The 54682-nt window shown below is 64.3% G+C and carries 58 protein-coding genes and 1 pseudogene (1 of these 59 cut by a window edge); 26 read left to right on the top strand and 33 right to left on the bottom strand.

Annotated features, from left to right (window positions below; genetic code table 11):
• Together F4U94_RS11715 and F4U94_RS11710 are read right to left on the bottom strand one after the other, a co-directional pair.
• Nucleotides 1–1758, bottom strand: partial view of an ATP-dependent DNA helicase gene (locus tag F4U94_RS11715; RefSeq protein WP_150411915.1) — the 5' portion only. It extends 996 nt beyond the left edge of the window; the window shows 1758 of its 2754 coding nt (coding positions 1–1758); its start codon is at nucleotides 1756–1758; the stop codon falls past the left edge of the window.
• A gap of 67 nt (nucleotides 1759–1825) precedes the next feature.
• The gene (locus F4U94_RS11710) at nucleotides 1826–2218 is read right to left on the bottom strand and encodes a PilZ domain-containing protein (protein WP_120251595.1); all 393 of its coding nucleotides are present in this window, start codon (nucleotides 2216–2218) and stop codon (nucleotides 1826–1828) included.
• Nucleotides 2219–2347: 129 nt separating this feature from the next.
• Here F4U94_RS11710 and F4U94_RS11705 point away from each other — a divergent pair, with 129 nt between their 5' ends.
• Complete coding sequence (locus F4U94_RS11705) at nucleotides 2348–3928, top strand: lysine--tRNA ligase (RefSeq protein WP_120251596.1); 1581 nt, start codon at nucleotides 2348–2350, stop codon at nucleotides 3926–3928.
• Between the two features lie 192 nt (nucleotides 3929–4120).
• Here F4U94_RS11705 and F4U94_RS11700 read toward each other — a convergent pair whose 3' ends face one another.
• The 4 genes from F4U94_RS11700 to F4U94_RS24990 all read right to left on the bottom strand — a co-directional run bounded on the left by F4U94_RS11700 (nucleotide 4121) and on the right by F4U94_RS24990 (nucleotide 7003).
• Nucleotides 4121–4591 (bottom strand): RcnB family protein, encoded by a 471-nt coding sequence (locus F4U94_RS11700; protein ID WP_120252280.1) that lies wholly within the window; start codon nucleotides 4589–4591, stop codon nucleotides 4121–4123.
• Between the two features lie 162 nt (nucleotides 4592–4753).
• On the bottom strand, nucleotides 4754–5428 hold the full coding sequence (locus F4U94_RS11695) for a prolyl hydroxylase family protein (RefSeq protein ID WP_120251597.1): 675 nt from the start codon (nucleotides 5426–5428) through the stop codon (nucleotides 4754–4756).
• 96 nt (nucleotides 5429–5524) lie between these two features.
• Nucleotides 5525–6463, bottom strand: a complete 939-nt coding sequence (locus F4U94_RS11690) for an RcnB family protein (protein ID WP_232015774.1) — start codon at nucleotides 6461–6463, stop codon at nucleotides 5525–5527.
• 51 nt (nucleotides 6464–6514) lie between these two features.
• Nucleotides 6515–7003, bottom strand: coding sequence for a hypothetical protein (locus F4U94_RS24990; RefSeq protein ID WP_249042043.1), 489 nt, complete (start codon nucleotides 7001–7003; stop codon nucleotides 6515–6517).
• On the opposite strand from F4U94_RS24990, the gene F4U94_RS24985 reads away from it, so the two are divergent.
• The 3 genes from F4U94_RS24985 to F4U94_RS11675 all read left to right on the top strand — a co-directional run bounded on the left by F4U94_RS24985 (nucleotide 6986) and on the right by F4U94_RS11675 (nucleotide 10968).
• Entirely contained in the window at nucleotides 6986–7264 is a 279-nt protein-coding gene (locus tag F4U94_RS24985; RefSeq protein WP_249042042.1) for a heme oxygenase-like domain-containing protein, read from the top strand. The two genes, F4U94_RS24990 and F4U94_RS24985, sit on opposite strands and share 18 nt — an antisense overlap.
• Complete coding sequence (locus F4U94_RS11680) at nucleotides 7257–9821, top strand: HWE histidine kinase domain-containing protein (protein ID WP_120251600.1); 2565 nt, start codon at nucleotides 7257–7259, stop codon at nucleotides 9819–9821. Before F4U94_RS24985 ends, F4U94_RS11680 begins: the two co-directional genes overlap by 8 nt.
• Before the next feature lie 337 nt (nucleotides 9822–10158).
• Nucleotides 10159–10968: a DODA-type extradiol aromatic ring-opening family dioxygenase gene (locus F4U94_RS11675; RefSeq protein WP_120252282.1), complete on the top strand. Its 810-nt coding sequence runs from the start codon at nucleotides 10159–10161 to the stop codon at nucleotides 10966–10968.
• Here F4U94_RS11675 and F4U94_RS11670 read toward each other — a convergent pair.
• The 3 genes from F4U94_RS11670 to F4U94_RS11660 all read right to left on the bottom strand — a co-directional run bounded on the left by F4U94_RS11670 (nucleotide 10953) and on the right by F4U94_RS11660 (nucleotide 13332).
• Nucleotides 10953–11510 (bottom strand): (2Fe-2S)-binding protein, encoded by a 558-nt coding sequence (locus tag F4U94_RS11670; RefSeq protein WP_120251601.1) that lies wholly within the window; start codon nucleotides 11508–11510, stop codon nucleotides 10953–10955. The genes F4U94_RS11675 and F4U94_RS11670 overlap by 16 nt on opposite strands.
• Nucleotides 11507–11983: a DUF2721 domain-containing protein gene (locus tag F4U94_RS11665; protein WP_120251602.1), complete on the bottom strand. Its 477-nt coding sequence runs from the start codon at nucleotides 11981–11983 to the stop codon at nucleotides 11507–11509. The genes F4U94_RS11670 and F4U94_RS11665 overlap by 4 nt, the downstream gene beginning before the upstream one ends.
• Before the next feature lie 140 nt (nucleotides 11984–12123).
• Complete coding sequence (locus F4U94_RS11660) at nucleotides 12124–13332, bottom strand: LL-diaminopimelate aminotransferase (RefSeq protein ID WP_120251603.1); 1209 nt, start codon at nucleotides 13330–13332, stop codon at nucleotides 12124–12126.
• 143 nt (nucleotides 13333–13475) lie between these two features.
• Here F4U94_RS11660 and F4U94_RS11655 point away from each other — a divergent pair, with 143 nt between their 5' ends.
• The 8 genes and pseudogenes from F4U94_RS11655 (at nucleotide 13476) to F4U94_RS11620 (ending at nucleotide 22852) form a co-directional block, all read left to right on the top strand.
• Nucleotides 13476–15215, top strand: coding sequence for a PHA/PHB synthase family protein (locus tag F4U94_RS11655; RefSeq protein ID WP_120251604.1), 1740 nt, complete (start codon nucleotides 13476–13478; stop codon nucleotides 15213–15215).
• Nucleotides 15216–15366: 151 nt separating this feature from the next.
• Nucleotides 15367–16170, top strand: a complete 804-nt coding sequence (locus F4U94_RS11650; RefSeq protein ID WP_120252283.1) for a phasin family protein — start codon at nucleotides 15367–15369, stop codon at nucleotides 16168–16170.
• A gap of 158 nt (nucleotides 16171–16328) precedes the next feature.
• Entirely contained in the window at nucleotides 16329–16706 is a 378-nt protein-coding gene (gene clpS, locus F4U94_RS11645) for an ATP-dependent Clp protease adapter ClpS (protein WP_427771695.1), read from the top strand.
• 135 nt (nucleotides 16707–16841) lie between these two features.
• A complete protein-coding gene (locus F4U94_RS11640) occupies nucleotides 16842–17453 on the top strand; it encodes a hypothetical protein (RefSeq protein WP_120251606.1) in 612 nt (203 codons plus the stop codon).
• Nucleotides 17454–17567: 114 nt separating this feature from the next.
• A pseudogene (locus F4U94_RS11635) lies at nucleotides 17568–19074 on the top strand (glycerol-3-phosphate dehydrogenase).
• Nucleotides 19071–20534: a glycerol kinase gene (locus tag F4U94_RS11630; RefSeq protein ID WP_120251607.1), complete on the top strand. Its 1464-nt coding sequence runs from the start codon at nucleotides 19071–19073 to the stop codon at nucleotides 20532–20534. The pseudogene F4U94_RS11635 and the gene F4U94_RS11630 overlap by 4 nt, the downstream one beginning before the upstream one ends.
• 69 nt (nucleotides 20535–20603) lie before the next feature.
• On the top strand, nucleotides 20604–22385 hold the full coding sequence (locus F4U94_RS11625; RefSeq protein WP_120251608.1) for a GGDEF domain-containing protein: 1782 nt from the start codon (nucleotides 20604–20606) through the stop codon (nucleotides 22383–22385).
• Nucleotides 22386–22474: 89 nt separating this feature from the next.
• Nucleotides 22475–22852 carry a MerC domain-containing protein gene (locus tag F4U94_RS11620; RefSeq protein ID WP_120252284.1) on the top strand — a complete coding sequence of 126 codons (378 nt, stop codon included), beginning with the start codon at nucleotides 22475–22477 and terminating at the stop codon, nucleotides 22850–22852.
• Nucleotides 22853–22891: 39 nt separating this feature from the next.
• Here F4U94_RS11620 and glpX read toward each other — a convergent pair whose 3' ends face one another.
• The 4 genes from glpX to F4U94_RS11600 all read right to left on the bottom strand — a co-directional run bounded on the left by glpX (nucleotide 22892) and on the right by F4U94_RS11600 (nucleotide 26748).
• Complete coding sequence (gene glpX / locus F4U94_RS11615; RefSeq protein WP_120251609.1) at nucleotides 22892–23878, bottom strand: class II fructose-bisphosphatase; 987 nt, start codon at nucleotides 23876–23878, stop codon at nucleotides 22892–22894.
• A gap of 364 nt (nucleotides 23879–24242) precedes the next feature.
• Nucleotides 24243–24419, bottom strand: coding sequence for a hypothetical protein (locus F4U94_RS24765; RefSeq protein WP_211363297.1), 177 nt, complete (start codon nucleotides 24417–24419; stop codon nucleotides 24243–24245).
• Between the two features lie 46 nt (nucleotides 24420–24465).
• Complete coding sequence (locus F4U94_RS11605; protein WP_120251611.1) at nucleotides 24466–25770, bottom strand: homoserine dehydrogenase; 1305 nt, start codon at nucleotides 25768–25770, stop codon at nucleotides 24466–24468.
• Between the two features lie 99 nt (nucleotides 25771–25869).
• Complete coding sequence (locus F4U94_RS11600; protein WP_170267479.1) at nucleotides 25870–26748, bottom strand: hypothetical protein; 879 nt, start codon at nucleotides 26746–26748, stop codon at nucleotides 25870–25872.
• A gap of 248 nt (nucleotides 26749–26996) precedes the next feature.
• Here F4U94_RS11600 and F4U94_RS11595 point away from each other — a divergent pair, with 248 nt between their 5' ends.
• The 5 genes from F4U94_RS11595 (at nucleotide 26997) to F4U94_RS11575 (ending at nucleotide 30087) form a co-directional block, all read left to right on the top strand.
• Entirely contained in the window at nucleotides 26997–27659 is a 663-nt protein-coding gene (locus F4U94_RS11595; RefSeq protein ID WP_120251613.1) for an energy transducer TonB, read from the top strand.
• 72 nt (nucleotides 27660–27731) lie between these two features.
• Nucleotides 27732–28484: a MotA/TolQ/ExbB proton channel family protein gene (locus F4U94_RS11590; protein WP_172598807.1), complete on the top strand. Its 753-nt coding sequence runs from the start codon at nucleotides 27732–27734 to the stop codon at nucleotides 28482–28484.
• Nucleotides 28485–28598: 114 nt separating this feature from the next.
• The gene (locus F4U94_RS11585; RefSeq protein ID WP_120251615.1) at nucleotides 28599–29084 is read left to right on the top strand and encodes an ExbD/TolR family protein; all 486 of its coding nucleotides are present in this window, start codon (nucleotides 28599–28601) and stop codon (nucleotides 29082–29084) included.
• Nucleotides 29085–29108: 24 nt separating this feature from the next.
• Nucleotides 29109–29531 (top strand): ExbD/TolR family protein, encoded by a 423-nt coding sequence (locus F4U94_RS11580; protein ID WP_120251616.1) that lies wholly within the window; start codon nucleotides 29109–29111, stop codon nucleotides 29529–29531.
• Nucleotides 29532–29757: 226 nt separating this feature from the next.
• Nucleotides 29758–30087, top strand: a complete 330-nt coding sequence (locus F4U94_RS11575; RefSeq protein ID WP_120251617.1) for a PilZ domain-containing protein — start codon at nucleotides 29758–29760, stop codon at nucleotides 30085–30087.
• A 120-nt stretch (nucleotides 30088–30207) separates the two neighbouring features.
• Here the strand turns inward: F4U94_RS11575 and F4U94_RS11570 are convergent, their stop codons facing one another.
• Nucleotides 30208–31995: an ABC transporter transmembrane domain-containing protein gene (locus F4U94_RS11570; RefSeq protein ID WP_120251618.1), complete on the bottom strand. Its 1788-nt coding sequence runs from the start codon at nucleotides 31993–31995 to the stop codon at nucleotides 30208–30210.
• A gap of 118 nt (nucleotides 31996–32113) precedes the next feature.
• Nucleotides 32114–33406, bottom strand: coding sequence for a class I SAM-dependent methyltransferase (locus F4U94_RS11565; protein WP_120251619.1), 1293 nt, complete (start codon nucleotides 33404–33406; stop codon nucleotides 32114–32116).
• Nucleotides 33407–33508: 102 nt separating this feature from the next.
• On the opposite strand from F4U94_RS11565, the gene dgcA reads away from it, so the two are divergent.
• Complete coding sequence (gene dgcA / locus F4U94_RS11560) at nucleotides 33509–34486, top strand: N-acetyl-D-Glu racemase DgcA (protein WP_120251620.1); 978 nt, start codon at nucleotides 33509–33511, stop codon at nucleotides 34484–34486.
• On the opposite strand, the gene F4U94_RS11555 is transcribed toward dgcA, so the two are convergent.
• From F4U94_RS11555 to F4U94_RS11545, 3 genes are all read right to left on the bottom strand, one after another.
• A complete protein-coding gene (locus F4U94_RS11555; RefSeq protein WP_120251621.1) occupies nucleotides 34480–34875 on the bottom strand; it encodes a hypothetical protein in 396 nt (131 codons plus the stop codon). The genes dgcA and F4U94_RS11555 overlap by 7 nt on opposite strands.
• A gap of 571 nt (nucleotides 34876–35446) precedes the next feature.
• Nucleotides 35447–36613, bottom strand: coding sequence for a mechanosensitive ion channel family protein (locus tag F4U94_RS11550; RefSeq protein ID WP_120251623.1), 1167 nt, complete (start codon nucleotides 36611–36613; stop codon nucleotides 35447–35449).
• 29 nt (nucleotides 36614–36642) lie between these two features.
• Complete coding sequence (locus tag F4U94_RS11545; RefSeq protein ID WP_120251624.1) at nucleotides 36643–37644, bottom strand: DNA topoisomerase IB; 1002 nt, start codon at nucleotides 37642–37644, stop codon at nucleotides 36643–36645.
• 94 nt (nucleotides 37645–37738) lie between these two features.
• On the opposite strand from F4U94_RS11545, the gene F4U94_RS11540 reads away from it, so the two are divergent.
• Nucleotides 37739–38293, top strand: coding sequence for a type 1 glutamine amidotransferase domain-containing protein (locus tag F4U94_RS11540; protein ID WP_120251625.1), 555 nt, complete (start codon nucleotides 37739–37741; stop codon nucleotides 38291–38293).
• Here F4U94_RS11540 and F4U94_RS11535 read toward each other — a convergent pair.
• The 3 genes from F4U94_RS11535 to F4U94_RS24350 are packed head-to-tail and all read right to left on the bottom strand — an operon-like array spanning nucleotide 38253 to nucleotide 40463.
• On the bottom strand, nucleotides 38253–38972 hold the full coding sequence (locus F4U94_RS11535) for a hypothetical protein (protein WP_232015777.1): 720 nt from the start codon (nucleotides 38970–38972) through the stop codon (nucleotides 38253–38255). The two genes, F4U94_RS11540 and F4U94_RS11535, sit on opposite strands and share 41 nt — an antisense overlap.
• Nucleotides 38969–40333, bottom strand: coding sequence for a DUF5935 domain-containing protein (locus F4U94_RS11530; protein WP_120252285.1), 1365 nt, complete (start codon nucleotides 40331–40333; stop codon nucleotides 38969–38971). The genes F4U94_RS11535 and F4U94_RS11530 overlap by 4 nt, the downstream gene beginning before the upstream one ends.
• Nucleotides 40326–40463, bottom strand: a complete 138-nt coding sequence (locus tag F4U94_RS24350) for a hypothetical protein (protein WP_170271931.1) — start codon at nucleotides 40461–40463, stop codon at nucleotides 40326–40328. Before F4U94_RS24350 ends, F4U94_RS11530 begins: the two co-directional genes overlap by 8 nt.
• Nucleotides 40464–40554: 91 nt before the next feature.
• Between F4U94_RS24350 and F4U94_RS11525 the strand changes: the two genes are divergently transcribed.
• Complete coding sequence (locus F4U94_RS11525) at nucleotides 40555–41781, top strand: TIGR04063 family PEP-CTERM/XrtA system glycosyltransferase (protein ID WP_120251626.1); 1227 nt, start codon at nucleotides 40555–40557, stop codon at nucleotides 41779–41781.
• Nucleotides 41782–41841: 60 nt separating this feature from the next.
• The gene (locus F4U94_RS11520) at nucleotides 41842–42828 is read left to right on the top strand and encodes a hypothetical protein (RefSeq protein ID WP_120251627.1); all 987 of its coding nucleotides are present in this window, start codon (nucleotides 41842–41844) and stop codon (nucleotides 42826–42828) included.
• A 3-nt stretch (nucleotides 42829–42831) separates the two neighbouring features.
• Here F4U94_RS11520 and F4U94_RS11515 read toward each other — a convergent pair whose 3' ends face one another.
• Together F4U94_RS11515 and F4U94_RS11510 are read right to left on the bottom strand one after the other, a co-directional pair.
• Nucleotides 42832–43125, bottom strand: coding sequence for a hypothetical protein (locus F4U94_RS11515; protein WP_331852612.1), 294 nt, complete (start codon nucleotides 43123–43125; stop codon nucleotides 42832–42834).
• A gap of 74 nt (nucleotides 43126–43199) precedes the next feature.
• On the bottom strand, nucleotides 43200–43385 hold the full coding sequence (locus tag F4U94_RS11510; RefSeq protein ID WP_120251629.1) for a hypothetical protein: 186 nt from the start codon (nucleotides 43383–43385) through the stop codon (nucleotides 43200–43202).
• A 115-nt stretch (nucleotides 43386–43500) separates the two neighbouring features.
• On the opposite strand from F4U94_RS11510, the gene F4U94_RS11505 reads away from it, so the two are divergent.
• Nucleotides 43501–44181, top strand: coding sequence for a S24 family peptidase (locus F4U94_RS11505; RefSeq protein WP_120251630.1), 681 nt, complete (start codon nucleotides 43501–43503; stop codon nucleotides 44179–44181).
• Between the two features lie 93 nt (nucleotides 44182–44274).
• Nucleotides 44275–45192 carry an XdhC family protein gene (locus F4U94_RS11500; protein ID WP_120251631.1) on the top strand — a complete coding sequence of 306 codons (918 nt, stop codon included), beginning with the start codon at nucleotides 44275–44277 and terminating at the stop codon, nucleotides 45190–45192.
• 240 nt (nucleotides 45193–45432) lie between these two features.
• On the opposite strand, the gene F4U94_RS11495 is transcribed toward F4U94_RS11500, so the two are convergent.
• Both F4U94_RS11495 and F4U94_RS11490 read right to left on the bottom strand, forming a co-directional pair.
• A complete protein-coding gene (locus F4U94_RS11495; RefSeq protein ID WP_120251632.1) occupies nucleotides 45433–45618 on the bottom strand; it encodes a YbdD/YjiX family protein in 186 nt (61 codons plus the stop codon).
• Nucleotides 45615–47663, bottom strand: a complete 2049-nt coding sequence (locus F4U94_RS11490) for a carbon starvation CstA family protein (protein WP_120251633.1) — start codon at nucleotides 47661–47663, stop codon at nucleotides 45615–45617. The genes F4U94_RS11495 and F4U94_RS11490 overlap by 4 nt, the downstream gene beginning before the upstream one ends.
• A 159-nt stretch (nucleotides 47664–47822) precedes the next feature.
• Between F4U94_RS11490 and F4U94_RS11485 the strand changes: the two genes are divergently transcribed.
• Complete coding sequence (locus F4U94_RS11485; protein ID WP_120251634.1) at nucleotides 47823–48596, top strand: nucleotidyltransferase family protein; 774 nt, start codon at nucleotides 47823–47825, stop codon at nucleotides 48594–48596.
• Nucleotides 48580–49311, top strand: a complete 732-nt coding sequence (locus F4U94_RS11480; RefSeq protein ID WP_120251635.1) for a metallophosphoesterase family protein — start codon at nucleotides 48580–48582, stop codon at nucleotides 49309–49311. The genes F4U94_RS11485 and F4U94_RS11480 overlap by 17 nt, the downstream gene beginning before the upstream one ends.
• On the opposite strand, the gene F4U94_RS11475 is transcribed toward F4U94_RS11480, so the two are convergent.
• Entirely contained in the window at nucleotides 49308–49709 is a 402-nt protein-coding gene (locus F4U94_RS11475; protein ID WP_120251636.1) for a DoxX family protein, read from the bottom strand. The two genes, F4U94_RS11480 and F4U94_RS11475, sit on opposite strands and share 4 nt — an antisense overlap.
• The gene (locus F4U94_RS11470; RefSeq protein WP_120251637.1) at nucleotides 49709–50152 is read right to left on the bottom strand and encodes a pyridoxamine 5'-phosphate oxidase family protein; all 444 of its coding nucleotides are present in this window, start codon (nucleotides 50150–50152) and stop codon (nucleotides 49709–49711) included. Before F4U94_RS11470 ends, F4U94_RS11475 begins: the two co-directional genes overlap by 1 nt.
• Before the next feature lie 127 nt (nucleotides 50153–50279).
• Here F4U94_RS11470 and F4U94_RS11465 point away from each other — a divergent pair, with 127 nt between their 5' ends.
• Complete coding sequence (locus F4U94_RS11465) at nucleotides 50280–50831, top strand: 2'-5' RNA ligase family protein (RefSeq protein ID WP_120251638.1); 552 nt, start codon at nucleotides 50280–50282, stop codon at nucleotides 50829–50831.
• 163 nt (nucleotides 50832–50994) lie between these two features.
• Here the strand turns inward: F4U94_RS11465 and F4U94_RS11460 are convergent, their stop codons facing one another.
• The 6 genes from F4U94_RS11460 to rpmH form a co-directional block, all read right to left on the bottom strand.
• On the bottom strand, nucleotides 50995–51297 hold the full coding sequence (locus F4U94_RS11460; RefSeq protein ID WP_120251639.1) for an alkylphosphonate utilization protein: 303 nt from the start codon (nucleotides 51295–51297) through the stop codon (nucleotides 50995–50997).
• A gap of 6 nt (nucleotides 51298–51303) precedes the next feature.
• Nucleotides 51304–51951, bottom strand: coding sequence for a ribosome biogenesis GTP-binding protein YihA/YsxC (yihA, locus tag F4U94_RS11455; protein WP_120251640.1), 648 nt, complete (start codon nucleotides 51949–51951; stop codon nucleotides 51304–51306).
• A gap of 87 nt (nucleotides 51952–52038) precedes the next feature.
• A complete protein-coding gene (gene yidC / locus F4U94_RS11450; protein ID WP_120251641.1) occupies nucleotides 52039–53739 on the bottom strand; it encodes a membrane protein insertase YidC in 1701 nt (566 codons plus the stop codon).
• 32 nt (nucleotides 53740–53771) lie between these two features.
• Nucleotides 53772–53984, bottom strand: coding sequence for a membrane protein insertion efficiency factor YidD (gene yidD / locus F4U94_RS11445; protein WP_120251642.1), 213 nt, complete (start codon nucleotides 53982–53984; stop codon nucleotides 53772–53774).
• Nucleotides 53981–54409: a ribonuclease P protein component gene (gene rnpA, locus F4U94_RS11440; RefSeq protein ID WP_120252286.1), complete on the bottom strand. Its 429-nt coding sequence runs from the start codon at nucleotides 54407–54409 to the stop codon at nucleotides 53981–53983. The genes yidD and rnpA overlap by 4 nt, the downstream gene beginning before the upstream one ends.
• Before the next feature lie 35 nt (nucleotides 54410–54444).
• Nucleotides 54445–54579, bottom strand: a complete 135-nt coding sequence (gene rpmH, locus F4U94_RS11435) for a 50S ribosomal protein L34 (protein WP_021317369.1) — start codon at nucleotides 54577–54579, stop codon at nucleotides 54445–54447.
• Nucleotides 54580–54682: the final 103 nt, after the last annotated feature.

Genomic DNA, 54682 nt, shown 5'->3' with positions numbered 1-54682 from the left:
GATCGCCCCCTCCACCCGCGCCCGCGCCGCGCTGTCCAGCCAGTCGGGCGCATCCTCGATCACCGCCTCCAGCCGCCGCGCCAGCCGTACCAGCGGCTTGATCAACGCATCCAGCGCCAATGCAGCTTCCTGCGCGGCGTCGACCAGCGCACCATCGGGTTCGGCCAGCTCGGTTTCCAGCCCATAGCCGGCATCCGCCTCGCCCGCCGCTTCCGCGCGGGTATAAACGGTGCCGCGCACCGCGGCGAGCAGCGCTTCCAGCGGCCCGAACGGCTCGCCCGCAACGACGCGCTTGAGCCAATCATCGGCTGGCAGCGCCTGCGCCGCGTCGATCGCCGCGCGGATCGCCTGACCGCCTTCCTCGTCATAGCTGGCCAGGTCGGACAGGCGCGCCGCCAACCCCCGGCGGCGCCCGCGCGATCCGCCTTCCGGCCCCATGATCCACCGGCGCAGTTCGATCGCCTCCTGCCCCGACAAAGCGACGGAGAAGGTCGAATCCGCCGCATCGAACAGATGATGGCCCTCGTCGAACACTATCCGCTGCGGTCGCTGCCCGGTTTCCCGCCCGCGCGCGGCGTTGATCATCACCAGCGCATGGTTGGCGATGACGATGTCGGCATCGGCCGACGCGCGGGCCGATCGTTCGATGAAGCATTTGCGATAATGGGGGCAGCCCGCATAGATGCACTCGCCGCGCCGATCGGTCAGCGCGGTCGAGCCATTGCGGCGGAACAAGGCCGGCAACCATCCGGGCAGGTCGCCGCCCACCATGTCGCCATCCTTGCTGAACGCGGCCCAGCGCGCCACCAGTTGCGCCAATATCGCCGCGCGGCCGGTAAAGCCGCCCTGCAACGCATCTTCCAGATTGAGCAGGCACAGGTAATTTTCCCGCCCCTTTCGCACCACCACCCGCTTTGCCGCCACCGCCGCGTCGGGGAACAGGCGCAGCGATTCGCGGTCCAGTTGGCGTTGCAGCGCCTTTGTGTATGTCGAAACCCAAACCGTGCCCTGCGCTTCGCCGGCCCAGAGCGAGGCAGGCGCCAGATAACCCAAAGTCTTGCCGATGCCCGTGCCGGCTTCCGCCAGCAGTATATTGGGCTGGTCGCGATGCTTGCGCGGGGTGAAGGCCAGGCTGGCGGCGGCGGCATAGGCGCGCTGGCCGGGGCGCGGTTCGGCGCCCTTGCCAGTCAGCGCGTCCAGCCGGGCCAGCACCTGATCTTCCTTCAGGCTGACGGTGCGCGGGGCAGGGCGGGGCTGCGCCTCCTCCCATTCCGGCAATTTGGTGAAAAGCCAGCGCTCCGCCTCGCGCGGGCGGGCGATGCGCGGCGCGACCAGCGGCGACCAGGGCCAGCGCAGCCGATGCAAGGATTGCGCTGCGGTCCATCCGCCCTCCCGCTCTTTCCAGTCGGGTGCGTCCATCCGGGCGAGCAGCATCGCCGCGCCCTGTTGCAGCAGCGCGGGAATATCGCCCTCGCTCGTCGGCGCGGGCAGGCCCAGCGCTTCTGCCAGCCCCTTGGGCGTCGGCACCAGGAAACGGGCCGGATGCAGGAAGGCCCAGAGTTCGAGCAGGTCGAGGCCGTTAAGTTCCGGATAGCCCAGCCGCTGGCCGGTCAGCGGTGCGTTCAGCAGCAGCACCGGGGTTTCGGCGCTGCGCGCGATCGCCTGCCCCTTGGCCAGCGCCTGGGTGCGGTCGCCTTCGCGCAGCCAGATGCCGCCATGGCTGGCGTGGAGCGCGGGCAGGGTGGCGGGATCGATCACCCGCCCGATCTAGGCGAGCAGGAACAAAAGGAAAACCTGAAATATGGGTTTCGCGCCGGGAAGGGCGTCAGCCCGTTCGCCGGCCAAAGCCGCCGCCACCGACATAGGCGCTGCCAAAGCCCGTCTGTTGCTGACCAGCTGCGTGCAGGCGCGGCTGGAACGCGACCGGTGCGCGCTTGGCGGCGCGGGCCATTTCGAGCCGCTCATAGAGCGGGCCTTCGTTCAATTCATAGGGGAAGCGAATGCCCATGCGATCCTCTTCGGACCAGCGGACCGTGCCGAAGACGATGAAGCCGTCCAGATCGATCTGGCATTGCGACCGCGCGGGCAGGGTGCAGCCCACCACCTGGGCGCCGCCTTCGCTCAGATCGACGATCACGCCTTCCAGGCTGTCCAGCACCGTCGTGACGACGATGGGAATGTCCACCGCAATACGCTCGCGGCTGCGCTGTATCTGCATAACGCCTCCTGTCGGTCCATTATCGATACGCAAGGTTAACGAAAACTAAAGTTGCGAACGATTGTCAAAGCGCTTTTGTCGCCGAATAGCATTTTCTTTCGCTTTAGCAGGGTTTAGGGGGCGTGCATCATGACAATGTCCGATATCCTGCGCACTGCCGCGACCGCATCCAAGGCCTGGCCCTATGAAGAAGCGCGCAAGCTTCTGAAACGTTACGCGAATGGCGCGCCGGACAAGGGGCATATCCTGTTCGAAACCGGCTATGGCCCGTCGGGCCTGCCGCATATCGGCACGTTCAACGAAGTGCTGCGCACCACCATGGTCCGTAACGCCTTCCACGCGCTGTCGGATATTCCGACCCGGCTGGTGGCGTTCAGCGACGATCTGGACGGCTTCCGCAAGGTGCCCGACAATGTCCCCAATCAGGCGATGCTCAGCGAATATCTGGGCAAGCCGCTGACGCAGGTGCCCGACCCCTTCGAAAAGTTCGAAAGCTTTGCCCATCACAATAATGCGATGCTGCGCGACTTTCTCGACGGCTATGGCTTCGAGTATGAATTTGTGTCGGCAACGCAGCAATATCAGGCCGGCGCCTTCGACGATGCGCTGCGGCAGGTGCTGCGCCGTTATCAGGCGATCATGGACATCATGTTGCCGACCCTGCGCAAGGAACGTCAGGCGACCTATTCGCCCGTCCTGCCGATTTCGCCCAAGAGCGGCATCGTGCTTCAGGTGCCGGTCGAGGTGATCGACGCGGAAGCCGGCATCGTCCGCTTCGTCGATGAAGGCGACACGATCGAACAATCGATCCTGGGCGGCGCGGCCAAGCTGCAATGGAAGGTCGACTGGGCGATGCGCTGGTATGCGCTGGGCGTCGATTATGAAATGGCGGGCAAGGATCTGATCGATTCGGTCACGCAATCGTCGAAGATCTGTCGTGCGCTGGGCGGCCGTCCGCCCGAAGGCTTCAATTACGAGATGTTCCTCGACGAAAAGGGCGAGAAGATCTCAAAGTCCAAGGGCAACGGCCTCAGCCTGGAACAGTGGCTGACCTATGGCCCGCAGGAAAGCCTGGCTTTCTACGCCTATCGCGAACCGAAAAAGGCCAAGCAGTTGCACATGGGCGTCATCCCGCGCGCGGTGGATGAATATTGGCAGTTTCGCGGCAATTATTCCAAGCAGGCGATCGAGCAGCAGCTGGGCAACCCGGTCCATCATATCCATGATGGCAAGCTGCCCGACGGCGAACTGCCGGTAACCTTCGGTCTGTTGCTCAACCTGGTCGGCGTGATGGGCGATGCCAGCCCCGAACAGGTGTGGGGCTATCTCCAAAATTATGTGCCGGGCGCCAGCGCGCAAACCTATCCCGAACTGGATGCGCTGATCGGCCATGCGCTGGCCTATCATCGCGATTTCGTGGCGCCCACGCTTCAGCGCCGCGCGCCAGAGGCCCATGAAGCCGCCGCGTTGCGCAAGCTGGACGAGGAACTGGCCGCATTGCCGGCCGATGCGACCGCGGAAGACGTCCAGAATATCGTGTACGCCATCGGCAAGGATGAGGCGTTCGGCTTTGGCGAACTGCGCGACTGGTTCAAGGCGCTGTACCAGACGCTGCTGGGTGCCGATCAGGGGCCGCGCATGGGCAGCTTCATTGCGCTCTACGGGGTGGAAAACAGCCGCAAGCTGATCGCGCAGGCGCTGGCGGCCTGATCTGGATCAAACCCGGGCCGGAACATTTTGCCGGGTCGGGCGTTTGCCGCATCGGTCCACCCCCCTTTCGGACTGGTGACGCGCCTTGCGCACGTCATCGGCCGCGTGCGCCCGGAAACGGGCGGCGCGGCCAAGTGGGGGTAAAGGAAACCGCCCCGGTCTTGCGATCGGGGCGGTTTTTGTAATCTGGGCTTACCAGAAGAAGGCGCGGTGGGCGGTGATGACGCGACCGGTGCGGACATTGACCAGCAGCACATCATTATAGTGGCGGACCCAGCGCTGGTTCACACCCGGACGGGGCAGGCGATAGCGGTTGGTGTCGCTGATATAATAGCGCGAGTTATAATAGGCCGGGCGAAGCTGCGCACCGGCATTCCACTGGCTGTAGCGGAAGGGCGCACGCCAGTTGCCGCCACGATAGACGTCTCGGTGGGTACGGCGATAGTCGCGCCAGTCTTCGCGCACTTCCTGACGGGCATCGCGCACGTCGCGGCGCGCGTCGCGCACATCGCGGCGGTCGCCATAACGCTGCGCCTGGCGCAGGTCGCGCTGCTCTTCGCGCAGGTTGCGTTCGCTGCGACGCGCTTCGCCATAGGATTGGGCCGATGCGACGCTGGGGACGACGGTGGCGGCCAGCAGGCCCAGAATGATGAACTTACGCATGATCTTGTCTCCCATATTCCGTGGCGGCTGAACCTGTCCGGAAGGATCTGGTTCCGTCGCCTACAAGAGGAGATATGGGCCCCGGCAACTGAACGGTCGGGGAATGAAGCAGTCAGATTCCAGTCATTTATGTCGCAAAGTGTAACCGCAGATGTAACCGCGTCAGCCCCACGGCCGTTCGCGAAACCATTTGGTCACGACATATTTGGTGCCGCTCTCCACCGGCCGCGCGGCATGCAGGCTCTTGCGGTTGGGCGCCCCGTCGCGATCCATATTGTTCCAGATCAGGATCATGCCCTCTACCGGCGGCACCATGAATTCGCATTGGGGGAAGTGCGTCTCGCCCCCGGCCTCTACGGGGGAAAGATAGATCATCGCCGTCCATGTCCGCTGTCCGCCGCTGGTCCGCATCTGCGGCCAATAGCTGGCGGTGACGGGGAAATAGTCGCAATGAACCTTATATTCCTGCCCCGGCGCATAGCGCTGCCCCTGCAACGTCTCGCCATGGCGGGCGGGCAGGCCGGTCATCGCGCAGATCCGGTCGCTGATCCCCATGACCAGCTCTTCCCAGGGATTGAGGTTGCAACTGTGGCTGGTGCGATAATCGGCATTGGCGCTGCCGGAAAACAGCGTCGACGGCTTGGCATCGGCGTCGATCAGCGCGCGCAGCCCGGCACATTCCTCCGCGCTCAGGAAATGCTGGCGGCCATATATCTCCAGATCGGGCGCGTCGATCCGATGCACCATCGGATTGCGGTCCAGCCGCTTGCGCACATCTTCGCCGATCCCGGCGCGCAGCGGCGACGCCGTGCCGCCATCATCTTGTCCTTCGCTCATGCCCGCCTCCTGCCACAGGGACGCCCGGCATGAAAAGACCCCGGCATGTTTCCATGCCGGGGCCAGTATTTCCTGAAGGCCAGTCCAGGAAGAAGATTACCAGAAGAAATTATTGATCACGTCGACCACATAGCCGTCGCGCACATCGACCAGCAGCGCGTCGTCATAATAGCGGACCCATCGCAGCGAGCCGTAGGCCGGCGGCAGGCGGTAGCTATAGGGATCGTTCAACCAGTAGCTGTTCGAATAGAGCAGGCTGTTCAGGAAGATCCCGACCGAAAAGCGGCGATAGCCATAGTCACAGCCGCGCGGCGCATCATAACGACCCATGCGATAGCGGTCGCCATAGCGGTTGCGATAACTGTTCCAGTCATAGCGACGGTCCTGGCGCCAGCCATTGTCCCAGCGACGCTGGTTCGCCCAGCGGCTCCGATCGTCGAACCGGCGGCCGTTGTTCCAGGCGCCATTGTTTCGATCATTCCCGGTCCAGCCGCGATTGTCGTTCCACCGCTGATTCAGTCGATCATTCTGGCGATCATCCCGCCGATCGTTCCGCCAGTCCTGGCGATCGTCGCGCCGGTCGTTGCGCCAATCCTGCCGGTCATTACGTCGGTCGTCGCGGCCGTCGCGCCGCTCATCGGGACGGTTATTGCGCCAATCCTGCCGATTGTCCTGACGCTGCTGCTGGTCGCGCCAGTTCTGCGTCTGCTGCTGCCGGTCGCGTGCGACATTCTCCAGCCCGCGATCGGGCTGATTGCGGTCGCCGCGCCATTGGTCGGGGCGCTGCTGCGGCCGATCGTCCGGGCGGACGTCCGGGCGCGGCGCTGCCGTCGGTGCGGCGGCGCGCTCGCCCATACGCTGCTGCCAGCGCTGTGCCGCGTCATTGCCGCGCGGCTGGTTGCCGCGATCGCCGCGTCCTTCCCGCTCGCCACCGCGATCGCCGCGCTGCTCCTGGTTGCTCTGCGCATGGGCCGGGGCGATACCGCTCAGCAGCGTCGCACCCATCAGCCCCGCCAGCATCATCTTCCTCAACATCGTCGTGACTTTCCTGGATCGGGGGCACTACGCCCCCTCATGATCTGGCTTCTAGGGCAGGTCCGATGTCGTGATGCTGAACTTGTCATGCAGCGATTTGAAAGAATCGGCGCGGGACGATAGACAGGAGCCATGCGAACAGCCACTGTCCGTTGGTGCGTGTTGCACGCGGGATAAACACCCGGAATCGGTCGAAAAGCTGATCCAGATCAGTGCGTCACCGTGAAACTGACTATAGGACTGACGAGTGACGAAATCTTCCGATGCTGGCTTTGACACGCCCTCCGTCCGCCAGGTTCTGCGCGAAGCGACGATGGACAGCCATCGCCGGTAGACGCCATCTATGCTGATTTCGCGCTCGATTCGCCCAGCGACTATCGCGCCTTCCTGACCGCCCATGCCCGCGCGCTCGGCGGGATCGAGGCCGCCGCACAACCGCAGGCGCCGCGCTTGCCGCTGCTGGCGCAGGATCTCGCTGCCCTTGACCTTCCCCTGCCTGAACCTCTGCCGCTGGACGATAATGTGGCCGACGGCTTCCACTGGGGCCTGCGTTACACGCTGGAAGGATCGCGACTGGGCGGCGCCATGCTGTCGCGACAGGTCGCCCCCGGTCTGCCCAAGGCCTATCTCTCGGCCGCCCATGGCAAGGGCGAATGGATAGCCTTCCAACGCGCGCTCGACGGCGCTGCGGCGGAAGGCGGCGAAGGCTGGCTGGACGACGCCGTGCAGGGCGCGCAGGCCGCCTTCGCCTTGTTTGCGCAGGCAGGACAGCAGGCGGGCCAGGCATCGGCCCATGGCTGATCGCGACGCTGACCAGCCCAATTTTTCCGTCGACCTCAGCAATTGCGATCGTGAGCCCATTCATGTGCTGGGCACGGTTCAGCCCTTCGGCTTCCTGATCTCGCTGACCGCCGACTGGTTGGTGTCGCGCGTGTCGGCCAACAGCGCGCAATTTATCGGCCTGACCCCCGACGATATGCTGGGCAAGCCGATCGCGGCCCTGCTGGACGGCGAAGCCATCCATGCCCTGCGCAACCGCATCACCCTGCTGCGCGGCCCCGATTCGGTCGAGCGGCTCTTTTCCATTCCCTTGATCGCCGGCGGCCCGCCCTTCGACGTGGCCGTCCATTTCTCCGGTCAGCTGGTCGTGGTGGAGGCTGAACCCGCCAGCCATGACGAGATGGAGGCGAGCAGCACCGTCCGGTCCATGGTCGCCCGTCTGGCCCAGGCAGAGGGCATGACCGCCTTCCTGCGCGATGGCGCGCGGCAGGTGCGGGCACTGACCGGCTTCGACCGTGTCATGGTCTACCGCTTTGCCGATGGCGGCGATGGCGAAGTCGTCGCCGAAGCTTTGAAGCCCGGCATCGACAGCTTCTTCGGCCTCCATTATCCCGCCTCTGACATTCCGGCTCAGGCCCGCGCCCTCTATCTGCGCAACATCTTCCGCATCATCGCCGATGTGAAGGCGCCGCCGGTGCCCGTCGTCCCGGCGCTGGATCCGACCGGCGCGGCGCTCGACATGTCGCTCTGCCTCACCCGCGCGGTATCGCCGATCCATATCGAATATCTCGGCAATATGGGCGTGGGCGCCTCCCTCTCCATCTCGATCATCGTCGAGGGGAAGCTGTGGGGCCTGTTCGCCTGCCACCATTATGCTCCGCGCCTGCCGACTTTCGCGCAGCGCAGCGCGGCCGAACTGTTCGGCCAGATCTTCTCGATGATGCTGGAAAGCCGCGAGCGCGCGGAAACGGCCACCTATGAAGGCAAGGCGCGGCAGGTGGCCGACCGGTTGCTGTCGGCGGTGGCGCAGGATCATGACCTGCTGACCAATGCCCGCTGGCTGGGCGACATCATTTTCGACACGATCCCCGCCGATGGCGTGGGCGTCTATATCGACGGGCAGATGACCTTTTCCGGCCTGGCGCCCGACGCGTCCGCCTTCGTCGCGATCGTGTCGATGCTGAACCGTGTTGCGGCGAGCCAGGTCTATACCACCGACAGCCTCTCCTCGGTTCTGCCCGAAGCGGCGGCCTATGCCGATCGCGTGTCGGGTGTACTGGCTATCCCCCTGTCACGCCGGCCGCGCGACTATGTCGTGCTGTTCCGCGCCGAACAGCTGCGATCCGTGCGCTGGGCAGGCAATCCGGAAAAGGAAATCGAATATGGGCCGAACGGCCCGCGCCTGACCCCGCGCAAGAGTTTCGAATCCTGGTCGCAGCTGGTGAAGGGCGTGGCGCTGCCCTTCCTGCCCGCCGAACTGCGGGTGGCCGAAGCGCTGCGCACCGCGCTGCTCGAAGTCATATTGCGCATGTCCGATTCCGCCGATGCGGAGCGGCAGCGCGCGCATGAGAAGCAGGAATTGCTGATCGCGGAACTCAATCATCGCGTCCGCAACATCCTCTCGCTGATCCGGGGCCTGTTGTCGCAGACTCGCGACAGCGCCCGTTCGGTGGACGAATTTATCGGCACGCTGGAAAGCCGCGTCCATGCGCTGGCCCGCGCCCATGATCAGATTACCGCCGATCGCTGGAGCCCGGCGCGCCTCTACGACCTGATCGAAGTCGAATCGGGCGCTTATCTCGGCGAACGCAGCGATCGGGTGCAATTGTCCGGTCCCAATGTGTTGCTGACGCCCGGCTGTTTCACCGTGCTGGCGCTGGTGATCCATGAAATGCTGACAAACGCCGCCAAATATGGCGCCCTGTCGGACAGCGGCACCGTGAAGATCGACTGGCGCGTGGATGAAGATGGCAGCCTGCTGATCGACTGGACTGAAAGCGGCGGTCCGCCGGTGGTGGCGCCGACCCGGCGGGGCTTTGGCTCCACCGTCATCGAACGGTCCATTCCCTATGATCTGGGCGGCCATGCCGAAATCAGCTATCGACTGGCGGGAATAGAGGCGCATTTCTGCATCCCGTCCATCCATGTCGTTTCCGTCCTGCCCGATGTGACCGCCACCGATCGCGCCAAGCCGGCCGCGCCGGTCGTGCCCGGCCTGCTGAAAGGGCGCAATGTTCTGCTGGTCGAAGATAATATGATCATCGCCATGGATGGAGAGGATGCGCTGCGCGATCTGGGCGCGGACGTCGTTACCGCCGCCAGCGTCGGCCGCGCGCATGAAGCGATCGCGATCCAGTCGGTCGATCTGGCCGTGCTGGACTTCAATCTCGGCCATGAAACCAGTCTGCCGATCGCGGATATGCTCGCCGAACGCGGCATTCCCTTCCTCTTCGCCACCGGCTATGGCGACGGGCTGGAACTGCCCGCCCGGTTCGAGGCGGTGACGCTGCTGAAGAAGCCCTATAGCGGCGCCACCTTGGCGCAGGCGCTCGCCCCGGTGATCGAGGCCGGCAACTAAGGCGTGATATTTCTCCCCTCCCTTTCAGGGAGGGGCCGGGGTGGGTCGCCGCAAAGCGGCGCATTAGTCTCGCTTCGCACGCCAACCTCTCGAAACGCTCTGCGCGGACAGCGAAACGGACAGTTTCCACCTCGCCGATTGCGGAACGGCCACCCTGCGCCGATCTATCTCGCATGCCGACTATCCTGTCCTACATTGCGTCTTGGCGCTATGATGACGACAGGATGGCCGGCAGACAGGTGACTTTTCGATAGGATCGTCGCCACGCAACAAAATGTCGAACCATGCGGGAAATGTGCGAAGTTAAGCCCGCGAAATCCTATTTCCGGACCCCATGATGACCCAGCCAACCCTCTTCATTCCCCATGGCGGCGGACCCTGCTTCTTCATGGACCCGACCGATCCCGACCGTCCGCACAGCGATCCGATGTGGCAGCCGATGCAGGATTATCTGGCAGGCCTGATCGCTGGCCTGCCGGAACGGCCCCGCGCCATATTGCTGGTGTCGGGCCATTGGGAGGAAGCGGCCTTCACCGTCCATAGCGGCGATCGGCCGCCCTTATTCTTCGACTATTATGGCTTCCCGGCGCACACCTACGACCTGCGCTGGGATGCACCGGGCGCGCCCGACCTCGCCCACCGCGCCGCCGGGCTGTTGCGCGATGCCGGCTTCGCCACGGGTGAGGAAACGGCGCGCGGCTGGGACCATGGCGTCTTCATTCCCATGAAGGTGGCGCTGCCCGATGCCGACATTCCGCTCGCGCAATTGTCGCTGCGTCATGACCTCGATCCCGCCGCCCATATCGCCGCCGGCCGGGCGCTCGCCCCCTTGCGCGACGAAGGCGTACTGATCGTCGGCTCGGGCATGAGCTTCCACAATTTGCGGGTTCGCGGACCACAGGCGATCGCGCCCTCGACACTCTGGGACGATGCCTTGACTGCCGCCGTGACCGATCCCGATCCGCAGGCCCGCGCCACTCGTGTCGCCGCCTGGGATCAACTGCCCCACGCCCATTTCGCCCATCCGCGCGAAGAACATCTGTTGCCGCTGATGGTGGCTCTGGGTGCCGGCGGAGACGATAGTGCGACCTGCACCCATCGCAGCTCGGTCCTGGGCTGGACGGTGTCGGGCTATCGCTTCGGCTGAGGCGCGGGACGTCCCAGGGCCGGCACGGTCCGCGCCGCATCTTCGGGCGTGATGCCAGGTGGCGGCGCCGCGCTGCCGCCCTGCTCCTCGCCCCGCATGATCCGCCCGGCCCGCTTGATCGCCCCGCGCAGCCGGGGATAGATGCCGCAGCGGCAGATATTGGTGATCGCCCCGTCAATCTCTTCGTCCGACGGATCGTTGGTCCGGCGCAGCAACACGGACGCCGCCATGATGACGCCAGGAATGCAATAGCCGCATTGGGAGACATTGTCGGCGGCGAAGGCCTGTTGCAGCGGATGGCCGCGATCGGGCGACAGCGCCTCGATCGTGGTGACGAAACGGCCTTCGGTATTGCCGATCGTCACCTGGCAGGATCGCACCGCCTCGCCATCGACATCCACGGTGCAGGCACCGCAATCGCCCGTGCCGCATCCATATTTGGTGCCGGTCAGGTTGGACGCGTCGCGCAACGCCCATAGCAAAGGCGTGTGCGGGTCCATGCGATATTGAATCGGCCGGTCGTTGACGGTGAAGCGGGTCATGCCGCCTCCTCTTCTTCCGCCTTATGGAACAGCACTTCGTTGCGGATATGGATGATCCGCGACGCCAGCCGGATTTCCTGGATGAAGGTGGCAAAGGCCGCCGCCTGTAACAGCATCGCCAGACTGAACAGGATCGCGATCGGCGTGCCCAGATGCGCGTTAAACAAATTGCCCGCAAACAGCAGGATCACGACCAGACACACGGCGCAGGCGGAGGCGACCGACAGGAAGATCGCGATGTTGACCACGCTCATCCGGCGATCGAGCACGCGGATTTCGCTGACCATCCGGTCATGCTCTTTGCCACGGGTGGACAGCACCAGCTTTTCCACGTCGCGCGCCCGGTCGATGATCCGCGACAGCCGGCTGACGCAGACGTTCAGGAACGCCCCGATGCCCGCCAGCAGGAAGACCGGGGCCAGCGCCAGCTGAATGGTCTGCGCGACCTGGCTGACCTGGGGCAGGGGGATCATCAAAGGGCACCTCTCATCCCGCGAATCTATCCTTCATCGCGGGACGCGGGGCAAGGGGCGGCGTCCGGTATAAATGCGTCGCAAAACGCCACTTTTCCGGGGGTCGAGACGCTCCGGCACGAACCGGAGCGCCGCATCCTTCAGGCTGCGCCCTTGGCCGGCGTGTTGACGCCCATGGATTTCAGATATTGTTTGATGTTGCGGGCCGCCTGCCGCAACCGCTGCTCATTCTCGACCATGGCGATGCGCACGAAGCCTTCGCCATCCTCGCCATAGCCAACGCCCGGTGCGACTGCGACCTTGGCATGGGTCAGCAGCTGCTTGGAGAATTCCAGCGATCCCATGTCCTTCAGCGCAGGCGGCAGCGGCGCCCAGCAAAACATGGAGGCGCGGGCCGGCGGAATGTCCCATCCGGCGCGTCCGAAACTCTCCACCAGCACGTCGCGGCGCTTGTGATAGAGTTCGCGGTTCTTCTCGACGATATCCTGCGGCCCGTTGAGCGCCGCGCAGGCCGCCGCCTGGATCGGCGTGAAGGCGCCATAGTCCAGATAGCTCTTCACCCGCGTCATCGCCGCGATCAGCTTCTGATTGCCAACGGCAAAGCCCATGCGCCAGCCAGCCATGCTGTATGTCTTGGACAAGGAGGTGAATTCGATCGCCACATCCTTGGCGCCCGGCACCTGAAGGATGGAAGGCGTCGGATTGCCGTCATAATAAAGTTCGGAATAGGCCAGATCGCTCAGGATCCAGACCTTATTCTCCTTCGCCCAGGCCACGAGGCGCTCGTAAAAGGCCAGGTCCACCGTCTCGGCCGTCGGATTGGACGGATAGTTGACCACCAGGATCGACGGGCGCGGCACGGTGAAGGCCATGGCGCGGTCGAGCGAGCGGAAATAATTTTCGTCCGGCGTCGTGGGCACCGACCGAATGGTCGCGCCCGCGATGATGAAGCCGAACGTATGGATCGGATAGCTGGGATTGGGCGCCAGCACGACGTCGCCCGGTTCGGTGATCGCGGTGGCCAGGCTGGCCAGCCCTTCCTTCGACCCCATGGTGACGACGACTTCCCTGTCGGGGTCGACCTCCACGCCGAAACGACGCGCATAATAATTGGCCTGCGCCTTGCGGAGGCCCGGAATGCCGCGCGACTGCGAATAGCCATGGGCGCTCGGCTTCTGCGCCACTTCGATCAGTTTCGCGATGACATGGTCGGGCGGCGGCAGGTCGGGATTGCCCATGCCCAGGTCGATAATGTCCTCTCCCGCGGCTCGCGCGGCGGCCCGCATGCCGTTCACTTCGGCGATGACATAGGGCGGCAGACGCTTCATGCGGTAAAATTCTTCGGACATTATAGGGGCTTTCCTGAAAGCTCTCTGTAGGGAATAGTGCGCGGCACGCCGTTGACGTGTCACAATCTGGCTATAACCCGGCCGATAGCGACACGCCAGTGAAAGCGGCGCAGCATGATGATGCCAGGAGGAGCAAGGTGGCCATGGATAGAACCGATGTCATGGAACCCCATCTGCCGACCCTGGAACAGATGCAGCAATGGACGCAGGTCATCGGCCGCGCCCAGCAATTGATGCTGGAACAGGCGGCGGGCGCGACGGGCCGCGTGTTGCCCTTCGATCCCGAAACCGTGTCGCGCATCCAGACCAGTTTCGCCGACGAAGGACTGGCTTTGTGGCAGCGTTTCCTGGATTCGGGCGGCCTGCTGCGCGATCAGCCCGATCCCGCCCCGGCCGGCAGCCCGGCGGCGGCGCGCGACCGTCGCTTCGCCGATCCCGCCTGGACGGAGCATCCCTTTTACGACCTCATCCGCCAAAGCTATCTGCTCGTGTCGGATTATCTGACGCGCCTGACCGACGCGGTCGATGGCGTCGATCCCAAGGTGAAGCAGAAGCTGCGTTTCACGACCACCGGCATGCTGGACGCCCTGTCCCCGTCGAATTTCCCGCTCACCAACCCGATCGTCATGAAAAAGACGATCGAAAGCGGCGGCGAAAATCTGGTCAAGGGCTTGAAGCATATGCTCGCCGACCTGGAGAAAGGGCAGCTGACCCATACCGACGGCACCCAGTTCGAGCTGGGCCGCAATATCGCCGCGACGCCGGGCAAGGTCATTCACGAAACCCCGCTCTATCAGCTGATTCATTATGCGCCGTCGACGGAAACGGTGCTGGAAACGCCGCTCATCATCTTCCCGCCCTGGATCAACCGTTTCTATATTCTCGACCTGTCGCCGGAAAAAAGCTTCGTCAAATGGGCGGTGGATCAGGGGATCAGCGTGTTTCTGGTGTCGTGGAAATCCGCCGACGCCTCGATGAAGGATCTGGTCTGGGACGATTATATCCTGCGCGGTCAGATCGACGCGATCGACACGGTGCGCGACCTGCTGAAGGTGGAGAGCGTCCACACGATCGGTTATTGCGTGGCCGGCACCACGCTGGCCGCGACGCTGGCGCTGCTGGCGGCGCGGGGGCAGGGGGATAAGGTCGCCAGCGCCACCTTCTTCACCGCACAGGTGGATTTCGCCCAGGCCGGCGACCTGACCCTGTTCGTCGATGACGATCAGATGAAGATGGTCGAACAGCTTTCGTCCAAGGGGTTTCTCGACGGGCGCTACATGGCTGCGACCTTCAACCTGCTGCGCGGGCGCGACCTGATCTGGAATTATGTCGTCAATAATTATCTACTCGGCATGGATTATCCGCCCTTCGACCTGCTCTACTGGAATGGCGACACGACCAATCTGCCGGCCCGCTGGCACAGGGATTATCTGACCCAGCTCTATCGTGACAATCTGCTGGTCGTACCCGGCGCTATCAGCGTGGACGGCACGCCGATCGACCTGACCAAGGTGATGACCCCCGCCTACGTGCAGGCCGGGCGGGAGGATCATATCGCGCCGCTGGAAAGCGTTTGGAAACTGACCGAAAATCTGTCCGGGCCAATGCGCTTCCTGCTGGCGGGGTCGGGCCATATCGCCGGGGTGGTCAACCCGCCGGCGGCGAATAAATATCAATATTGGGCTTCCACAGAACCGCAGGCGACGCTGGACGATTTTCTTGCAGTGGCGATCGAGACGAAGGGCAGTTGGTGGCCGGATTGGCGTGCCTGGATCGGCGACCGTGATTCGCGTCAGGTGCCCACGAAGGGCGCGCGGCAGCCGGGGAAGGGTCGTTTGAAGGCGATCGAGGATGCGCCGGGCCGCTACGTAAAGGCTCGATAAAAGGACGCGGAAGCCCGTATTTCCGGGCCTTTCGGCCGGCCGTGTAGAAAGGCGGTCGGATCGTCGATGTCAATTTTGTTGCACTGCACAATAATAGTTGCAGACGCAGTGCAAAAGGCTTATTGTGCAGTGCAACAAACGGAGGATGGTCATGGCTGTTTCACCAAAGGCCCCAAAGGTCAGTCCGCGTGGCAAGACCGGCTCGACGACGCTGTCGGCGACCGAGGCGCTCAAGGCGGCTGAATCAGCTATCGGCAGCGCGCCGGTCAAGAAACCCGCGCCCGCGCTCAGAAAGCCGGCTGCGATCTCAGCCGCGGTGAAACCGATCGACACCAATCCGCAGAAGGAGCCGACGCCAACTCCCGCGCCGACGCCCACCCCTACGCCGGCGCCCACGCCGACCCCTTCGTCGATACTCGAAACTACAGAGAGCCTGATCGAAAAGGCCGAACCCATCGCGACCCAGCCGCTGCCCGCAGAAGGAACAAAAAGCATGACCGACGTCATTGAAACCGGAAAGAAGTTCGCCGAAGATACCAAGGCCAAGTTCGAAACCGCCTATGCCGACTTCAACGAAAAGGCGAAGGGCCATGTCGAAAAGTCGACCAAGGCCATCGAAGAGCTGAGCGACATCGCCAAGGGCAATGTCGAAGCGCTGGTCGAATCGGGCAAGATCGCGGCCAAGGGCATCGAAACGCTCGGCCAGGAAGCCGTCGACTACAGCAAGAAGAACTTCGAAAAGGCGACCGCCTCGTTCAAGAGCTTCTCGACCGTCAAGACGCCGACCGAATTCTTCCAGCTCCAGAGCCAGCTCCTGTCGAGCAGCTTCGACGAGTTCACCAAGGAAGCCGCCAAGAACAGCGAAGCGATGATGAAGCTGGCCGGCGAAGTCGCCCAGCCGCTGACCGCCCGCGTGACGCTGGTGACGGACAAGGTGAAGGCGCTGGCCGCCTGATCGGCCACGCTTTTCCAAGCATAGCCTGAAAGGGGCGTCGCTTTCCGGATGGAGGGCGGCGCCCCTTTCGCGTTAACGTTGAATTATTGCCGCCAGCCGTCGGATCGAACATCCCGCCCCTTGCCATGGAGCGGGAAATCGCCATATCCTTGGGCATCATGAACAGCTTTACCCCATCCCATGCAGGCCCCGTCACCATGGCCGGCCAGGATCCGGACGATCAGGGCGAAGGCCCCGGCGGCCCCAACGTCGGTATCGCCACCCGCACGCGAACCCGCACCAAGAAGCCTTCGCTCTACAAGGTGCTGATGCTCAACGACGACTATACTCCGATGGAGTTCGTCGTCCATGTGCTGCAAAGCTTCTTCCGCATGGATATGGAGGAAGCGACGCGGGTGATGCTGCACGTCCATCAGCGTGGCGTCGGCATATGCGGCGTATTCAGCTATGAAGTGGCCGAAACGAAGGTCAATCAGGTGATGGATTTCGCCCGGCAGAATCAGCATCCGCTGCAATGCACGTTGGAAAAAGCCTGATTGCCCGAGCCGCGTTAACCGTCGGTTGAAGACTGTAGCGCTTATATTTCAATAAATTACGTCATTGAAATACAAGGTTTTTTTAGATCTCTTCGGCATGATGGCCCTCACTGAAATGAAGTGGGGACTTCAATCATGACCAGTATCAATAGCTATACCATGAACATGCCGCCATCGCCCCGCGCGATGATGGACCGCAAGATCGGCGCCGCCGTAGAGGCGGGGTCGCTGTCGCAAGTCGATGGCGACGCGCTGGAAACCGCGCTGGATTCGATCGGCAGCGCCCTCTCTTCCTCCGCCAGCGATAGCAGCGCACGGCTCGACCCGTCTGGGATGAAGGACCGGATCGATTCGTTGATCGACGATCAGGTGTCGGCGGGGACGTTGACCGAGGATCAGGCCGCTGCGTTGCAAAGCTTCTTCGCGCAGGGACCAGGCGGATCGACCGTTACGGCCGACGCCAGTGGCGAAGATCAGAGCTTCAGCATCGAGGGCATGGGCGGGGTCGGTGGCCCCGGCGCCATGCGGGGCCCGCCGCCCGGTCCGCCGCCATCGGCATCGAGCGAGGATAGCGATGACAGCAGCACGACCAGCAGCACCGACGCGACCAGTGCGACGGATCAGCTGGATTCGATCATCGCCTTCCTCGAAAATCTGCGCAGCAGCCTGTCTCAGTCGTTGTACGGCAGCGCGGCGAACAGCGCCGATAGCGGCAATAGCGGGCTGGTGATCGACAGCCTGGCCTGACTTTCTTCGTCCGGGGACTGACGAAGGCCCGGCGGCGGCATGCCATGGCATGTCGTCGCCGGCTTTTGTATTTGCCGGTTCCCTCATCCGGCATCGCCGCCTACATCATGAGGCGTGAGCGAAACGCAAGCAGCGGATATCTACGATCTGGCCGTCATTGGCGGCGGCGTGAATGGTTGCGGCATCGCCCGCGACGCCGCCGGGCGCGGCGCGCGCGTGCTGCTGCTGGAGAAGGGCGACCTTGCCAGCGGCACATCCTCTGCCTCGACCAAGCTGATCCATGGCGGCCTGCGCTATCTGGAACATCATGCCTTCGCTCTGGTGCGCGAATCGCTGATCGAGCGGGAACGGCTGTGGGCGATCGCCCCGCACATCATCCATCCGATGCGCTTCGTCCTGCCTTGGACCAAGGGCCTGCGCCCGCGCTGGATGCTGCGGCTGGGCCTCTTCCTTTACGACCATATCGGCGGTCGTCGCGCTTTGCCCGCGACCGAGGCGATCGACCTGCGCCGCCATGCTGCGGGTAAGGCACTGAAGCCCGGTTTCGGACCGGCCTATTGCTATTCGGACGGCTGGGTCGATGACGCCCGGCTGGTCCTGCTCAATGCGCGCGATGCCGCCGATCTGGGGGCAGACGTTCGCACTCGCACCGCCGTCGTCCGGCTGGAACGGGTCGAGGGCAACTGGCATATCCAGACCCGAACGACGCAGGGCTTTGAGCAGGCCTTCCATGCCCGTGCGGTCTTCAACGCCACCGGCCCTGCCGTACTCGACCTGCTGGACCGCGCGCATCGGCCGACCGATCGCCATATGCGTCTGGTCCGGGGATCGCATATCGTCGTGCCGCGCCTGTTCGATCACGACCATGCCTATTTCTTCCAGCTGCCCGACGGCCGGATCTTCTTTGCCATTCCCTATGAGCGCGACTTCACCCTGATCGGCACGACCGACCGGGATCATCAGGGTGGGCTGGACCATGTCGTCCCAAGTGATGAGGAGATCGCTTATCTGTGCGCGGCGGCCAATCGCTACTTCGCGCGCCCGATCGCGCCGGCGGATGTCCTCTGGTCCTATGCCGGGGTGCGTCCGCTGGTCGACGACGGTTCGCCGGCCGGAGGCGGCGACGCGCGGCTATCGACTGGACATTGATGGCGCACCGGGTGATGCGCCACTGCTCAGCGTCTTCGGGGGCAAGATCACCACCTATCGTCATCTGGCGGCCGAGGCAGTGGAGCAGCTGAAACCCTATCTGCCCGCTCTGCAAGGGGGGGATTGGACTGCTGACGCGCCCCTGCCCGGCGGCGATTTTCCGATGACCGGCCTTGCCGAACTCACTGCCGGACTGGCCCGCGACTATGCCTTTCTGACGCCGGCCACGCTCGACCGGATCGCTCGCGCTTATGGTACGCAGGCACGGGTCTGGCTGGGCGATGCCACCGATCCGAGCGGGTTGGGTCTGGATTTCGGCCATGGACTGAGCGAAGCGGAGGTCCGCCACATGATGACCCGCGAATGGGCGCAGACCAGCGAAGACATACTCTGGCGGCGCAGCAAGATCGGCCTGCGGCTGAACCGAGAGCAGGTGGAGCGACTGGAGCGATGGTTGGAGGAGAGGGCATGAGCGAGGGTCACCTGCTGGTGCTGGATGCGGGGACGACATCGACCAGAGCGATGCTGTTCGCGCCTGATGGTACGCGCGTGGCGACGGCGCAGGCGGACCTCACCCAATTTTATCCACAGCCCGGATGGGTGGAACATGATGCGACGGAAATCTGGACGCACACGCTGGATTGCGCCCGGCAGATGGTGGCGCGGGCGGGCGGCGCCGACCGGATCGCCGCGATCGGCATCACCAACCAGCGGGAGACGGTCGTCGCCTGGGACCGGCAAAGTGGCGATCCGCTGGGCCGGGCGATCGTATGGCAGGATCGGCGCACCGCCGATCAGTGCGCGATCCTGCGGCAGGGCGGCCAAGAAGCGCTGGTCCAGCGGCGCACCGGCCTGATCCTGGATCCCTATTTCTCCGCGACCAAGATGCGCTGGATGCTCGACCATTGGCCGCAGGTGGCGGCGGCCGGCGACCGGCTCGCCTTCGGCACGATCGAAAGCTGGCTGGTCTGGAAGCTGACTGGCGGGCTGCACATCAGCGACGCCAGCAATGCCAGCCGCACCCAGTTGATGGCGTTGGACGGGGCGGGCTGGGACGCGGAACTGTGCGACCTGTTTGGCGTACCGGAAAGCGCTCTGCCGGCCATCGTCGACAATGCCGGCGATTTCGGCGCGACCCTGCCCGACCTGCTGGGCGAACCGATCCCAATCTGCGGTCTGGCCGGCGATCAGCAGGCGGCAGCCATCGGGCAGGGCTGCCTGGCACCGGGCGCGGTTAAGGCGACGCTGGGCACCGGTGCGTTCGTGCTGGCGTCGCTGGGCGATCGGCTCCCCATCTCCGCCCATCGTCTGCTCGGCACGGTCCTTTGCCAGATTGATGGCCGCCGCCATTATGCGCTGGAAGGGTCCATCTTCGTTGCCGGCAGCCTGATCCAATGGTTGCGCGACAGTCTCGGCCTGATCGCGGCGGCCGCGGATACCGACGCGATCGCCCGGTCCGTGCCCGACAATGGCGGCGTGGTTCTGCTCCCCGCCTTGGCTGGCCTTGGCGCCCCTTATTGGCGGCCGGAAGCGACCGGTATCATCAGCGGCCTCACCCATGGCACCGGCCGCGCGCATATCATCCGCGCCGCGCTCGAATCGATGGCGCATCAGGTGCATGATCTGGCCGCGGCTTTCGCAGCCGACGGCGCGCCTTGGCGCATGCTGCGTATCGACGGCGGGATGAGCGCCAACGACTGGATTGCGCAGGATATGGCGGACATGCTGGACCTGCCCGTCGAACGGCCGGCCGATGTCGAAACGACGGCACGGGGTGCGGCGATGCTGGCGGGACTGGGGTGTGGCCTGTTCCCGTCGCTGGAGGCAGCGACCCATATGGCTTCGGCATCGACGCGATTCGTGCCGGCCATGAAGGCGGATGTCCGGGCTGCGCGGCTGGCGGGTTGGCATAGCGTGCTGGCGAAGCCGTAACGCTATCGTCACGACGTGTCGGCGCCTGATAATAAATATTAAGAATGAAGGGGTAGCACCGCCCGCGACATGCCGCGTACCGCCCTCCGCCACCCCCGATCCTGGATTGCGCCGATCTCGACCGGCTGCGTCTATTTTGCGGTGGCCTCGCTGGCCCTGTCCATGTCCCGCTTCGAAGGAGGACTGGCCTTCATCTGGGCAGCCAACGCCTTCCTGATGGCGGAATTGCTGACATCGCGGACAGCGCATTGGCCGCGCACCATCATCGCCTGCGGCATCGCCAGTGCGGCGGCGACAGCATGGGTCGGCATGGGGGCGATCGCGGCGTTGCCGATGGCGGGGATCAACATCCTCGAATCGCTGATCGTGGTCGTCATCTGTCGCTGGTTCGTGGCCGACAGGCTGGTCACAGGAGCGATACGTCCGCTGGTCGTCTTCGTCATCGCGCTATGTGGCGCCGCCAATATCCTTGCCGGGCTTGGCGCTGCCTGGGTCGCGTCGACCCTGACGCTGGTGTCCTTCGCTCATGCCTTTGTCCAATGGTACACAGGCCATGTGCTGGGCGGACTGATCTGCGCACCGATCCTTATCATGGCTTTCCAGGGCGAGTTTCGCCGTTGGCTGGATGAGGCATCGACGCAGATGCGCGTGGAGGCGGTGCTGTTGCTTGCCCTGTTTGCGTTGACGACCTTCCATGTCTTCCACTGGGCGCGCTATCCGCTGCTCTTCGCGCCGCTACTGCCGCTGGTGCTGATCGCCTTTCGCGTCGGTCATATGGGGTCGGCTCTCGCCATCATCCTGCTGGCCGCGATCGGCGGGCAGGCTACGATGGCGGACATCGGCCCACTGGCCTGGGTTGCCGATGGGACCGGCGAGCGCATCCAGTTCTTCCAATTCTATCTCGCGCTCAGCTTTCTGCTGTGCATGCCCGTCGCGGTCGAACTGGCGGCCCGCAAGCGCTTGTTCCAGATGTTGCAGCAAAGCGAGGCGCGCTATCGGGCGATGGCCGAATATAGCGGCGACGTCGTGCTCAACATCGGCGTGGACGGCGTGATCCAATATGCATCGCCGTCGGCGACCGAGCAGATCGGTTGTGCGCCGGACCTGCTGGTCGGGCAGGAGGCCGCCAATCTGGTCGATCCACAGGATCGCGATGTCGTGATCGCCGCTTATCGGCGGGCGCTGGCGCAGCCCGGCTCGGTCCATAAGGTCGAGTTCCGGCCGCTGGTCATGGCCGACGGGCTGGAATGGTGCGAAATGGTAAGCCGCGCGATGATCGACGAGCGCGGACTGCCCAGCGGCGTCGTCAGTATGATTCGCGACATGTCGCGGCACAAGGCGCGCCAACACGCCCTTCAACAGGTGGCAGCACGCGATTCGCTGACCGGTGCGGACAGTCGCCGCGCCTTCCTTGAAAAGCTGGACCGTGAGATCGCGCGCGCTGCGATGGGCGCCCGCTCTTCACTGCTTCTGATCGACATTGACCATTTCAAGTCGGTCAACGATCGCTTCGGCCATGGCGCAGGTGACCGGGTGCTCAGCGCCTTTGTCGAACGCCTGCGCTTGGGGTTGCGCACCGGCGATAGTATCGGACGGCTGGGGGGCGAGGAATTCGCCATTCTGCTGGCGAATAGCGACATCGACCGATCGAGCATCATGTGCGAGCGGCTGCGTGCCCTGATGGTCGATCCGATTCTGGTCGAAGCATCTGTCGCTATCACGATCACGTTCAGTGCCGGCTTGGTCGAACTGGACGGGGCGTCCGATCGGTCCGCCATGTTGGAAGCGGCGGACAAAGCGCTTTATCGCGCGAAGCATAGCGGCCGTAACTGCCTGCGCCTCGCCGCCTGATCTTTCGGCTCGATCTGCCGCGTCTTACGGCGGAAAAATCACGATGTTATGTTGTAACTTATTATGGGTTGGCCTATGTAGCGGCGACCATGAAGTTGATTTTGCGCCATGCCCTGATGAGCGGTCGCGTCGATCGTATCGCGATCGCGTTGTCGGGTCTGTGTGTCGCCCATTGTTTCGCCACGGCGGTGATCCTGGGTCTGCTCGCATCGGCGGGCGGTATCTTCGAAAGCCCGCTCTTCCACGAAGCCGGCCTGGTACTGGCGATCCTGCTGGGCGCGGTCGCGCTCGGCCATGGCGCGCTGGTCCATGGTTATATGATGCCGGCCGCGATCGGATCGCTGGGCCTTGGCGTCATGGCAGGTGCGCTGACCATGGACCATGGGATGCAGGAAAGCGTCTATACGCTGATCGGCGTCGGCATATTGGCGCTGGGGCACGACCTCAATCACCGCGCCGGCCGTTAGCACGCGGTTGAGGGAGCCGGGCGGCTCCCTTTATCCTTTTCAGCTCTGATTCTTGTGGTCGAAGCGATGCTCGCCTTTCACCCAGCGCACCGTACCCGTGCTGGCGCGCATGACCACGCTTTCGGTGGTCAGCTTGCCACCCGGCAGGCGCTTCACCCCATCGAGTAAAGATCCGTCGGTCACGCCGGTCGCCGCAAAGATGCAGTCGCCCTTCGCCAGTTCATGGAGGTCATAAATCTTGTCGAGATCGGTAATGCCCCATTTGCGGGCGCGCGCTTTCTCATCCTCATTACGGAACAGCAGCTTGCCCTTGAACTGACCGCCGACGCAGCGCAGCGCGGCGCAGGCCAGCACACCCTCCGGCGCGCCGCCCGACCCCATATAAATGTCGATCGTGGTTTCCGGGTCGGTCGTCGCGATCACCCCGGCGACGTCGCCGTCCGGAATCAACATGATCCCGCAGCCGATCGCCCGCAATTCGCTGATCAGCCGCTCATGTCTGGGGCGGTCGAGCACGCAGACGATGATTTCGTGCGCATCGACGCCCTTGGCCTTTGCGACAGACTCGACATTTTCGCGCACCGATTTCTTCAGGTCGATCGTGCCGTCCGGATAGCCGGGGCCGATCGCCAGCTTTTCCATATAGACGTCAGGTGCGTTGAGCAGGCCGCCTTCTTCGGAAATGGCCAGCACGGCCAGCGCGTTCGGTCCGGCCTTAGCCGTGATCGTCGTGCCTTCCAGCGGATCGAGCGCGATGTCGATCTTCGGCCCGGTGCCGATCGCGCTGCCGACCTTTTCGCCGATATAGAGCATCGGCGCCTCGTCACGTTCGCCTTCGCCGATGACGACCGTCCCGTCCATGCAGAGATCGTTGAAGGCGAGGCGCATCGCCTCCACCGCTGCGGCGTCGGCGGCTTTTTCGTCGCCCCGGCCGATCAGCCTGGACGCGGCGATGGCGGCCGCTTCGGTCACACGGACCATTTCGAGCACCAGGACACGATCGAGTGTCGAGCTTCCCTGCACCATAAACTTCCTCTGCCTTGTCTTGTGGATCGAGGCGATAGGAGTTCGCCCCCCGCTTGTCGAGCGAGGAAGGGACGAGGCCCATGATCCTCCGGGCAATGGGCAGGCAGCCATGATGCCGCCATGATTGGTTGCTTTTCTGCGCGTGATGAAGCGCTTTCTTCTTCTCTTCGCCCTGGCGGCGGCGTCGCCATTGGCGGCCCAAGAGGCGGATGAAGACGCGTTGATGGCGACCTATCGGGCCAAGACCCAGGTGATCCGCTCGTGCGACCGCAGCGGTGGCGCGATTGTCGTGTGCGGCAATCGGGCGGAACGTAATGCGAAGGAGCGCCTGCCATTGCCCCGTGAAGCCGACAGTAGCGGGATTTTACGCGGAGACGCGCCGCGCGCATCCGCCACCCCGGCAAAACAGGGTTCCTGCGGTGTCGTTGGCGGACAGGCGGCCGGATGCGTCGGCGGCTGGAATGCCGCAAAGATGCTGGATGGAGCGATTAAGGCTGTGACGGCGATCGTAGATCCCGACGCCGATCTGCGCCGCCGCCACCGCTGCCCGATCGCTTCAACGGCACCGGGCAGCATTAGGCGCGCGTTCAGTCGAGAATGTGCATCACCATCGGGGTGTCGAGCAAGCTGTCCGATCCGGCTAGCCGCTCCAGCGTTTCGCGTACGCAGCGTTCTTCGCCGGCATGGGTGACGATCGCGACGAGCACGCCGTCGGCCTGATTTGCGCCGCGCTGGATCATGCTTTCGATCGACACGCCAGCGTCGCGGGTGGCGGCGGCGATTTCCGCCAGCACACCGGGGCGATCCTGCACCTTGAAGCGCAGATAGGCGCGGCCGATCCGCTTGCCGGCGTCGGCAGTATTCTGCGGGGTCAGCGCCGCGACCGGCATGGCGAAGGCGTCGCCATATTCGTCACGCGCCACGTCGATCAGGTCGGCGACAACGGCCGATGCGGTCGGGCCGTCCCCGGCGCCGCGCCCCTGGAAGAAGAGGCGCCCGACGAAATTACCCTCCGCCACTACGGCGTTCAGCGACCCGTCGACATGGGCGAGGGGGTGGTCGAGCGGCACCAGCATCGGATGGACCCGCTGGAACAGGCCGTCGGCGCTGTTTTGTGCCATGCCGACCAGTCGGATACGGAAACCGAGCGCTGCGGCTTCGGCGATATCGGCGGCGATGACGTGGCGGATGCCGGTGGTGGCGACCGCATCGAAATCCAGTTCGGTGCCAAAGGCCAGGCTGGCGAGGATGGTCAGCTTGTGCGCGGCATCGACACCGTCAATGTCGAAGCTGGGGTCGGCTTCAGCATAGCCCAATTCCTGCGCTTCCTTCAGAACCTCGTCGAACCCCCGGCCTTCCTTTTCCATCGTGGTCAGGATGTAATTGCAGGTGCCGTTCAGGATGCCGTAGACGCGGCTGATCTCGTTGGCGGCGGCGCCTTCGCGCATGCCCTTGATGACCGGGATGCCGCCTGCGACCGCCGCTTCATATTTCAGTGCGATGCCGCCCTGCTCGGCGAGCCGCGCAAGGTCGAGGCCATGATGGGCCAGCATCGCCTTGTTGGCGGTGACGAAAGGCTTGCCCAGCGTTAGGCACTGGCGCGCCAGCGTGAGCGCCGGGCCGTCCGCGCCGCCGATCAGTTCCACCACGACATCGACATCGTCGCGCGTGGCGAGCGTCGTCATATCGTCCACCCATTCATAGGGCGACAGGTCGACGCCGCGATCCTTGTTCCTGTCGCGCGCCGAAATAGCGACGATCTGGATAGGACAGCCGGCGCGGCGGGCGATCAGGTCGCCATTGGTCTCGAGCAGCCGAATCACCCCGCCGCCCACCGTGCCGAGGCCGACAAGCGCGACGCGCAGCGGGGCATGGCGGTGCAGATTGGTCATGGCGGTGTGTCTTCCTTCCGGCTGATGAACGCCGCGCTGATAGCCGCCCCAGCGTATCTGTCCAAGGAAAAGCGGGCACGCGCGGCGCCCGCGCCCGAATCAGCCCGGCACGCGCGTGCGCCCGCACGACCCAAGCGCGGCGATCACGACGCCATAGTCGGCACGAGCGGCCTCGGCGTCCTGCGCGGACAGGGTGCGAACCGAACGGGCGGGCAGGGTCGCGGGCAGGCTGCATGCCATTCGATACCAGAGCAGGCTGCCTGGCTCGGGCGGGCGGGCGGCCTCGTCCATGATTTCGCCCAGAGCGACCGCCCAGTGGGGGGCTTGTCCGGGGCGACGGAGAACAGAGAGTGAAACGGGATCGCCATTTTCGGTGCGCAGGAATATCTGCGTCTCGCCCTCGCCAGCGATCGTGCCAGCAACATGGAAGGCATCGCCCAGTCCGACGATGCGTGGCGGCGCGTTGGGCGCGACCAGGGCGGACAGGATGCCCTTCACCCGCTCAACAGCGGCCGGGGTGGCCGCGATTTGTGCGTCCGGGGCGGTCAATTGAATCTCCCCGGGGCGACTGCCGGGCCGGGCAAACAGGATCACCTGCGCCTTTTTGAGCTTGGGGATCTTCCCTCGAGCGTCGGTCTTGGCATCGTAAAGATAGGTTACAAGGGGACTGATTCCCGCTTCACCGCGAATCAGCCCCGTTACATCGGCCTCTACAAACAGCCTTTTATGCCCTGCCGGGACATTTCCGGCCTGATCGGGCTTTATGGCGATGATGTTGCGAATCCGCACATTGGCCACCAGCGGCGCCTTGTCAGCCAGGTCCACGATGTCGGCATAGGACAGGCCGGCCTGTCCTCCCGATGGTTGCGTTACCATCTGTGGATTTTGCGCAAAGGCCGGGAAAACCGCGGAAGATGCGGCGGAAATGAGGCAGGCCAACCCAAATCGGGCCGAGCGGGTAGCGGATTTCTTCGTCATCTTCGTCCTGTGTTTTTAGCCCGTGGCAAGGATGTCACAGGCAAGTCATTCCGATATGAAATGGTAACCGCAAATGAACAAAACGATAAAGCGTTTGCGTGCCACGATGCGCCGCGATAGGAGTTTGCGCGGTAGCAAATGAACGGACAGGGGCCAAAGGCGATTGGGATAGCCCGGTCGGCTTGGGTCGTTTTTGGCTGATTTTGTATAAACCACTGGTAAGATGAGTTAAGGAGTGTCGTTGCCGAATGGCCTATGCTGACCACTCGCAAGGATCGAGTCGGACTGTCTCGATCGTCATCGTCGCCCTGATTCACGCTGTTCTTGGCTATGCCTTCGTCACCGGTCTTGGCATGAAATATGTCAAAAAGGCGGCAGAACAGCTGAACGTGATCGACGTGAAGGAGGAACCGCCACCACCGGACGAGGAGCCGCCACCGCCGCCGCCAGACCAGCCGGTCGAGCCGCCGCCGGTCGTCGCGCCTCCGCCGATTGTGCAGACCCCGGCGCCTGCGCCACCGATTCAGACCGTTCGGACGCCCCCTCCGGTGTTCAATCCGGTCCCGGTCGCCGCACCGCCGCCACCCCCGGCCGCACCGCCGCCACCGCCTCAGGCTGCTTCGCGCGCTTCGCCGCGTAGCTCGCCGGGCAGCTGGCTCAGCGATGCCGACTATCCGAGCCGCGCGCAGCGCGAAGAACGTTCGGGTACGGCCGGTTTCCGTCTGGAAATCGGCGCAGATGGTCGCGTGACCAACTGCACCATCACGCAGTCGACCGGCCATGCCGACCTCGACGAAGCAACCTGCCGTCTGCTGCCGAAGCGTGCGCGCTTTAAGCCGGCCAAGGGTTCTGATGGTGCGGACATGCCCGACACCTACAACGGGCGTATCACCTGGCGTCTGCCGGAATAATCCTGATCGGGAAGGCGTGCGCGTGGCGCCGCCTTGCCCTAGCTTGATCTCATTGAGAGGGAAGTCTTGAACATGTTGATGTATCTCGCAGCTGCGGCTCCCAAGCCGGAAAACCCCTATGGCCTGATGGAAGCCCTGGAACAGGGCGGTACCATCGCCTGGACCGTGTTCCTCATCCTGTGCGCCATGTCGGTCGGTACTTTCTACATTCTGTTCACCAAGCTGATCGAACAGCAGAAGGTGATCAGCCAGGGCAAGAAGATCCGTGCGACCTTCTGGCGCGCCGCTTCGCTGAAGGAAGCGTCGGCCAAGCTCGAAAAGAACTCGGCCTACAAGCAGATCGTCGATGACGGCATCAAGGCTCAGGACGAGCATGGCAAGCTGAAGGATCCGGTCGAAGCCCATGACTGGCTGCACGGTTCGCTGGCTCGCTCGGAAGCCGCGATCAACTCGTCGCTGAACGGTGGCCTGGCCTTCCTCGCAACCGTCGGTTCGACCTCGCCGTTCATCGGTCTGTTCGGTACCGTTATCGGTATCTACCGCGCTCTGATCAAGATCGGCGCTGCCGGTCAGGCCTCGATCGACGCCGTTGCCGGCCCGGTCGGTGAAGCTCTGATCATGACCGCTCTGGGTCTGGCCGTGGCCGTTCCCGCAGTGCTCGCCTACAACTTCCTGCAGCGTCGTAACAAGTCGATCGCCGAACAGCTGAACGGTTTCACCGTCGACCTGCTCGCCTATCTGGTTTCGGACGGCGCCGTGAAGCCTTCGGTTGCTGCCGCTCCGGCCGCTGCTGCCAAGCCGGCTGCTGCACCGACCAAGGCCTGATTGCCTTAATACTCCGGTTCGGGAACCGGGTGGCGGCTGCGACCGCCCGGTTTCCCGCCGGACGTGGGCCTCGGTTGACGGGGCACCATCGACATAAAGGTTAGGATAGTATCAATGGCAATGAGTGCTGGCTCCGGCGGTGACGACAAGCCTTTGTCCGACATCAACACGACGCCGCTCGTCGACGTCATGCTGGTGTTGCTCATCATCTTTCTCATCGCTGTCCCGGTCGTCGTTCAGACGGTCGATCTCCAGCTTCCCAAGGTGGCTTTCGAGCCGACCACGACGAAGCCGGAAAATGTGTCGCTTTCGGTCACACAGGCCTCTGATGGCAAGTGTGCGGTGTTCTGGGGCCTGGCGCCCGTCAGCTCCAGCGAATTGCTGGATCGTGCTGTCGCCAAGCTGGAAGCAGACATCAAGAAGGCAGGCGGCGTTGAAAATATGACGCCTGAGGATCTGCCCGAAGTGCATATCCGCGGCGACATCAATACCCCCTATCGTTGCATCGGCGGCACCATCTATACGATGCAGCGCGCTGGTTTCCCGAAGGTGGGCTTCATCTCCGAGCCGGAACCCGGCACGTCGACGACCCGCCTCTGACCGGCTGATTAAGGAGATTTCGCTATGGCTATGAGCATGGGCTCCGATGATGGTGAGCCGATGATGGAAATGAACACGACGCCGTTGATCGACGTCATGCTCGTTCTCCTCATCATGTTCATCATCACCATTCCGATCCAGACCCACGCGGTGAAGATCGACCTGCCGCAGAACGCGCCGCCTACGGACAGCGTGATCGACCCGGTCAAGAACAAGGTCGCGATCGATCCGGCTGGTATCATCACCTGGAACGGTTCGCCGATCGACCTGCTGACCCTGCGTCAGTATCTGCAGCAGTCCCTGCGCCTGCCGGTCGAGCCGGAACTGCAGTTCCAGCCGAACGCCGCCACCCGTTATGTGACGGTTGACGAAGTGCTGGCGGAGATCAAGCGTGCGGGCGTGACGAAGCTGGGCTTCGTCGGCAACGAACAATATGGCAGCTTCTGATCGCTGACGTCCGGTAGCGCTTTTCCCGCGCAAGACTTCCCGGTTTTCGGGATGGCGGGCCGGACATAGGCAATAGAAGATTGCAGATATTCAGGGGTCGCCTTCGGGCGGCCCCTTTTTTGCGTCATATGATCCAAAAGCGGTGAGTTGCGGCTGGACCGCCCCCAATTTAACCCTTTGATTACCTAGATCGCCGAAAATGGCGTGAGGACAGAGCGGTATCGATATGGGCCTGGAACGACAGACAGAATATGATCGGAAGGGTCGGGCGGCGGAGCGTCGTCATGTCCAGATCGGCGTCAAGATCCGGCGGCCGGGTGAAACCTGGTTCACCAGCCGGATCACCGATGTGTCCGTCACCGGTTTCCGCTTGCAAAGCTTCATGAAGTTGACCGTCGGCAACGACCTGTGGATCATGCTGCCGGGCTTCGAAGGCCGTCGCGCGCGCGTGTTGTGGACCCGTGGTCCGGAATCAGGCTGTGCCTTCGAGCGGCCACTGCATCCCGCCATCCTCGATCACATAGTCGGCCTGAACCTGACCGCCGCTGCGCGCTAGGGCATCCTGGGGTCCGCCAGAATAGTCGAGGGCTCGCCGACCATCAGCGCAAGCGAATGATCGGAGCATCGTCCGACTGAGGCCGATCAGCTGATGCTCCTAAGGCTTAGCGCGCCGGTATCAGGTTGATGCCATGTCCTGAAATTGCAGGCTTGCGAGACGGGCATAAAGACCGTCCTTGGCCACCAGCGCTGCATGGTCGCCCTGCTCGACGATGCGGCCTTCATCCATCACCAAAATGCGATCGGCGGCGCGGACCGTCGCCAGCCTGTGGGCGATGACGATGGTCGTGCGCCCCTGCATCAATCGTCCGAGTGCATCCTGCACCAGCTTTTCCGATTCGGCGTCGAGCGCGGATGTGGCTTCATCCAGCAACAGGATCGGGGCGTCACGCAGCAATGCGCGGGCGATCGAGAGACGCTGGCGCTGGCCGCCCGACAAGCGTGCGCCGCCTTCCCCCATCTGGCTGTCCAGCCCCTGGGGTAAAGCGCGCAGGAACGCCTCGGCATTGGCGGCGCGCGCGGCATCCCAAATCTGCTCGTCCGTGGCGTCCCAACGGCCATAGCGCAGATTGTCGCGGGCCGAGGCCGCGAAAATCACGCTATCCTGCGGCACCATCGCCATCATCGCGCGCAATGCAGCGGGATCGGCGTCGGGCAGGGCGACCCCATTCAGCCGCACGGTGCCGGAGGAGGGATCATAGAAGCGCAGCGCCAGCTGGATCAGCGTCGATTTGCCCGCACCTGACGGACCGACCACCGCCACCGTCTCACCTGGTGCGACGGCGAAGGAGACGCCATGGAGCGCGGCTTGATCGGGCCGGGTGGGATAATGGAAATGCACATCCTCGAAACTCAGTCGCGCGCCGTGATCGGCGGCGGGCAGGATGGCGGGATAAGCGGGCGGCAGGATGTCCGGCTCGGCCGTCATCAATTCATGCAGACGACTGGCCGCGCCGGCCCCGCGCAACAAATCGCCCCAGCTTTCCGAAAGCGATCCGAACGCGCCGGCAACCAGGCCGCCGGTCAAGACGAAGGCTGCAATGCTCCCGCCCGACAGGCGCCCAGCGGCGACGTCGAGCGCGCCCTGCCACATCACGGCGGTGATCGAGCCGAACACCAGCCCGATCACCACGGCAGTCATCAACGCCCGCAACGCGATGCGCTTGCGCGCTGTGCCAAAGCCGCTCTCTACCGTGGCGTCGAAGCGGTCGGCTTCGCGCTTTTCCTGCCCGAATGCCTGGACGATCTTCATCGCGCCCAGCACTTCGCTGGTGACGCTGCCGATGTCGGCCAGCCGATCCTGACTGGCGCGGGACAGGCCACGCACCCGGCGGCCAAGGCCGATCAGTACCAGCAGGATGACCGGGATGCCGAGGAGCAGCAATGCAGCCAGCTTGGGCGCCAGGGCGAAGAGATAGACCAGTCCGCCTATGCCGGTGACAAGGTTGCGCAGCGCGACGGAGACGGTGGAGCCGACAACCTGTTCGACGATGGCGGTATCGGCGGTCATGCGTGACGCGATTTCCGAGGGGCGATTTTCCTCGAAGAAGCGCGGCGCCTGTCGCAGCAGATTGGCCTGGGTGGCGCTGCGGATATCGGCGATGACCCGTTCGCCCAGCCAGGACACGAAATAGAAGCGCAGCGCCGTCGCCACCGCCAGCACGACCACGATCATGAGCAGATATTCGAACCAGCGGCTGATGTCGCCGCCGCCCATGAACCCGCGATCGATGACGAGGCGAAAGCCGCTGGGGATGCCCAGCGTCGCGGCGGAGGAGACGATCAACGCCAGCAGCGCACCGGCGATACGGCCGGGATAGCGGCGGGCGAACTGCCACAGCATCGTCAGGCTACCAAGGGCAGGTCGCGCGTCGGCGCGGGCGATGGTTTGCGGGGCATCCTCCATGGATGCGGCGCTTAAAGGGATTTCGCGGGATAGGAAATATCCGACCGACGCGAAATCGCTTCAGGCATGGAAAATAGCTTGGCCGGCTGCATCCGAATACCACCTCCTGCCAGCCGGTTCAGCTATCCCGCGCAATTTCCCCTGCCAATTGCATGACACGGCGGGCATCGGCCTGACCCGTCAATGCATAGGCCATGCTGCCCGCTTCCCAATAGGCGACGGTATCGCCCTGCCGCTGGTCCATCATCGGGGTCGCTTCCGCCGGCGTTTCGGCGCGGTCGGCGAAGAAGGAGAGTTCCTCCCCCTGCGGCGTCACCATCGACATGGCGATGGCCGGGCTGTCGGCCGTGGGAAAGAGTTGGACATCGGTGACACGCCATCCGGCCGGCAGGGCGGGCAGGACGATACCGGTCGATCGTTCGATCTCTTGGGCGTTGAGGTGGGCACTTTCGATCTGCGAGGCCATGCCCTGCCGCAACAGCCCGGCCCGGCGAGAGGCGGCGGCTTCGTCCAGGAAGCTGCTTGCCTGCGCGCTCTGCGGAAATTCGCCCAGTTCGCCGCGCGCGATCCAGCCGGTGGCGATCAGGGCGGCGATGGCGGCGGCCCGGCCCATATGGCGCCAGGTACGACCGGCCTCATTATCGTTGGCGACCGGCAGGCTGGTGTCGCGGCGACGGCCGACCAACGTGCCCTTGGTCCCATCCTTCATCAGGCGGAAGTCGATATGCGGCCAGCGTTTGCGCCAACGCCGCGCGACCAGCCGTTCGCCGGGACGTGCGGCATCGTCCAGCAGCACCACGCCATTGGGGGAGAGGCGGGCGAACAGGCTGTCAGCCGCCCCGCGCACCAGCGGATGCACGCTCCAGGGCGGACCGTCGATGATGATAAGGTCGATCCGTTCGGGCAATTGGTCCAGCGCATACCAGCGGCCGGGCCAGTCGGCGCTTTCATGGGTCAGCGGCGCATGACGGATATCGACGTCCAGCGCATGGTCGGCCAGCCATTGGCGCGTCGCGTCGACGAAGCCGCCATGCTGGTCGAAACTATGGAGCCGACCGCCGCCATGGATTTGCAGCGCGCGCGCGGCGATCAGGGAGGAGGCACCGGCGCCCAGTTCCACCACATGAGTGGGGCGCAGCCGGGCGATTTCCCGCACGATATGGCGCAGGAATCCGACATCCGCCTTCCAGCTGCCCAGATGGGGCAGGGCATCATGGGCCAGGCCCAGTTCGTCCAGCAAGGCCCGCTTGTCCGCCGGCCGGCCGCCCGACAGGCTGGCGAGCAACCAGGGCCAGCCGATCGCGCCGAAAGCAAGGCGCCAGGCCATGTCGGACAGGCGGCGCGGCAGGGCGCTGCTGTCGGGCAGCGTCTCGCTCAGGGGCAGGAGGCCGGTCAGGTCACGGGATGTCACGGGAAAAGCTCTTTCTTCTGCAAAGGCATGGCTATGGCGCCTCTTGTGTTTCACGCATATGACGCTGCTTCACATGGTCAATGACTGACGCAGGGAACGCCGATGACCCGTATAATTTCCGCGACCGTCGAACGTTGGCCGGTAGCGGGTGCCTTCGTCATCAGTCGCGGGGCCAAGACCCATGTCGATGTGATCGTCTGTACCGTGGGCGACGGCGTACATGAAGGGCGCGGCGAAGGCACGGCCATCTATTATGAGGGCGAGAGTGCGGAGGGATGCGTCGCGGTGCTCCAAGGCTATGCCGGGCCGCTGGAGCGCGACGCGCTGCTGACGCATATGCCGCGCGGCGCGGCGCGCAATGCGTTGGATTGCGCGCTGTGGGATCTGGAAGCGAAGCGGGCGGGCGTGCCGGTATGGCAACTGGCCGGGCTGGCTGCGCCGCCGGCGCTGCCCACCGCCTTCACCATCAGCCTGGGCGATCCGGCGAAGATGGAGGGCGATGCACGGGCAGCGGCGGCGCGGGGCTTTGCGCTTCTGAAATGCAAGCTGACCGGCGAGGGCGACCGGGCGCGGATCGCCGCCGTGCGCGCGGGCGCGCCCGATGCCCGGTTGATCGTCGATGCCAATGAAAGCTGGCATGGCATGGACATCGCGGCGGAGGCGGCGGCACTGGCCGCGCTGGGCGTGGAGATGGTCGAGCAGCCGGTGATCCATGGGCAGGAAGACAGGCTGGCCGGGGTGCGGGCGTCCTTGCCGCTGTGCGCCGACGAAAGTTGCCATACCCGCGCGGACCTCGACCGGCTGGGCGATTTCGACGCGGTCAATATCAAGCTGGACAAGGCCGGGGGGCTGACCGAGGCGCTGGCGCTGGCGACCGAGGCGCGCGCGCGCGGGTTCAGGATCATGGTCGGCTGCATGTTGGGGACGTCGCTGGGCATCGCGCCGGCCGCGCTGGTGGCGCAGGGGGCGGACTGGATCGACCTGGACGGCGCGCTGTTGCTGGCGGAGGACCGGGCCGGCGGCCTGCCCTTGCGGGACGGGTTGTTGCAGCCCGGCACCTTGTGGGGCGCGGGTCAGTAACCCAGCGTCAGGCCGACGGCATAATATTTGGGGCCGACATTGGCCTTGGCCCGCAGCTTGGGGATGAGCGGCATGGCCAGCGTCGCATAGGGGCGGGTATTGTCGCCGCTGAAGCGGACGCCGGCGCCGATCGTCATCGACAGCGGGATGGTGTAGGCGGCTTCGACCCGGCCATAGAGTTTCGTGTCGCCATCGCGAATATAGACGCCCGCGCCCGGCGTCAGGCTGAAGCCTGCAATGCCCATCGCATAGCCCGCACCCAGTTCCGTACCCCAATGGCCGTCCGCGCGGGCATAATTGGCCTCCGCGCCCAGTCCTTCGGCATGGGCGGTGGCGGGCAGAGCGGCGGCGAGCGCGGCGGCGGTCAGGGTGAGGGCGACATGCTTCATGGGACAAGCGGCTAGGGCGGCAGGGCGGCGCCGGCAAGGTGGGGCGGGACGAGGCGAGTCGGTCTTGCGGCGGGATGGTAAGGCCGCGCCATCCACGCGACACATAAGCGACGAGCGAAGTTCACACTGTTGCAGGGGTCGATGGGGGCCGAAGCGCTCGCAAGGCGCCTGCGATGCGCCACCGGCGCGCCATCCATGCGACACCCGTGCGCCATCGGGGCGACGATCGCGCGCCACGGGCGCGACAGGGATGCGACCGGAGGGCGACAAGGGAGCAGAGTGGAGAAGGGAATATGGTCCATCGGGCAGGATGAAGCAGACATTATCCTACATTGGAAGGATGGTAGGACAGGTGGCGAAGGCTGGCTATCGGCTGATCTAAGCCCTCTCCCGCTTTCCGCGAGAAAGGGTTGGGTGAGGGCCTTCTTGGAAAAGCATCAACTGATGCAGGACGAGGGCGCACGCGCGAACCGCAGCGCCCTATATTGAGTCACGCTGCTATGGCCGAACACCAAGAAAGACCCTCACCCAACCCTCTCCCGTGAAGACGGGAGAGGGCTATAAGGCTCATTCATTTTTCCCCCACAAGCCTTGCCGGCTTCACGTCCGGATAGGGCATGATCGCCTTGCCATCCGGGCCGGCGGTGAAGCTGGTTTGCGTCGGGTAGGCGAACTCGATCCCTTCGGCGTTGAACCTCTTCCAGATGGCGAGGCCGATGCGGTGGCGCATCTGGAAATAATCATGATGGTCGGGGTCGGGCACGTCGAAATTCAGCTGATAGTCCAGGCTGCTGGCGCCGAAGGCGACGATGCCGGCATTGACGAAGATCAGCCCCTCCGCCTCGACGATCTTCTGGAGCATGGCGGGAATAGCCTCCGCTTTCGCCTCGTCCGTCTGGTAGATGACGCCGATGGCATAGGTTACGCGGCGCTGGATCAGCGTCTGGAGGCTGGTAATTTCCTTTTGCAACAGCTGCGAGTTGCCGATCACCTTCTTCTCGCCGCTCATCGCGCGCAGGCGCGTGCTTTTCAGGCCGATCTTTTCCACCCGCGCGGTGGTCTGGTCATAGGTGATGATCTCACCCCGGCGGAACGGCTTGTCGAAGATGATGGACAGCGCGGCGAACAGGTCGGAGAAGATGCCCTGCGCCGCCAGACCGATGGCGATGCCGCCGATGCCCAGACCCGCGACCAGGCCGGTCACGTTGACGCCCAGATTGTCCAGCACCACGATCGCGGCGATGGCGAACAGCGCGAAGCTGACCAGAATGCGGATCAGGCCCATCGCATTGGCCAGCGTTTCGCCGCCGCCATCCTCCGCCAGCGTCTTGCGCTCGATCAGGCCCAGGATGATCTCCCGCGCCCAGAGCGCGGCCTGCAACACGGCCGCGATGGTGAAGAGGAAGGTGACCGTCTTCGCCAGCGAAGGCGGCGCGTCGGCATAGCCCACCACCAGCTTGGCGGCGACCAGGATCATGAAATAATGGGTGGTGCGCGCCGCCGCCCGGCCCAGCACATTGGCATAGCCCAGCGGGTCGCCGACGCCGCCCTTGTGCCGCTTGCCCAGTTCGCGCAGCGCCGCGAGCGCGAGATAGATGATGATCGCCGCACCCACCGCGATCGCGATCTGCACATAATGGAGTTGGAACCAGGCGATGGTGCTCTGTCCCATTTCCCGCAAATTGGGCGCATGAACAGTGAGGTCGGGAAGGGAGGTGTCGTTCTTCTTGTCGGCCATGCCAATCCTGTCTGGTCGAAAATTTGGTGTCAGGCCGCCGCTGCAAGCGGGGCGCAATCGGCAATGCCGTCGAGGAAAGCGATCAGGCCGCGTTCCCCGCGGGAGAGATAGCGGGTTCGACGCGGCAAGCGAAGCCCCGCGCGCCAATCATCCTGCCCATCGCGGCAAAGCGCAATCAGGGCGGGGTGGATGTAGCTTTTGCGGCTGATCGCCGGCGTATTGCCCAGCGCCTGCGCCACCGGCTCCAGCATCTGTTTCAGGGAGACATGGCCGGCGGCCAGCGTTTCGAACGCGATGGTGGAGGCGCCCCAGGTGCGGAAATGCTTGGCGGTGAAGGGCGCGCCCATCGCATCGGCGATATAGGCGTTGACGTCGCTGGAGGTGATCGGCCGCGCCTCTCCATCTTCGTCCACATATTGGAAGAGATGCTGGCCCGGCAAATCCTGCACCTGCCGCACGAAGCGCAGCAGGCGGGTGTCGGTGACGGTCAGTTGCTGCTGCTTGCCCGATTTGGCGCGGTAGCGCAGCGTCAGCGTCTTGCCGGTCAGGTCGACATGGCGGCGGCGCAGCGTGGTGGCGCCGAAACTCTTGTTGGTGGTGGCATAATGTTCGTTGCCCACGCGCAGCTTGGCGAGGTCTAGCAGGCGGACGACGGCGGCCAAAGTGCGGTCCTTGCGCAGGCCGCGTTTCGACAGGTCCGCCTCCAGCCGCTCGCGCAATTTGGGCAAAGCGCGGCCGAAATCGGGGCAGCCGGCATATTTCTCCGCCTCCCGCGCGGCGCGGAAGTCGGGATGATAGCGATATTGTTTCCGGCCTCGGTCGTCATAGCCGATCGCCTGAATATGGCCGTAGGGAGACGCGCAGAACCAGCAGTCGCGATAGGCGGGCGGCAAGGCGATGCGGTTCAGCCGGTCGATTTCCTCACGGTCGGTGATGCGGGCGCCATCGGCGCGATAATAGGCCCAGCCATGCTTCAGCGCGCGGCGGGTAATGCCGGGGCAGCTGTCGTCGCTATGTGTAAGATCTGGCATTTGTACCGGAAAACCCGCCGTTCGTCGCTTCGTTCCGCAACCTGTAGCGGGGCGAGCGGTTGAAGGGCTTTCCCGCATCATCAAGGAGAGACATATGCCCGCCATCGAGGAAAGCCGCATCCTGATCGTCGCGACCGACGGCTTCGAGCAGTCCGAACTGTTCGACCCGCGTCAGGCCTTGATCGACGCCGGGGCGGAGGTCGTGCTGGCCGCGCCCGACACGCAGCCGATCCAGGGTATGAAACATGATGAGAAGGGCGACACCATCACGCCGGAAATCACGCTGGAGGCGGTGAAGGTCGCCGAATATGACGGGCTGATCCTGCCCGGCGGCGTCGCCAATCCCGATACGCTGCGCACCAATGACAAGGCGGTGGCGATCGTGCGGGCTTTCGTCGAAGCAGGCAAGCCGGTGGCGGCGATCTGCCATGGGCCTTGGCTGCTGGTGGAAGCGGATGTCGTGCGCGGCAAGACCGTCACCGGCTGGCCATCGGTGCGCACCGACCTGGCCAATGCCGGCGCGCAGGTCGTCGATCAGGCGGTGGCGATAGACGGCAATATCATCACCAGCCGCAAGCCGGACGATATCCCCGCCTTTATCGAAGCCTTCAAGGCAGCGGTGAACGCAGGCCAGCCGGTCGCAGCCTGACGGACAGGCTGGCGGGCACGGCGCTGAGCCGCCAGGGCATGACCGGGCGGCGCAGCATCGACAGATGGGCCAGCGTCCAGGCGGCGCAGACCGCAAAAGTCGGCGCGGCGAAGGCGAGGGCGCCGGGGAAGAGCAGCGGCGCGGCGATCGCTGCTACGCCGCCGCCCAGCGCCAGCGCCAGCGCGCGCGGCTCGCCATCCGGGCCGCGCAGCCAGACCATGCAGGCGGTAACGCCAGTCAGGAAGCACAGGATCAGGTGCAGGACAGGCTGGCCCATCGCGCCGGTCGCCGCGATCAGCAGCGCGAGCGCGCCCGCGACATGCGGCAAGCTGCGCCGGCCGATCAGCAGGGTTGCGATCGGATAGGCGAGCAGTTCGCAGGCAAGGGCAGCGACGAGGATCGCGCCTGCCAGCCCCAGGTTGCCGGCGATCAGCGCGACCACGGCCGCCGCGCCCCAGCGCAGCAGCCGCGATGGCGCCATGATGATATGGCTGACCCACTCCTTCGTACCGGAGCGCAGGGTGAAGCGGCGATCGGCCAGCCGCAGCTGGAAACCGCCGACCAGCAGCAGCGCGTCGATGCCCCAGGGCAGGAGGCCGGGCGCAATAAGCGGGCAGGCCAGCGCCAGCCCCAGCAACAGGCCATGAGCCACGCCCAGCGTGCGCAATTCGCCGGTCATGCCGGGACTCCGTGCCGTACGGCGAGGGCGGCGTCCAGGTCGCGCTTGGCCGCATCCTTGCGCAGTCGGGTCAGATAGGTGTCCAGCCCGATCTGAAGCGCGAGCATCATGAAGATGAAGGGTTGGTAGGCGATACCCACGAAAAGCGATCCGATCATGTAGACGACATGGCCCTGTTGCAGGGCTGAGGCGAAGGGGGAGATCCAGGCCTCGTCCGGTCCATCTCGTTTGCGATAGAGGCGACGGATCGCCTCCGTCCGGATGAAGCAGATGCCGTGGATCAACGCCCAGATGAAGAAGCCGAAATAGCCCTGTTCGCCCAGCATCTCGAAATAGGCGCTGTGATAGGCGCGGCCGCGATCGGTGACGGTGCGGCGCTCGATCCGTGCGCCACCGCTGTCGACGACGGTGCTCTGGGCGAAATAGGTGAAGCTGTTCTGGAGATAATTGTCGAAGCCGCCGCCGCCCGGATGCGTCTTCACATAGTCGAGCGTCCACATCCACACCGCGACGCGGGTGGAGGCACTTTCGTCGCCCTGGTGATTCTCGATCGTCTCCATCCGCTGGGTGAAGCTGGCGGGGAGGAAGGGGATGGCGGCCAGCCCGGCGACGGCGAGCAGCGGGCCGTAGATGAATTTCTTCTTCGATCTCACCAGCATCATGCCGAAGAGAAGGACGAGGCAGACGAGACCGGTGCGGGCCTCCGTGCCGATCGGCATCAGCATGCAGGCGAGGCACAGCGCATAGCAGAAGCTCTTCACGCGCCAGTCGGGCGGGAAGATGGTGCCATGATGGGACAGCCAGAGGATGAGCGGCATCAGCGATATGGCGACGCAACTGATGATGCTGCCTTCGTACAGGCCGCTGTTATTCTCGACCATCAGGTTCAGCACGCCATAGCCGCCGCCCGACAGCGCGGTCTTCATGCCGCCATTGATGATGATGGTGCTGGCGCAGAGAATCATGAAGACGGTCAGCGCCTCGATCCGCAGGCGCGTGCGCAGGACCAGCGGCAGGAAGATGCCGGCGATGATCGCCTTCCACACCCAATTCCATTTGGTCAGCGCCTCCACCGGGAAATCGGCGGTCAGGGTGGTGTAGCCGCACCAGGCGACCAATAGGAGCATCAGCCCCTGCCGCGCGGAGAACCGGCAATCCTTCTTGTCGTCCATCACCAGCCAGGCGCCGACCATCGCGGCGAATGCCATGGCGGAAATGGGAATGGTGTTGAGCAGGAAATAGGACAGGCGCTGGGGCGAGACGATGTCGATATAGGCGTAGACCGCCACCAGCAGGAACGGCCGCTTCAGACCCATCAGGCCAAAGAGGCCGAGGAAGGCGATGAAGAAGAGGTCACGCATCGGCATGCGGCTCCGACGCCGAAGGATGCTGCGGTGGCGGATCGCGGTCCAGATCGGCGCACGGCAACAGGCGCCAGGCGGCGAGCAGGATCACGCCATGGCTGATCAGCAGGGATAGGGCGTCGATCATCGCTTCTGAGTGATTCCGTTCGGCACGGTTCCTCCACTAACAAGACAGAGTTGACGGGCCGTTAAACCTTTTTCGCCAAACAGATCGGGCTATGACTCGTATTCTCCATGTCCTGGACCACAGTCTGCCGCTGCACAGCGGCTATACCTTTCGCACCCGTGCGATCCTGCGGGCGCAGATGGCGCGTGGGTGGGAAGTGCGCGGCATTACCGGGCATCGCCATGTCGCGGACGGTCCTTCGGAAGAGATGGTGGACGGGCTGACCTTCCACCGTACCCCCGGCGCGGCGGCCAGCGGCAATCCGCTGATTCGCGAATGGCGCGATATCGCCGCCCATGCCGATGCGATCGACGCGCTGGTGCGCCAGTGGCGGCCGGACGTCATTCATGCCCATTCGCCGGTGCTGAACGCGATCGCGGCGCAGCGCGTGGCCAAGCGCCATGGCCTGCCGATGATCTACGAAATCCGCGCTTTCTGGGAAGATGCGGCGGTCGGCAACGGCACCGGGGTCGAGGGCAGCCCGCGTTATTGGCTGACCCGCCAGCTGGAAAGCCGGGCGGTGCGCGCGGCTGACGCGGTTGCGGTGATCTGCGAAGGACTGCGCGGCGACCTGATCGCGCGCGGCGTGGATGCGGGCAAGATCGTCGTGTCTCCCAATGGCGTGGACATGGACCAGTTCGGTGCGCCGGTCGATCGCGATCCTGTACTGACCGCGAAGCTGGGCCTTGAAGGCGCCGACGTCGTCGGCTTCATCGGCAGCTTCTACGATTATGAAGGGCTGGACGACCTGATCGCCGCGATGCCGCGACTCGTGCGCGCCCGGCCCAAGGCGAAGCTGCTGCTGGTCGGTGGCGGCCCGATGGAACAGGCGTTGCGCGACCAGGCGATGGCGTCGCCCTTTGCCGATCATATCGTCTTCGTCGGCCGTGTGCCGCACGATCAGGTCGAACATTATTATGCGCAGGTCGATGTGCTGGCCTATCCGCGCAAGGCGATGCGGCTGACCGATCTGGTCACGCCCTTAAAGCCGCTGGAAGCGATGGCGCAGGGCCGGCTGGTCGCGGCGTCGAGCGTGGGCGGGCATCGCGAACTGATCGAAGATGGCGTGACCGGCACCTTGTTCGCGCCGGACGATCCGGCCGCGATCGCCACGGCATTGGCGGATTTGTTCGCCGACCGGGCGATCTGGGACGAGCGCCGCGCCGTCGCCCGCGCCTTTGTGGAGGCAGAACGTAACTGGTCGTCAAACATTTTGCGTTATGAACCCGTTTACCAGCGGTTGCTGACGCGCCCGACGGGCACGCGCGCAGCGGCATGAGTCGGGCCTGATGAGGGGTTGAACAAAAAAGTGTCGACAGGCGTAGACAGGAGGCGGGGGATGGCGCTGGCGGCTTTTGCCGGTCTGGCAGTCGCCCTGCTGTTCCTGTGGATGCCGGTCGGACTGGTCGAGATGCTGGTGGCGTCGAGTGGCCTGAGCGAAGCAGTGCCTGCTGCGGCGCCGCCGCTGGGTTTGAAGGCGCGACTGTTGATGGCGGGTTTTGCCGGATTGATGGCGGTGGGCGTAGTTGGCCTGACGCGCCGGGATTCGGGGATACCGGCCCTTGAAGATGAAACAGGACGTGCCAAACGCGTCCAGGGAGCAAGAAAAATGGGTTTCGCATTCTCCAAGCTGACCGCACTGGCCCGGGGCCGCGCCGCGTCCGAACCGGATATTCCGGTCCTGCGCCGCGCCGATGCTCATCCCGATGCGCCGTCGCGCCCGCCCATTTTCGCCAGCCGCGATTTCGACGGGCTGGATATCTTTCCCAAGACCGAATCGGGCCGCCGGTCGCTGGTGGCCAATCGGGAGCCGGAACGCGATACGGTGGTGCCGCTCGGCAATCTGGCCATGCCCAGCGCGCCGACGCCGATCGCCGAACAGGATCTGCCCCAGCCCGCCTTCCTGCGCCCCGCCGGCCCGTTCGCCGCGCCCACATTGGTGCAGGAGGATGCGGTGGACGCGCATGAGGAGGACATGCATGTCGAGGATATGGTCACCGAAGCCCCCGAAGCGCTCTGGATGCCGCAGGACATGGTCGCACCGGTGATGTCTCCCGCGCCCGCGCCTCTCTTTGCGCCCGAACCGGCCGTTGAACCGATTCGCCCGGCGCCGCTGCCGACCCATGGCCTGTCGATCAGCGAACTGACCGACAGGTTGGAACGGGGCCTGGCCCAACGGTCGCGCAAGATGAGTGCCCCCGCCGGCACGATCGCCGACATGCCGGTCGCCCCGGCCGTTCCGGTGCGCGCCAGCGTGGAGCAGGATCAGGATGAAGCGCTGCGCGCCGCATTGGGTGCGCTGCGCTCCATGACCGGCAGGCGCTAACGCCTATCGATCCTCTATGGTAAGGGCGGACAGGTCCAGCCAGACGCCCTTATTATCCACATCGCCGTTATCCACGGTGATGTCGGCGACGAAATGCCCGGATATCTGCCATTCGGCATCGGTCAGAACGGCCATGAGCATCAAGCTGCGCATCCGGTAATCCTCACCGTGCACATGCAGGCGGATGAGGTGACGGCGCCCTTCGAACAAGGCGCTGGCCCAGGGACGGCTCACGGCCCGTTCGACCGTCGTGGGTTCGCCGGCCAGAGCGAGCAATTGCGCCAGCAATGACGGCAACGGGTCGTCTCGCTTTTTTCCTATCGCTTGATTTTGGATGAGTCTCGCACCGGCGAAACGACGATCCATGCTTGTCATCGGCTGATGCTCCTGCGATATGTGTTCATGAAATGTTCTACACGTCTCCGCACCCGATCGCCGGGTTCCCGGCCCAGGCGCAGGTCGAAGACCAGGCGCGGATCGCGCGCGCAATCGCGCCCGAACCGGGTCGGCGTCATGTCTTCGTCGCGCAGGAAACGCTCGATCATTTGCAGCAACATGGGCTTTCTTCTCCCCCGTCAGTGCGACTCGCCCGCTGCGAGTCGATAGGCGTATTCCTATCTCAATTGCATTTTCCTACTTGTCTAGGAAAATTCCTATCATTATGGACCGGATATGGATGAATCTCAGCACGCCCGGATCGCGCTGGAACGGCTGATCGCCGACCGGGGCGAAAATTATGCCGATCTGTCGCGGCTGATCGGGCGCAACCCCGCTTATATTCAGCAGTTCATCAAGCGCGGTACGCCCCGCAAGCTGGACGAAGCGGACCGGCGCGTGCTGGCGCGCTATTTCGGCGTGCCCGAAGCGATGCTGGGCGGGGTCGAAGCGCCGACGCCCGTTATCGGCGCCGCGCCGGTTCGGATGCGGGGCATGCCGGCCGTCGTGGCGGTGCCGCGCCTGGCATTGGGCGCGTCGGCCGGGCCGGGATCATTGGACGAGGATGAGCAGGCGGCCGGCGTGATGGCGTTCGACGCCCGCTGGCTACGCCATCTGGGCGTGCGGCCGCAGCGCGTGTCGATCATCCGGGTCGATGGCGAATCGATGGCGCCGACATTGAATGATGGTGACGACATCATGGTCGATCATGACGATGATGCTGGCCGCCTGCGTGACGGGGTCTATGTGTTGCGGCTGGATGGGGTGCTGATGGTCAAGCGCATCGCCATGGGGCCGCGCCGCGGCTGGTTCAGCGTGGTCAGCGACAATCCCCATTATCCTGACTGGGCGGACATCGACCCGGCGCTGGTGGATATTGTCGGACGGGTCGTATGGAGTGGCAGGCGCCTGCACTAAGCGTGGCAGCAGGCGTGGCTCTATCCACGTCCCATCTGGGAAACGGATGGGCGGTGCGGCGTTGATGTGCAGGCCAGTCACGGGGAATTTCAGTTGAACGATAATAGTGCGGTGATCCGCAAGGCGATCGAATGGCGCGATGCGCCGATGGCGCTGGCGACGGTGGTATCGACATGGGGATCGGCACCGCGTCCGCGCGGCAGCCATATGATCGTCCATGCCGATGGCCGGTTCGAAGGCAGTATTTCGGGCGGCTGCGTGGAAAGCGCCGTCCTGCAACGCGCGGCCGAGGTGATCGACGGACGGGCGGCGCATGTGGAACGCTATGGCGTGGCCGATGGCGATGCGTGGGAGGTCGGCCTGCCCTGCGGCGGGGAGATTGCGGTATTGGTCCAGCCGGTGGGCGAAGGCGGTTTTACGCCCGATCTGTTCGGGCAGATCGCCACCGCGAGCGAGGCCGGGCGCGCGCTGACGCTGGCGACCGATCTGGCCAGTGGCGTGACCGGCATAGAGGTGAAAGAAGGCGATTTCCTCAATCGCTACGATCCGCCGCGTCGGCTGCTGATCGTGGGGGCGGTGCAGATTGCGCAAAGCCTGGTGCCATTGGCGCAGGCGATCGGGGTGACGCCGGTGGTGATCGACCCGCGCGGGCGCTTCCTGACGCCCGAGCGCTTTCCCAGCGTCGAACTGGACGATCGCTGGCCCGATGAGGCGGTGGCGGCGCGCAGGCCCGGCGAATCGACGGCGGTGGTGGTGTTGAGCCATGACATCAAGATCGACGATCCGGCGCTGGTCGCGGCGCTGCGCGCGCCGACCGGCTATATCGCCGCGCTGGGATCGCGCCGCAGCCACGCGGCGCGGCTGGAGCGCTTGGCGGAAATGGGCTTTGCCGCTGAGGATCTCGCCCGGATCGACGGTCCGGCGGGAATCGATATCGGCGCCATCGGCCCGGCGGAAATCGCGCTGTCGATCAGCGCCGGCATGGTCGCGGGCTTCAACGCGCGCGGATGACCGCATGCATATGTTCTAAGTGTGCCCCCCGCCGCAAGGGATGGGCAGGGGGCACATCCTCTACGCTGTCGGGCACAAAGGATGGCGCGCCCTAGCAAAGCGACGGAAGCGATCAATACCCCATCGGGTGTATTTTTGAAATTTCTTGTCGCCTATTTGGATTTTACAGTCGTAATATTACGAAGATTGCAAATCATGTCGTGAAGTCGCCGCGCTAAATAGCTGTTTTCTGGCAATGTTTCAGCAACATCGCCCGCCATTCTTGCCGCCATAGCGAGCTTCCTGCCGGTCCCGAAAAAATTGCGTGCGGTTCATTGCCGGACGGTCGGGATGGTGCGCAGCCATGTGGCGCAGATAGGCATCATAGTCCGGCAGGCCGACCATGAGTCGCGCCGTGCGACGCGCGATATCGAGCCAGCCGATCATTCCGCCGGCACCAGTTGCGAAGGGATTTCGCGCGCGGTGGGCGCGGCGATCCGCCGGGCGGCGAGGCAGGTCTTCACGGTGAAGAAGAGCAGCGCCAGCACCACGGCCAGGAACAGCGCGACCAAAGCCGCATCGATCCGGTCGTTGAAGATGATGCGCTGCATCTCCGCCATCGACTTGGCCGGGCTGAGTATCTCGCCCGCGTCCGCCGCTGCGCTGAACTTGGCCGCATGGGCCAGGAACCCGACCTTGGCATCGGCCGAGAAGAGCTTCAGCCAGCCCGCCGACAGGGTGCAGATCAGCAGCCAGGCGGTGGGGACTAGCGTGACCCAGGCGAAGCGGTCGCGCTTCATGCGGAAGAGGACGGTGGTTCCCAGCATCAGGGCGATCGCGGCGAGCATCTGGTTGGAAATGCCGAATACCGGCCAGAGCGTGTTCACCCCGCCCAGCGGATCGGTGACGCCCTGATAGAGGAAGAAGCCCCAGGCCGCGACGGTCAGGCCGGTGGCGACGATGCCGGGAACATGGCTCTTGCTTTCCTTGAAGCTGGGCACGGCCAGGGCGATCAGATCCTGCAACATGAAGCGGCCGGCGCGGGTGCCGGCATCCACGGCGGTCAGGATGAAGAGCGCCTCGAACAGGATGGCGAAATGATACCAGAAGGCCTTCATGCCCACGCCGCCGACCACATGGCTGAAGATTTCCGCCATCGCCACGGCCAGCGTCGGGGCGCCGCCTGCGCGGCTGATGATGCTATGTTCGCCGACATCCTTGGCCGTCTGGGCGATCAGGTCGGGCGAGATGGGGAAGCCCATGGCGGTGACGGCGGCCGATGCGCTGGCCGCGTCGGTGCCGATCAGCGCGGCGGGGCTGTTCATCGTGAAATAGATGCCGGGGTCCAGGATCGACGCGCCGACCAGCGCCATGATCGCCACGAACGCTTCCATCAGCATCGCGCCATAGCCGATCATCGGCGCATGGGCTTCGCTGGCGATCAGCTTGGGCGTGGTGCCGCTGGCGATGAGGGCGTGGAAGCCGGATACCGCGCCGCAGGCGATGGTGATGAACAGGAAGGGGAAGAGGCCGCCCGACCAGACCGGACCATTGCCGCCGACAAATTGCGTGACGGCGTGCATCTTGAGCGGCGGGGCCATGATGACGATGCCGATGGCGAGCGCAGCGATCGCCCCGATCTTGAGGAAGGTCGACAGATAATCGCGCGGCGCCAGCAGCAGCCAGACCGGCAGGACGGAGGCGACCGCGCCATAGCCGATCAATATCCAGCACAGTTGCACCGGGGTGAAGGTGAAGGCCGGTCCCCAAACGGGCGAGAGCGATACCGCCTGCCCATAGACGATCGCGGCGAGCAGGCCGATCAGGCCCAGGATCGACACTTCGCCGATGCGGCCGGGCCGGATCCAGCGAGTATAGGCGCCCATCGCCATCGCTAGCGGCACGGTGGCCGCGACGGTGAACATGCCCCACGGGCTTTCGGCGAGCGCCTTGACCACGATCAGCGCCAGCACCGCCAGGATGATGACCATGATCATGAAGGCGCCGAACAAAGCGATGGTGCCGGCGACCTGCCCCATTTCCATGCGGATGAGTTCGCCCAGCGACTTGCCGTCGCGGCGCATGGAGATGAACAGGACCATGAAATCCTGCACCGCGCCCGCCAGCACCACGCCGAATATGATCCAGAGCGTGCCGGGGAGGTAGCCCATCTGCGCGGCCAGAACAGGTCCCACCAGCGGCCCGGCGCCCGCGATCGCCGCGAAATGATGGCCGAACAGGACCGTCTTGTCGGTCGCGACATAATCGAGGCCGTCGGCGCGGCGGATCGCCGGGGTCGGGCGGGCGGGATCGAGCCGCATCACATGGCGGGCGATGTAGAGCGCATAATAGCGATAGGCGACCAGGAAGCAGCTGACCGCCGCGACCACGATCCACAGCGCATTGACATTCTCGCCGCGCGATACCGCCACGACGGTCAGCGCGACCGCGCCGATAATCGCGGTCAAAATCCAGGGAATGTGCCGGGTCATGCCGCCTCGCCGATGATAGATTGTTTGTTACGGGATGGACGCGCACCCTAAGCCGCTGGCCCCGAAAGACAACCGCCTACCTTTGGGGGAGGGCCGCAGGTGGAACGGAAGCGCGTCGCCGCCCGTTCCCCTTGCTCCCATGGAGAGAAGGTTGCCCCGATGACGATTGATCCCGCCACCTTCGATCCGCCGCCCGAAGCGAAGCAATTCTACGCCGACAGTCTGGCCGAACTGGTCGCGTCGGAGATCCCCTTCATGCTGTCGGGCACTTATGCGCTGGGTTGCCTGACCGGCATCGTGCGGCCGACCAAGGATCTGGACGTATTCTGCAAGGCCGGCGACGCGCCTCGTATCCTCGCCCATTTCAAGCAGTTGGGCCATGAAGTGGAGTTCGAGGACGAACGCTGGATCGGCAAGGTGTGGAAAGACGGCCATTTTTTCGACGTCATCTACAATATCTCGTCTGCCAGTCTGCCGGTGACGGAGGAATGGTTTCGCGATAGCGCCCATGCCGACGTCTATGGCACCCGCGTCCGCATCACCCCGCCGACCGAATTCATCCTGTCGAAGCTCTTCATCCAGGATCGTTATCGCTATGACGGCGCGGACGTCGCGCACATGATCCTGAAACAATATGAGGCGATCGACTGGCAGCGGCTGCTGGATGCCATGGAATTGCATTGGGAATTGCTGCTGATCGCGCTGCTCAATTTCCGCTTCATCTATCCGACCGAACGCCATTGCATTCCGCTCTGGCTGTTCGAGGAATTATTGGGCCGGCTGCAAACCCGCGCAGAACTGCCCGTGCCCAAGATTCGCGTCTGCCGGGGACGGCTGCTGTCGCCCCGCGACTATCTGGTCGACATCACCGAATGGGGTTTTGCCGATGTCGTGGGCAAGGGACTGGAGGAAAGTCATGACCGCAACAAATGAAGGCAGCCTGACGATCGCCGCGATCGGCGACCTGCATGTGACCGATCAGTCGGAGCATAAATATCGCGATATGTTCGCGGAGATTTCGCAGAAGGCCGATGTGCTGGCGCTATGCGGCGACCTCACCAATTTCGGCAAGACGCGCGAGGCCGAGATATTGGCCGAGGATCTGCACGCCTGCACCATTCCGATCGTCGCAGTGCTGGGCAATCATGATCATGAATGCGGCCAGCCCGAAGAGGTTGCCCGCATCCTGCACGGCGCGGGCGTCACCGTGCTGGACGAACAGGCGGTGGAGATAAAGGGCGTCGGCTTTGCGGGCGTGAAGGGCTTTGTCGGCGGGTTCGGCCGGGGTGAGCTGGGCGCGTTCGGCGAAAGCGCGATCAAGGGCTTCGTCGAGGAATCGATCAATGAGGCGCGCAAGCTGGAAAACGCCCTGCGATCGCTGCGCACCGATCGGGTCGTCGCCGTGCTGCATTATGCGCCGATTCAGGAGACGGTGGTGGGCGAGCCGCCGGAGATTTTCCCGTTCCTCGGCTCGTCCCGGCTGGCCGACGCGATCGACCGGTTCGACAATGTGCGCTTTGCCGTCCATGGCCATGCCCATCGCGGCGCGTTCGAGGGCAAGACGCCGCGCGGCGTCCCCGTCTATAATTGCGCGCAGTTCGTGGTGTCGCAGAAGTTCGACCGTCCTTATGCCCTGATTCAGGTCTAACGCCGACGCCGGAACGGCCAGTCGGTGACGCCGCTGGCCCACAGCGCCCACCAGATGATGACCGGCTGCAACGCGAGCCGCGGACCATGATACCACCAGCTCAGATGCGTACCGCCTAGCGGGATATCGTTCAGGGCGTGGTTGATGTTCGCCGGCCACACGCACAGCGCATAGAGCGCCAGCCCGATGCCGGCCGCCCCCCGCAGGCGCGGGATCATCAGCCCGATCGCGCCGGCCAGTTCCGCAACACCCGTCAGCGCCACGACCAATTCGGGCGCCGGCACCCAGTGCGGCGTGATCGCCAGGAAGCCGGCCGGCCGCGTCAGATGCGCGATGCCCGCCACCAGATAGGCGGCGGCCAGTACCAGGCGAGCGATGGTCCGGCCGCGCGTCGGCATCAATGCATCACGTCGATTTCCAGTTCGCCTTCATCCTGCCCATCCCAATAATGGGCGCGCTCGGCATGCACATGGATCATCACCAGGCCGGGCGTATCGACGCCATCAGCGAACCACAGTTCCAGATCGGGGTTCCAATGGTCGGCAAATTGATTGCGATCACGAACCAGATCCGCGCGCCCCTCCAGCGCGATGAATAGCGGGCGCTGACCGAACAGGCCGCTCTTGCCGTGGAAGGACAGGCTGACGCGGGGGTCGCGCTCGATATCCCGCACCATCAGCGTATCTTCGGTGGTGAAGTAGAAACTGTCGCCGCCATGGGCGACATCCTGATTGTTGCTCATCGGTCGGGCGCCGATATGGCCGTCCTCCGTATGGGTCGACAGCATCGCGAAATCGATATGCTGCATTTTCTCGGCCAGACTGGCGATGGTGTGCTGCATGGGCCTCACTCCTTTCCTCGATGGAGTCCCAACGCAGGATGAGGCGATTCGGGTTCCTGAACGGATCGACACGGGCGAGGTAAGAACATATAAAGAACAAAATTGCCTTGATTCGGGAAGCATCATCATGGGACGCCGGGCCGCACCCGCCTATCGCCTGTTCTTCGCGGTAAAGCCGCCGCCGGTGGTCGCGCGTCAGATCGACCATTATGCGGAGATATTGGCAGGCGGGCAGGCGCGCATATTGCCCGCGCATCAGCATGTGACGTTGGGCATATCCGCTGACGTCGCGACTTATCCACAGGGATTGATCGACACGCTGGGCAGCGTGGCGACCCGGATCATGGCCGATCCGTTCGATCTGCTGCTCGACCGGCTGAGCTATGGCGGACGATCGGCGGCGCTGCGACCATCACGCAGCAATGCGGCGCTGGCGCGGTTACAGCGGCAGGTGGCCGATGCGCTGAAACGGTCGGCGGCGCCCGCGCGCGAAGACTGGACATTCAGCCCGCACCAGACGCTTTTTTATCGCGACGGACCGCCGGCGCAACGGCGCATCGACGGTTTCGGCTGGCGGGTAGAGGAGCTGGTGCTGGTGTGCAGCCATGTCGGCCGTACCCGGCACGAGACGGTCGGCACATGGAAGCTGCAAGGCGACGCGCAATATAGGTTGTTTTGAGGGGCTGGGATTGGGAGCGGGCGGTTCGATTGGTCGTCACCCCGGGCTTGACCCGGGGCCCCGCTGCCTTCTTCAAGCCTGACTTGGGAGAAAAGCGGGATCCCGGGTCAAGCCCGGGATGACGATATCATGATGTCCGCTTTTGTCCGACCCCGATCCCCACTCACCGCTTGCGCACGAACTCTGCGCGCAGGACGAGGCCCTTGATCCCGTCATACCGGCAGTCGATCTCTTGCGCGTCGCCGGTCAGGCGGATCGATTTGATGAGCGTCCCGCGCTTCAATGTCTGGCCAGCCCCCTTGACGGTCAGATCCTTGATCAACGTCACCTGATCGCCGTCGGCCAGCAAGTTGCCGACCGAATCGCGCACCTCCACGGCCGCTGATGCATCCGGCTGCGCAGCGGCATCAGCGGCGCTGATCCATTCGCCGCTGGCTTCGTCATAGACATAATCGTCGTCGGCCATGGCGATTTATCCCTGACTGACGGCTTCCAGAACCGCGGCGCGCAGTTCGGGAATACCCATGCCCTTTTCGCTCGATGTGGCGATGATGTCGGGATGGGCGGCGGGGCGCTTGCGGATCGCGTCGGCCGTCTGCTGCATCACGGCGGCCAGTTCGCTGGCCTTGATCTTGTCGCTCTTGGTCAGGATGATGCGATAGCTGACCGCTGCGCCGTCCAGCATGTCCAGCATGTCGGTATCGACATCCTTGATGCCGTGGCGGCTGTCGATCAGCACCAGTGCGCGCTTCAATGCCGCACGTCCGCGCAGATAGTCGTTCACCAGGAACTTCCATTTGCGCACGATATCCTTGGGCGCCTTGGCATAGCCATAGCCCGGCATGTCGACCAGGCGGAAGCGCAGCGGCTCGCCAACGTCGAAGAAGTTCAATTCCTGCGTGCGGCCCGGCGTGTTGGACGTGCGGGCCAGACCATTGCGGTTGGTCAGCGCGTTCAGCAGCGATGATTTGCCCACATTGGACCGGCCGGCAAAGGCGACTTCATTCACCGCCATGTCCGGCAGGAAATCCAGCGTCGGCGCGGATTTGAGGAAGGCGATGGGGCCGGAAAAGACCTTGCGGGCTTCCTCGATCAGGGCGGTGTTGTCTTCTTCTGTCATTCCACACTCCGTTCGGTTCGAGCTTGTCGAGAACCGTTGGCACCCGTTTCTCGACAAGCTCGAAACGAACGGGCGTGGTGCCGCGATTTACTTCGCCGTCGCGGGAGCAGGGACTGGGTGCTTGCGATAAAGCCACCATTGCTGCGCCATCGACAGGCAGTTGTTGGTAATCCAGTAGACCAGCAGGCCGGCCGCGAACGGCGCCATGATGAACATCATCATCCACGGCATGATCGAGAAGATCTGCTGCTGCATCGGGTCCATCTGGGCCGGGTTCAACTTGAACTGGAAGTACATGCTGATCCCCAGCAGCAGCGCCAGCACACCGATCGCCAGGAAGGAGGGCGGGGTGAAGGGCAGCAGGCCGAAGAGGTTGAGGATATGCAGCGGATCGGGCGCGGACAGATCCTTGATCCACAGCACGAAGGGCTGGTGACGCATTTCGATCGTCAGCTGCAACACCTTGTAAAGCGCGAAGAAGATCGGGATCTGGATGAAGATGGGCAGGCAGCCGGCAAGCGGGTTCACCTTTTCCTGCTTGTACAGCTCCATCATCTTGACCTGAAGCTGCTGCTTGTCGTCCTTATATTTCTCCTGCAGCAGCTTCATCTTGGGCTGCACCGCGCGCATCGCTGCCATGCTGGCGAACTGGCGCTGGGCGACCGGGAACATGAGAGCGCGGACGCAGAAGGTCAGGCAGATGATCGCCACGCCGAAATTGCCCAGCGTTTCGAACAGCCAGTGCAGCAGCGCGAAGATCGGCTGCTCGAACCAGTAGAACCAGCCCCAGTCGATCGCGCGGTCGAACAAAGGCACGCCGGCACGCTCATAGGCTTGCAGCGTCTTCACTTCCTTGGCGCCTACGAACAGGCGGATGGACTGGGTCGCGGCCTTGCCCGGCGCGAGCATCGTCGAGCCAAGCGCGGCGTCGGCCTGATATTGGGTGCCGGCGCCCTTGCGGAACTGACCGGCGAAATCGGCATCGGTGGCCGGGACCAGCGCGGACAGCCAATATTTGTCGGTGAAGCCGATCCAGCCACCCTTGGACTGGAAGCTCTGGGTCGACGGGCCCTTGTCCAGATCCTTGTAATTCACGTCATAATTGGCGGCGCCGTTGAACACGCCCATCGGGCCGACATGGATGGTCCAGGTGTCGGGATCCTTGGGAATGCCGGTGCGGCTGATATAGCTGTAAGGCTTCACGCCCACCGCGCCGGCGCCCGTGTTCGACACCTTCTGCGCGGCCGAGATCATGTAATTTTCATCGACCGACAGGCGGATTTCGAAAGTCTGGCCAGCGCCATTGTTCCAAGTCAGGGTGACGGGGCTGGTCGGCGTCAGTGCGCTGCCCTGCGCGGTCCAGACCGTGTCCTTGTTCGGCGTCTTGAGGCCTTCGCCCTGCCAGCCGAAGCCGGCGAAATAGGCATCTGCCGTGCCCGACGGGCTGTAGAGGCGGACGGCGGGCGAATCCTTGGCGATCGTCTCGCTGTAGGTCGGCAGCACGATATCGTCGATGCGCGCGCCCTTCAGGTTGATGGAGCCGGTCAGCTTGGGCGTGCGGATCGGCACGCGGGGGCTTTCCTTCAGCACGATCGCGCGATCGCGAATCACGGCAGAGCCGTCGGCCGTGTCGGTGCCGGGGGCGGCGACCGGGGTGGTCTTGCCGCCTTCGATCTTCGTGACGGGCGGATTGGCCGCCGGGAAGACATAATGCGAGACATAGGGCCAGCCGAACAGGATCGCTGCGGTCAGCAGCACCGCCAGAATGATATTCTTCTTATCGTCCACTTGTTCGGCTCCGCCGTCTTATGTCTATATCGTCAGGGAACGGGATCGTAGCCCGAGCCGCCCCATGGGTGGCATCGCATTAGCCGCTTGAACCCCAGCCAGCTACCCTTGATCGCGCCATATTTGCGGATCGCCTGAATAGTATATTCCGAACAGGATGGGGCGTAGCGGCAGGTGGGGGGCAGGATGCGGGAAGGGCCGACCTGCCAGAAGCGCGCGATCAGGATCAGCAGGCGGGCGATCACGCCCCATTTTCCTGCCTGGCGGTCTGCTTCTGCTGGTCGCGGGAGGGGCGGCCACGGCCCCTTGTCTTGCCGCCGGTGCGCGAAGGATCGCGCGGCGGGTCGATCGGGCGCGCCATGATCTTGCCCAGCGCCTTGCCCAATTCGGCATGCAGCAGGCTGAAATCGCGCTCGATACCGCCATCCCGGCCGATCAGCACATGATCCGCCCCGGCGATGCCGTGCAGCGGCAGCAGCTCACGCGCCAGGACACGAAAACGGCGCTTCATCCGATTGCGGATGACAGCGCCGCCTACTTTCTTGGTGACCGTGATGCCATAACGCATCGCCGGATCGCCGTCGCCACGCTCACGCACCAGCAGGACAAAGCCCGGCATCGGCGCGCGGCGTCCGCGATTCGCCGCCAGAAAATCCGCGCGCCGGACCATCATGGCCGGCGCAGCAGCATTTTCGGGCGTTGAAATCAGGCGCTCAGGCTCTTGCGGCCGCGCGAACGGCGCGCGCGAATCACATTGCGGCCACCGGGGGTCGCCATGCGGGCGCGAAAACCGTGACGGCGCTTCCGAACCAGATTGCTCGGCTGAAAAGTGCGCTTCATCGTTCATTCCTCAAAAACAAATAGAGAATCAGGCGTGACAAAAAAGGGCCGCCAAATCAGCGGCCGCCAGTCAGGGGGCGTCCGATAGGCAAAAGGGGGGGGT

This window comes from Sphingobium limneticum (assembly GCF_008710155.1).
GTDB lineage: Bacteria > Pseudomonadota > Alphaproteobacteria > Sphingomonadales > Sphingomonadaceae > Sphingobium > Sphingobium limneticum.
The sequence above is the reverse complement of the archived record's forward strand: the minus strand, read 5'-3'. Positions and strand labels throughout refer to the sequence as shown.

What these genes read in the sequence shown, in the direction of transcription:
- F4U94_RS11555 (WP_120251621.1), bottom strand. Translation starts at nt 34,875, where the DNA reads ATGAAGCATGTCGCCCTCACCCTGACCGCCGCCGCGCTCGCCGCCGCT.
- rpmH (WP_021317369.1), bottom strand. Translation starts at nt 54,579, where the DNA reads ATGAAGCGCACTTTTCAGCCGAGCAATCTGGTTCGGAAGCGCCGTCAC.
- F4U94_RS11675 (WP_120252282.1), top strand. Translation starts at nt 10,159, where the DNA reads ATGACCCAGCCAACCCTCTTCATTCCCCATGGCGGCGGACCCTGCTTC.
- F4U94_RS11520 (WP_120251627.1), top strand. Translation starts at nt 41,842, where the DNA reads ATGGCGCTGGCGGCTTTTGCCGGTCTGGCAGTCGCCCTGCTGTTCCTG.
- F4U94_RS11465 (WP_120251638.1), top strand. Translation starts at nt 50,280, where the DNA reads ATGGGACGCCGGGCCGCACCCGCCTATCGCCTGTTCTTCGCGGTAAAG.
- F4U94_RS11550 (WP_120251623.1), bottom strand. Translation starts at nt 36,613, where the DNA reads ATGGCCGACAAGAAGAACGACACCTCCCTTCCCGACCTCACTGTTCAT.
- yihA (WP_120251640.1), bottom strand. Translation starts at nt 51,951, where the DNA reads ATGACAGAAGAAGACAACACCGCCCTGATCGAGGAAGCCCGCAAGGTC.
- F4U94_RS11620 (WP_120252284.1), top strand. Translation starts at nt 22,475, where the DNA reads ATGAAGTTGATTTTGCGCCATGCCCTGATGAGCGGTCGCGTCGATCGT.
- F4U94_RS11650 (WP_120252283.1), top strand. Translation starts at nt 15,367, where the DNA reads ATGGCTGTTTCACCAAAGGCCCCAAAGGTCAGTCCGCGTGGCAAGACC.
- F4U94_RS11490 (WP_120251633.1), bottom strand. Translation starts at nt 47,663, where the DNA reads ATGACCCGGCACATTCCCTGGATTTTGACCGCGATTATCGGCGCGGTC.
- glpX (WP_120251609.1), bottom strand. Translation starts at nt 23,878, where the DNA reads ATGGTGCAGGGAAGCTCGACACTCGATCGTGTCCTGGTGCTCGAAATG.
- F4U94_RS11590 (WP_172598807.1), top strand. Translation starts at nt 27,732, where the DNA reads ATGTTGATGTATCTCGCAGCTGCGGCTCCCAAGCCGGAAAACCCCTAT.
- F4U94_RS11540 (WP_120251625.1), top strand. Translation starts at nt 37,739, where the DNA reads ATGCCCGCCATCGAGGAAAGCCGCATCCTGATCGTCGCGACCGACGGC.
- F4U94_RS11655 (WP_120251604.1), top strand. Translation starts at nt 13,476, where the DNA reads ATGGATAGAACCGATGTCATGGAACCCCATCTGCCGACCCTGGAACAG.
- rnpA (WP_120252286.1), bottom strand. Translation starts at nt 54,409, where the DNA reads ATGGTCCGGCGCGCGGATTTTCTGGCGGCGAATCGCGGACGCCGCGCG.
- F4U94_RS11595 (WP_120251613.1), top strand. Translation starts at nt 26,997, where the DNA reads ATGGCCTATGCTGACCACTCGCAAGGATCGAGTCGGACTGTCTCGATC.
- F4U94_RS11705 (WP_120251596.1), top strand. Translation starts at nt 2,348, where the DNA reads ATGACAATGTCCGATATCCTGCGCACTGCCGCGACCGCATCCAAGGCC.
- F4U94_RS11505 (WP_120251630.1), top strand. Translation starts at nt 43,501, where the DNA reads ATGGATGAATCTCAGCACGCCCGGATCGCGCTGGAACGGCTGATCGCC.
- F4U94_RS11600 (WP_170267479.1), bottom strand. Translation starts at nt 26,748, where the DNA reads ATGACGAAGAAATCCGCTACCCGCTCGGCCCGATTTGGGTTGGCCTGC.
- F4U94_RS11530 (WP_120252285.1), bottom strand. Translation starts at nt 40,333, where the DNA reads ATGCGTGACCTCTTCTTCATCGCCTTCCTCGGCCTCTTTGGCCTGATG.
- F4U94_RS11680 (WP_120251600.1), top strand. Translation starts at nt 7,257, where the DNA reads ATGGCTGATCGCGACGCTGACCAGCCCAATTTTTCCGTCGACCTCAGC.
- F4U94_RS11485 (WP_120251634.1), top strand. Translation starts at nt 47,823, where the DNA reads ATGACGATTGATCCCGCCACCTTCGATCCGCCGCCCGAAGCGAAGCAA.
- F4U94_RS11605 (WP_120251611.1), bottom strand. Translation starts at nt 25,770, where the DNA reads ATGACCAATCTGCACCGCCATGCCCCGCTGCGCGTCGCGCTTGTCGGC.
- F4U94_RS11545 (WP_120251624.1), bottom strand. Translation starts at nt 37,644, where the DNA reads ATGCCAGATCTTACACATAGCGACGACAGCTGCCCCGGCATTACCCGC.
- F4U94_RS11480 (WP_120251635.1), top strand. Translation starts at nt 48,580, where the DNA reads ATGACCGCAACAAATGAAGGCAGCCTGACGATCGCCGCGATCGGCGAC.
- F4U94_RS11625 (WP_120251608.1), top strand. Translation starts at nt 20,604, where the DNA reads ATGCCGCGTACCGCCCTCCGCCACCCCCGATCCTGGATTGCGCCGATC.
- F4U94_RS11670 (WP_120251601.1), bottom strand. Translation starts at nt 11,510, where the DNA reads ATGACCCGCTTCACCGTCAACGACCGGCCGATTCAATATCGCATGGAC.
- F4U94_RS11710 (WP_120251595.1), bottom strand. Translation starts at nt 2,218, where the DNA reads ATGCAGATACAGCGCAGCCGCGAGCGTATTGCGGTGGACATTCCCATC.
- F4U94_RS11695 (WP_120251597.1), bottom strand. Translation starts at nt 5,428, where the DNA reads ATGAGCGAAGGACAAGATGATGGCGGCACGGCGTCGCCGCTGCGCGCC.
- F4U94_RS11575 (WP_120251617.1), top strand. Translation starts at nt 29,758, where the DNA reads ATGGGCCTGGAACGACAGACAGAATATGATCGGAAGGGTCGGGCGGCG.
- dgcA (WP_120251620.1), top strand. Translation starts at nt 33,509, where the DNA reads ATGACCCGTATAATTTCCGCGACCGTCGAACGTTGGCCGGTAGCGGGT.
- F4U94_RS11535 (WP_232015777.1), bottom strand. Translation starts at nt 38,972, where the DNA reads ATGACCGGCGAATTGCGCACGCTGGGCGTGGCTCATGGCCTGTTGCTG.
- F4U94_RS11495 (WP_120251632.1), bottom strand. Translation starts at nt 45,618, where the DNA reads ATGATCGGCTGGCTCGATATCGCGCGTCGCACGGCGCGACTCATGGTC.
- F4U94_RS11460 (WP_120251639.1), bottom strand. Translation starts at nt 51,297, where the DNA reads ATGGCCGACGACGATTATGTCTATGACGAAGCCAGCGGCGAATGGATC.
- F4U94_RS11475 (WP_120251636.1), bottom strand. Translation starts at nt 49,709, where the DNA reads ATGCCGACGCGCGGCCGGACCATCGCTCGCCTGGTACTGGCCGCCGCC.
- F4U94_RS11580 (WP_120251616.1), top strand. Translation starts at nt 29,109, where the DNA reads ATGGCTATGAGCATGGGCTCCGATGATGGTGAGCCGATGATGGAAATG.
- F4U94_RS11570 (WP_120251618.1), bottom strand. Translation starts at nt 31,995, where the DNA reads ATGGAGGATGCCCCGCAAACCATCGCCCGCGCCGACGCGCGACCTGCC.
- F4U94_RS24350 (WP_170271931.1), bottom strand. Translation starts at nt 40,463, where the DNA reads ATGATCGACGCCCTATCCCTGCTGATCAGCCATGGCGTGATCCTGCTC.
- F4U94_RS11510 (WP_120251629.1), bottom strand. Translation starts at nt 43,385, where the DNA reads ATGTTGCTGCAAATGATCGAGCGTTTCCTGCGCGACGAAGACATGACG.
- F4U94_RS11700 (WP_120252280.1), bottom strand. Translation starts at nt 4,591, where the DNA reads ATGCGTAAGTTCATCATTCTGGGCCTGCTGGCCGCCACCGTCGTCCCC.
- F4U94_RS11630 (WP_120251607.1), top strand. Translation starts at nt 19,071, where the DNA reads ATGAGCGAGGGTCACCTGCTGGTGCTGGATGCGGGGACGACATCGACC.
- F4U94_RS11690 (WP_232015774.1), bottom strand. Translation starts at nt 6,463, where the DNA reads ATGTTGAGGAAGATGATGCTGGCGGGGCTGATGGGTGCGACGCTGCTG.
- F4U94_RS11470 (WP_120251637.1), bottom strand. Translation starts at nt 50,152, where the DNA reads ATGCAGCACACCATCGCCAGTCTGGCCGAGAAAATGCAGCATATCGAT.
- F4U94_RS11660 (WP_120251603.1), bottom strand. Translation starts at nt 13,332, where the DNA reads ATGTCCGAAGAATTTTACCGCATGAAGCGTCTGCCGCCCTATGTCATC.
- F4U94_RS11585 (WP_120251615.1), top strand. Translation starts at nt 28,599, where the DNA reads ATGGCAATGAGTGCTGGCTCCGGCGGTGACGACAAGCCTTTGTCCGAC.
- clpS (WP_427771695.1), top strand. Translation starts at nt 16,329, where the DNA reads ATGAACAGCTTTACCCCATCCCATGCAGGCCCCGTCACCATGGCCGGC.
- F4U94_RS11640 (WP_120251606.1), top strand. Translation starts at nt 16,842, where the DNA reads ATGACCAGTATCAATAGCTATACCATGAACATGCCGCCATCGCCCCGC.
- F4U94_RS11525 (WP_120251626.1), top strand. Translation starts at nt 40,555, where the DNA reads ATGACTCGTATTCTCCATGTCCTGGACCACAGTCTGCCGCTGCACAGC.
- F4U94_RS11665 (WP_120251602.1), bottom strand. Translation starts at nt 11,983, where the DNA reads ATGATCCCCCTGCCCCAGGTCAGCCAGGTCGCGCAGACCATTCAGCTG.